Origin of the sequence: Sutterella sp. KLE1602 (assembly GCF_001578585.1) — a bacterium.
Lineage (GTDB): Bacteria > Pseudomonadota > Gammaproteobacteria > Burkholderiales > Burkholderiaceae_F > Sutterella > Sutterella wadsworthensis_A.
In genome coordinates this window covers 1-43655 of record NZ_KQ968564.1, presented here as the reverse complement: position 1 = coordinate 43655, position 43655 = coordinate 1, and the positions used below count along the sequence as shown (strand labels likewise).

Below are 43655 nucleotides of genomic sequence, written 5' to 3'. Positions count from 1 at the left end.
CATCGTTCAGAGATGGGGGTTTTGAAGAGCTTCCTTAACATGATGAGTCCTCTTGACTATGAAGCACAGCTACACAACCATGCTCAAGAGGTGACCTTTTAACTCAAAATCATCAGATCCAAATTTCGCGCCCCACCCCAAATACAAAAAGGTCCCCGATTCCATGACCTATAATCGAGGACCTAAGCACGGTCTTGAATAACTGTGCAGACTCAGGCTGTCAAATTAGAGCAGGGTCTTGCCGTCGCGGGAAACACCCTTGACAACCTTGTCGGTCTGAACCGGAACGGCGTCGAAGCCAGTCACGCGATGGCCGTTGACCTGCGTGAAGAGCCACATGTCCATGATGGCGCCCGAAACCGTGCCGAAGCCTAGATCCTTGGACTTGAACGTGAAGACAACGTCCATGTTGCCGTCCTTGTTGAGGTCCTTGTATTCCATCTTCGTGGGAGCGGCGAAGTCCTTCCACGGACGGGTGGCGCCGAGCTGATAGGCGCCCATGCCAGCGCGGGTGGCGGACATATTCGTGCCGAGAACTTCATGATCCTTGGAGCCGTATAGGACGAACTGAACGTCGTCGTCATGGTCGGTGCGGATGACCTTGCTGAGGATTTCAACCTTCATCGGCATGATGCGGGCGTTTTCAGCCTGCATGATGCCGAGAACCTTCTGATAAGCGGCTTCGTTGTAGTCGTGCAGGAACTTCGTGCGTTCTTCACCCTTGAGGGAGGCGGCCTTTTTCGTCACAGCCGGACGTTCGGCCATGAAGGCGGCTTCCTGTTCGTGGATGAGCTTCGTGCGCTTGGCAAGTTCGTCAGCACGCAGGTAGTCGATGGCGTTGTTGGAAGCGTTGAAGACGGCATGTGGAGCGAAGTCGGCGCGGTAGTCGAACATCGACGGCGTGCCGGCGAAGTGTTCCTTCGTGGCAGTGGCGCCGTCAAGGAAGGATGTGCCCTTGGCAGGACCAGCGAGCGGATAGAGCGGAATGTAGATGGACTGGCACGGACGGCCGAGGGTCTTCCAGGCTTCCGTGAGCGTCGGATCCTTCGTCAGGTTGTAGACGATGGAGTCATGAGACGTGCGGCGGCAGATGCCTTCGGACTTGGAGTGATAGAGCTCCTGGTCCTGACCGATGTAGTCCTCGTGCAGGCGCAGGAGGGCCATGGCGTCCTTGACGCCGAGCTTGCGGTCGATGACGGCGCTGTACGGGAACTTTTCAGGATCGTTGTACTCGACGCCCGTAAGGAACTTCCAGGCGAGCACGTTGCGGTTGGCGTTCCAGCGTTCGTGGCGAACGGATTCCTGAGCCACGACCATGCGCCAGTTGAAGATCGGGTTCTTGGCGTCGTGGCGGCCGTCCTTGACGGCACGCTCGACCTGCTTGGGCTCGATCCGCCAGGTTTCCTTGTCGTTGAGGTCCACCTTGTCCATCATGAAGTTGTTCGGGATGTAGACGACTTCGTTGTCATGGATCTTGCGGGCGGCCCAGCTATTGCCCTGATGGATGGCGAGCTGCCAGGCTTCGTTGGCGTCGGCGAACGTATACGTGCGCCCGTCGTGGAAGTAGCCGAATTCGGCGAGCAGCTTCGTCGCGATGTCCACTGCCTCGCGGGCGGAGTGAGCGCGCTCGGCCACCAGACGGCGAATGCCGTAGCCGATGCCGCCGTCCTTCACCTCCATGCGGTCTGCGTCGAAGATTTCACCGCACCAGTTGGTGGCGACCACGACGCCCGCATCGTTGAAGAAGCCTTCTGCAAAGCTCGCGCCGTTGGGCACGAAGGTCTGCGTCCAGTAGAAGCCCAGCGTTTCCTCAACCTGCGGGATCTCGGCCGCGAACTTTTCGAACTTCACGGTCTCGCCCTTCTTGTGCTTGGCGGGCGGGACGTAGTGCTGCATGTTGAAGAGACGCCCGCCGTTGTCTTCGTAGTAGGCGACGATGATGCTCCACCGTCGAAGTTGAGTTTGAGGAAGCCTTCGAAAGCTTCTGAGAACGCAACTTCGACATGGGACGAAGAAAGCCCCGCCGAACAGATTATCGGGGGGTCTTTTTTTGATGACAACGAGTGGACACGGGGTCCTGCCGGAAGTACAATACAACTACATTGTAAGTGCATTATTCTTTAGGAGGTAATATGGGAACTTTCACGATGCGTATGGACGATGAATTCAAAAAGGAATTCAGCGAGGCCTGCAAGGAATTAGGATGCAACATTTCGACTGTCGTGACGATGCTAGGGACCAAAATGATTCGCGAACGCCGCATTCCTTTTGAGGTCTGTTCGGATCCGTTTTATTCCGAAGCAAATATGGCTCACTTGAAGCGGTCAATTGCTCAGTTGGAGGCTGGTCGAGGAAAGGTTCATGAACTCATCGAAACCGAGGATTGATCATGCCTTTTACTTGGTCCGACGATGCGTGGAACGACTATGTTTGGTGGCAGTCTCAAGATCGCAAAACGCTGAAGCGAATTAATCTTTTGCTCAAAGATATTCAACGCAACCGATACGAAGGGTTGGGAAAGCCTGAGCCGTTGGAGTTTGAAAGATCCGGATGGTGGTCGCGACGAATCGATCAAAAAAACCGTCTGATTTACAGGGTTTTGGACAATGGCTTCATCGACATTGCCTCCTGCAAGTCGCACTACGACGATTGAGAGAAAGCCCCGCCGCATCACACCGGCGGGGCGTTTTTTTTTTCAGGAAAAAAGGCCCTGTAGGCCCAAGGACCCGCAGGGCGCGTTTTGTGTCCAGTCACGAGGAAGAGGTGACGGCGGATGACCGCTCATCCAGAGGTTACGGCACCTTGAAGCCGAGCCCGTCGGCGTGACAGGCCTGGCAGTAGTTCTGGGACTTGCCGTGCTCTCGATGGCAGAGGTTGCAGTCGACCGTTTCCGGGAGGTAATGGATCGAAACGTGCGGGTTTTCCTTGCCGTTGGCGAGCGTGTAGCTTCCCTTGTTGATGTCGGCGTGGCAGGTCAGGCACTTTTCCGTCGGGACGGGCTTGAAGCCGTCCTGGTGGCACATCGTGCAGTCCTGCTTGTGCTTGGCGGACGTCGGAATGGCGACATCGGCGGCGTAGGCGCCGGCCGTGAAAAGAGCGGCCATGGCGATGACAACGAGTTTCTTCATGATGCTTCTCCTTCTCACGATTACTTGGCCATGATGCTCTGGGCTGCGATGCGGCCGAAGACGATGCCGTCGAGGACCGAGTTGCCGCCAAGGCGCGTGACGCCGTGGACGCCGCCCGTGATTTCGCCGGCAGCGTAGAGGCCCGGAATCGGCTTGAAGTCCTGACCGATGACCTCGGCCTTTTCGTTGATGCGCGCACCTCCCATCGTGTAGTGGAGCTTGGAGGTGAGACGGTGACCGTACCAGGGCCCCTTGCCCATCAACACGCCTTCGTTCGGCGTGAGCGGACGGTTGAAGTCAGGATCGAACTCACGGCCTTCCTTGATCCAGCCGTTGTACTTCGCCATTTCGTCCTTGAGCTCCTTGAGCGGGAGACCGTAGAACTTGGCAAGTTCCTCGAGCGTTTCAAACTTCTTCGTCGTGCCCGACTTGAGGGACTTGGAGAGGTAACGGTCGATGGAGACTTTCGGCACGAACTGGCTGTCGGCGATCAGCACGGCGAAGCGCTGGGAGCCGTCTTCGTTCTTGAGGGAGAAGATGTCGTTCGTGAGTTCAGTGCGGTTGCCGAGCTCGTTGAAGCACCGGCGGCCGGTCTTCGGGTCGATGGCGAAGCCGTACTGCTTGATGTAATCGCAGACGTCGGCACCCATGCCGATGCCCTTGTCATCAGGCGAGCACCAGGGACCCCACTGGATGTAGTCGATGTGAACGGGAATGGCACCCGCGCGCATCAGCGTGAAGAGAGCGCCGGCCGTGGCGCCCGGATGGTTCGTGCCTTCAGTTTCCTTCGTGATCTTCGGGTCGATGAGCGAGCACATGCGCCAGTCGTTGACGAAGCCGCCGGCACCGAACACGATGCCCTTTTCGGCACGGTAGTACTTGCGAACGCCCGTCTTGTTCGTCAGGTCGTTGTCGCGGGAGTTGATGTCGAAGACATAGTTTTCGCGGACGGCGACGCCGACGCAGCGGCCCGTTTCATCCTTGATGATTTCATCGACGATCGTGTTCTTGCGCATGATGCCGCCGCGCTTGAGGAAGTGACGGTGCAGCGGGAGCATCACGGAAATGCCGGCCGAAACCTTCGGGGCGAGCGAACGGATCTTGGAGTGACCACCCTGGATGAAGGGCGTAGGCGCAAATTCACAGCCGAGCTTGCGGATGTATTCAAAGGACTCGAGGGCCTTGAAGCACAGCGCATGGGCGAGCTTCGGGTCGTTGAAGTATTCCCCGGCCTTGAGCGTGTCCTTGAGGAAGAGTTCGGGACTGTCGTCCTTGACGCCGTGAGCGAGCTGCTCGGGCGTGCGCGGGACGTTGATCCAAAAGCCCGTGATGGCGGAGTTGCCGCCGAAGACGGGCATCTTGTCGACCATGATGACTCGCTTCGCGCCGAGGTCGATCGATTCGTTGGCGGCGCACGTGGCGGCAATGCCCGAGCCCACGACGACAACGTCAAACGTCTCGTCCCACTTGATGTCCTTGGCTTCCGGAAATTCGGACTTGGCGGCGGCAGCGCCGCAGCCGAAGACGCCCAGAGCAGCAAGGCTGCCCTTGAGGAATTCGCGTTTCTGCATTTTTGAGTTCTCCTTCATGCATCCGCTGCCATCCATGAACCCATGGACCGCTGAGGTCTTACGGACGCTTATTAGTACCGTCCGTACTGTGTACTTAAGACGGCAACAAGGACAAGAGGACGCCCATCGGGTCTTTCACCAACAGGGTTAACCCTAATTGGTTTAGACTATGCAGTCTGAGACGCCCTTTGCAAATGACGACTGGAGATGCAAGAAAATGAGTGAGATTGAAAACGACGCCGCTGAAGACGTTTCCTACGAGGACAACGAAAAGCACGTCGTGAGGCGCAGGGCAAACGGCCGCGCGACGAGGCTCAAGATCCTCGCTGCAGCTCGCGCGAGGCACCGACAGCCTCTCCATCGACCGCGTGATCAAGGAGGCGGGAGTCTCCAAGGGAAGCTTCATGTACCACTTCCCAAGCCGGCAGGCACTGATTGAGGCGCTCGTCAACGAATACGCAGCGCATCTCGGCGAAGTTCAGACGGGACTCACCACCAAAGCGAAGAGCGATTGTCCGATGCTCGAGGCGTATGCCGAGTGGTACAAGGGCTTCACGTCGGGAGAAATCGACAGCGGCTCTTCGCCGCTCGTTGCGCTCGCCATGGCGTCAAGAGAGAACAGGAAGTTCATGGAGCCTGTGCGCGACTGGTACAGGCGCTACTTCGACCGCGTCAAGCAGGAGGCCTGCGGCTCCGAGAGGGCACTGGTCTACACGCTAGCCTACGATGCCCTCTTCTTCCACCATCTCTTTGGAACGGACGTGCTGACGGATGATGAAAAGAAGGCCGTGACGAGAACGCTGCAGGCCTTCGCCGATGGAGGCATGAATATGCAGGAGGCCTGAGGCCGGGGTTTCTGGAAAAGGAAATCCCGCCCAACGTTGAGACATCTCATTGGACGGGGAATTCCAAGGGAAACTCAAATGAACCTGTGCCAGGTCGCTGCCGTCATGCGAGCGGCCAGGGCGAACGCAACGGGAAAGACGGAAAGCCACTGAGGCGGATAGTTGGGATGCATGATGGCCACGATCCCGAGGCAGACCGCAAGGAGCTGCAGGGAGAGGGAGGCGGTCCACCAGGTGGGACTCGGCGCGTGGTACTCGGCTTCGCGGATGCGGCGTCTCACGAACCCGTCGACAATCAGCGCGAGGATGAAGGGCATGAGTGCGATGGTGCCTGCGGTCATGACGGCAAGGCGCTGGGTCGCCATCACGAAGAGGCTCTTCATGGCACGCAGCCACTCGGTCTGTGTCGTACGCTCGGCGGCTCTGCCGATCTCGGCAAACTCGTCCTTCGTCATCGGTGAGCCGCCGTAGGGTCGAAGCGTGTAGCGGTCGGGGACGCCCGAGACCCAGACGAGCCCGTCGAGATATTCAACCGCCAGATTCGCGGCCGTCTCGGGCATGGGAATCCCCTCGCCCGTTCTCAGCATCAGCGCCTCTCTCAAGGCCGTCTCCTCGAAGATCTCGGGCGGGGTTCTGGCTGGCAGCCACATCACCATGAGGATGAGAACAAGCGCGGTCGCGGTCAGCATGTACTTCATCATTTTGTTCCAAAGGGATTTGAATGGATGCGGTCAGTCGTCGGAGAGAAGGATCGGAATCCTACCCTTGTAGAGCCTGCCGCCCGAGACGCTTGCGAAGAACTCGGTGTTGGGCAGTCGGCCGAGAACGTCGGGCGGGACGACTTCGTCACGCCGCCCCTGGATGCTGCGCGTGACGGAGGCGCGAAAGTCCGGAACGGGAGAGCCGTCGGCCGATGAGGAGAGCGAAGCGGAGGTCGACCAGACGGTGGTCTTCCCGAACGTTTCGCAGATGAATTCCTGCGTGAGGCGGTCCTTGCTTCTCAGCGCAATCAGGTTGTTGAAGTTGCCGAGCGCCATGCGGGCGCGGCTGTCGCTCCCGAGTCTTGCTGCAAGATCGCTCACCGTCTGCATGGCTGCGGTGACGCGAATGCCGGCTTCGAGCCCCTTGTTGAGGAGCTCGATCATGGGACCGTTGATGACGTTGGCGGTCTCGTCCACGAAGAGCAAGACGGACTTCACGTCGGTACCCGATTCGCCTCGGTTGTATCGCTTGCCGGCATAGGCCGTGAGGTCGGCGAGGATGATGGAACCGAGCGCGCCGGCGACGGTCGAGTCGGGGAGCGCGTCAAGGCCGAGATAGAGAATGTCGCCGCCTTCAACAACCCTCTCCACCGTCACGATCGGACGCTCATCGTCGGGATCGAACGGATCGGGCGAAAAACTCTTGGCAAGCGTGCCGCCCGTGAGCATCGAGAGAACGGGCTGTAGCGAGGCCGTGATCTTCGCGTAGTGTTCGCGGTTGTGACGAAATACGGCGATGAGACCGCCCACGACGGCGTTCGCGTCACCTTCGTCCTTCTTGCCGACGGTCTCCTCCCAGAGGGCGACGGCAGCGGTGAGCTCGATGCCGGCATTGGCGGCAGGCGGACAGATGTTGCGCTTGTCCATGCGCTCGACCTGCTCCTCCCAATCGTCGATCCCTGCGTCCCTGAAGGATCGGGCCAGAGCCTTCTTGAGAAGCGGATCGATGCCGCCTTCGAGAAGACGGCGAAGCCCCAGAAGGCTCGGCCTTTCGGTCACGTAGAAGAGCCCTTCGACGGCAACGTTGACGGCCATCCAGGCGAAGTTGCCGAAGGCCCCGCTGTCGGGCGGCATGACGGCCGCAATGCGGGTGGCAAGTTCCGTGGGACGCGTCCATGCGCCGAGCGGATCAAGTCTGACGCCCGTTTCGGGAAAGGCGGGATGGAATTCGAGAGGAGCGGGACGACCCGCGATCTCGGCCGCCTTCCAGACGGCGTTGCGAAGACGCTTGCTGCTCTTGGGGTCGATGACGATGACGGGTTCACCCCGAAGGATCGCCTGGGTGACGAGGCTCGTGAGCATCACGCCCTTCCCAGCCTGAGTCGTGCCGACGATGAGCGTGCCGCCGCCGAGACTCGAGAGCGGACGCACGATGTCGTCCTCTTCGGTCGCACCGATCCCGTGAATGATGGGACTTCCGATGTCTCCGGCCCCGAGCGGGTCCGGTAGTGAGAGCGCCTTGCGGATGCGCTTCGGGACGATCACGGGCTTGACGGGCGTAGCGGCAAGTTCATAGAGCGCCTGGGCGTGTGCGGGAGTCCACTCGAATCCGCGGCCGATCCAGAGGTTCTTGACGAGCCTGCCTTCGCGGCCTGCATTGAAGCGCATCGAGTCGAGAAGCGCAATCCGGCCCGCTTCGTAGCGGGCGACAAGACGCTCGCGGGCGGTTTTCCTTGCGGGGTCGACAGCCTTCTTCTCGTCCATCCCCTTTTCACGAAGAATGCGGATGAGGTCGCCCGCGTGAATGAAGGCGGGCGCAAAGCCTGCGAGCGGAATGCGGCGGGAAGCGGTCCGGAGTGCTTCGGCGGTGCGCACGACACCCATGAGGGCGAGGACGGAGGCAAGACCCGCGCCCCACCAGCCCGGAACCATGGCGGCGGTTGTCCCTGCGGCTGCAAATCCCGCGGCCGCGCTCCAGCCCTCCCATGCGGGCCGCCAGCCCGTGAGTCGCGAGGAGGATACGCCGCTCGTGACGGCTTCTGTTGTCTTCATTTTATTGTTCTCCCTTCAATCATGCCTTGTCTGAGGCTCGTTCCCTCGGCTTCCAGCCGACGGCGCGCTTGAGGGCCCTGAAGGCTTCGGTTCCTTTCGGGGGATCGCGGTCGATCGCCTCCATGTCGAGGACGCGCGGCCAGTGGCCTTCGGTTTCTTCTACGGTGCGGCCTTCGGCATTGACGAATCGGACGACGGGGCGCACGGAATGCCGGTTGATGACGACGCCCGTGAGTTCGATCGAACCGTCCTTTGCGCCCCTGAGACCGGGGTCGTATCGGGCGGCCCGCGAGGCGGAGGATCCCGTCATTCGCACGCGGCGAATAGGCGAGGCCCTCATGTGTCGTACGCCTTCGGCAAAGGGCATGGCCTTGACTCTCAGGAGGATCCCTGCTTCGGCCGGATCCTCGATCCATCCGACGGGGAGCAGGCTCTCGGGGACGAAGACGCCCTCGGGATGCACGAGCATGACGGCGTCGTCCCGGGTGTTCATGGCTTCGAGCGCCCTTGCGAGCGCCGCTGCCTTGTCGGAAGCTTCGAGCTCAGATGGGACGGACAAAGCCCAGCACTGTCTTGCCACCGTGCCGCCCGACCTGGCGCTTGACGACGGCCGCTTTTTAAAGAGTGCGGGAAAGCGCATGGGAAGGGATTCGCCTGCGGCGTCCGCCGCTCGGCGGGCGTTCGCAACCAGCATGTCGCAGTCGGTGAGGCGCAGCCACGCGCCCTCGCCCGCCATGCAGTCCGAGTCCGTGAGCCAGAGCGGATTGCCCGCTTCATCGGCCATCGCGAATCCGTCGGCAACGAGGATTTCGGCCGCAACGTCGGGTTCGTCGGGGACGTCTCGAAAGAGCCACTTGTCTTCGGCGGTGGCTGCAATGGCGGTGAAGCCCTCGGGCCAGCGAAGTGCGAGGCCGTCGTCGGCCCACACGACGGGCGAGTCTCCGCGGTTGAGACGCCAGTGTCCGTCGTAGAGCCTCTGGCTGAATTCGGCACGATAGACGGATGCAAAGCCGCGAAGAAGCGGACTTTTGCCCTCTCGTCTTGCGGCCTCGGCCGCGCGACGGTTGATCGCCCATTCGCGACCGCGGGCTGCGGCTTCAGCAATCAGGCGTTCGGCCTCCGTCTGGCCGGCCGCATAGGTGACGGCGGCCTTGAGGGCCGTGAGAACGGTCTCGCCGTCGGGGCGCTCGATGACGCCGAGCCACATCAGGGTTTCACGAGGGACGACGAGACGAAGGACGTCGGCGTTGAGCGTTGGGAGTCTTCCCGCAGATTCACGCGCCGTGTGGCGCTCGAGCCTCATTACGCGCCCGATCTCGTGCACGCAAAACGACAGTGCCGTTTCTTCCGAAGGATTGAAGCGGCTCGTGACGGTGAAGGTGCCCGTGGCAGGATCCTCGCTTCCCGCCTCGAGCTTCAGTGCGGCGAGCTTGCGGCTGTCGCTCATGAGACCGGCGAGTGCGGAGGCGATTCGAAGCCGAAGCGTCCAGTCGTCACGAATGCCCGGCGCGAGTTCGGGACCGATCACGCGTGCGTCGACCGCATTGATCGCGCCTCTTGCAAACATGAGGCCGGCTTCGAAGAGGCCGTCCGGCCCCGACCAGAGCCCCCTTTCGTCTCGAGGAAGTCCCTGGACCATCGCGGCCCAGCCCGCCATGGCGGGCATGAGGTGCGCTTCGAAAAGCTTGCGCGATCCCACGGCCATCCTCAGCTGCTCGACGGCGGCCCTGTGACGAAGGAGCATGCGGACGGGATCCTCAGGCGCGAGGATCGTGCGCAGACGCCCGTCGGCGGGATGCGCGACAAGACAGTCATCGGGATCCGTGTCGGAGAGCGGCACAGGCCTTCGGATCGGGTCGGACGCGTACCCCGAGACGGCGCTCTGCCACTGCTCGGGGCCTGCGGAGGCGCGCGTGAGGAATCGTGTTTCTGTGGGCTGCATGGGAGATTGGAGAGAGGAAGGACGCAAGGCTGGATGCGGGGTGAAATGGGTGAAACAGGTTCGCAGTGCGCCGGCCTCTTCGTGTGAGGATGATGCGGAGAATGATGGGCGGGAGACGGAACGGGCGCGAAGAGGACGCCGCACTGCGGCCTCAGGCAGGGAGCCTGAAGCGAAGGGAGATGATTGAAGAATCGACGGCGGCCGGACGACGGAGGAGAAGTCCTCCGTCGATCCCGGTCGTGTCGAAAAGTCGAAGACGCGTGCCTTCAGATGCCCCTTGGGTTTCGCCTATGCGGCGATCCCGCGGAGCTTGCCCGCAAGGCCCGAAAGGACCTTTGCAACGGCCCGCGGAAGGTCGGCGATCTTTTCGGCCTTGGCGATGATGCTCCCCTTTGGGGTGCTGTGCCTGCCGATGCCGACCATTGCGACGGCGATGCCGCGGTCTTCCAGTGCCTTGACGAGGTTGTCGACCGGCCCCTTGGGGAACCAGCCGTCGGTGATGACGAAGACGATCTTCGCGGGCTCCGGTCTTTGATCGAGAACGATCGCAGAGTGAAAGAGCGCCTGAAGGATCGGCGTCGCACCGAACCCCGGAAGGAAGTCGACGTGCTTGAGCGCACGGCTCACCGGCGTGTTGAAGTCCGCCGCGCAGGTGACGCTGCGACGGTTCGGGCCGGGGAAGATCGTCAGGGATGCCTTCACGCCGGTCACCGCACGGAGCGCCTCAAGGAGGCGGATGCAGGCGACCTTGGCAAGCGTGATCGCCTCGCCTTCCATGGAACCCGAAGCGTCGAGAATGATCTCGACGACCGCTTCGCGACCCGGACGCACGAGCTCGCGGCGGAAGACCGCCGTTTCACCCGTGGAGGCGAGCGCAAGCGCATCTCCGTCGAGCTCCTCTCCACGTTCGTCGAGCCTGTCGGGGTTCGACTGCGGGTGGATGAGCGCGCTCTGAAGGAGCCTTCTGAGGGATGCGCTGTTGGCGAGCGCCCTGTAGAAGAGACGGCGGTTCATCGCCGCCTTCTCAGGCTGCAGCGTCGGATACTCGCGGTCATTGGCGAAGTGGCGCTCGGGCGAAGCGAAGGTCGGATCGCCGTTGCCGGATTCACCGTTGCCGATGAGCTTGCGGAAGCTTTCCTCCTCGGGCTCGCGATCGGGCCACTGCCGTTGGTCTGAAATGACCGAGAGGCATCGGGCGTTTCGGTTGATCGCCTCAAGCTCGGGGTGCATCAGACGCGGATCACCCTCGGGGGTCACCGCGCCGTCGTCGTCGAAGAGAAGCGACTGGCCTTCGCCCTGACGGAACTCGAAGTTGTCCGTAGAGCCTTCGCCTGCCGCTTCTTCGACAGCCTTGAGCGCCTTGTTCTTCTCGGCGCGGATGCACCGCATGACCTTGTGCGCAAGTTCCACCGCCGCCTCCGTGGAGTCGAGGGGAAAGCTTGTGCGCACGATCTTCAGGACGCGGGCCATGGGCCTTGGTCCGAAGAGCCGGTCGCACTCCCCGCGAAGGTTCGCGGAGATCTCCTCGAACATGTCGATCCCGAGCACCTCGAATTCGAGGGTCGTGAGCAGCATCATTGCGAAGAGGTGTGCGGGCTCAAGGTCGTTCGGATTGCTCCAGCCTGCCGTCCCCGTCGACTCGTGCGCCTTGAAGAGCACGAGTCGCCAGAGAAGGTAGCCTTCGTAGTCCGCTGCACCGAGCTTGTCCACGCGGATGTCCTCGAAGACGTTCGCGAGGTCGCGAACGCCGGGATCGCCGATCCCCTTCATCGCCGCGAAGTTGGTGTACATCACGTGATGACGTTCGTGGCATCCGTGTCCGTAGACGTAGATGGACGCGAGCTTGTGGCCGAGGTCGATGGGACCGAGCCAGATCACGCGCCCGTTCGTCATCGGGGTCTGCGTAAACTCGACGCGGATGTTGTCGCGGCGGCAGAGTCCCTGGAAGACCAGGGGCGCTGCAGCCTCGATGACGAGGCCCGAGGCCTCCGTGCGGAGGATCTCGAGCGCTGCATCCACGGCGGTGGTGGCGAGCCTCTGCTTTTTCGCTTCGGCGGTTTCGACGTCTTCCACGATTACGGTGCGCATCGTTCGCCTCCTTCGGAAAGGATGTTGAACGGATGTTGCACTGCAACCGCAGCGGGGGCCTGATTCCCGCGCATGTCAAGACTGCGTTTCATGACGGTCGTCTCTCAAATGAATGAGGAGACGTCCGTCCCCGAGAGGGATGAAGCATCCCCTCGGGGTTGATGAAAAGGTCCTTCCGACGATTGTCAGACGGACGCTGCCTTGAGCGCAGAGCCCGTGGCGTTCTTGAGGACCATTCTGGCGCGTGACACCCTCATCTCGTGAATGAGGTTGCCGATCGCCGTGACCGCCAGCGTCTCCGCCGCTTCGCGAGCGGTGGAGTCGAGGGCTTCGGTCAGACTGGTCCTGATGATCCTGCGAAGAGGATCATCGTCGGAAGCTGCGGGCATCCTTGCGGCGTCGAGCATCATGTTCCGCATTCTCGAGAGGACGCGGAAGCTGAGCGGGACGGCCCTGGACTCGAACCCGATGGCCTGAGCCTGAGCCGCGGCCCTGCTGTCGGCTCCAAGACGCGCGAGCGCCTTGAAGAGCCTGTCGAGGACCTCGGGCTCGAACTCGGCGAGCCAGTCCTGATCGGCCGTCGCTGCAAGCAGGGAGGCTTCCTCGGCTTCGCCGAGACCTTCCATGCGCATGTGCCAGAAGCGGTCGATGACTGACCTGTCCTGGATCTGACGACCGAAGAACCCTTCGTCAATCTCGCTCGAATGGCCGCGCGTGTTGTCGGTGACGATCACGCGGGTCATGGGATGCGGAACGACGAGTTCGCCGGTTGCGCCGTTGTCGAGCGGAAGCCCCTCAAGAATGTCGTTGCAGCTCACCCACATGTCTGCGGGTGCTGCGCTGAATTCATTGATGAGAAGCGTCCAGCCGTGCTTCCAGGCGAGAAGCGCAGGACCGTCGATCCAGCGGGTCTCACCGCCATGAAGAGCCCAGTGACCGAGAAGCTCGCGGCGGTCCATGCGGGCGCGTGCAGTGACGCTCACCACGGGAATGCCGAGGCGGGCGCAGAACTGCATGGCCGTGCTGGTCTTGCCGGAGCCCGACGGACCCGACACGTAGATCGGTTCACGACGAGCGAGGTTCCACCACGCGCCGAGCGTGCGGTAGTGCGCCTCGTTGAAGAAGTGGCACGGGTTCAGGACGGGGATGCGGGTGCGGGCGAAAGCAGGAAGCGTTTCGACTTGGTAGCCCAGGCAGTCGCGTTCGCCGGCGAGATGTTCGCCGAAGACGGAGGCCGGGACCGTGCGAGTTGCGGGAGTGAGATGGGAGAGATTGATGTCGGGAGTCATTTTGTTTCCTTTGAAAAAAGAAAACGAGGACGCCCGACCCCATGTACCCCGCATGTGCAGGGCCCCGAGGGCAAACGCCCTCGTGGGGTTGAAGATGTGACGCGCGCCTTCTTCAGATGAAGAGGCGGCGAAGATTGTGCTTGCTTGACCGGAGTCTGCAGCATGCACGTTGCAGCTGTTAAGCACCTTCATGATGCACCGCCCCACCCCGTCTTGTCAAAGGGAACCTGAAAATTCGCCATTTCCCGTCAGAAGAAATTTTCCTCGGGGCGCAGGGCGCATAACCCCGTCCCGAGAGGCGCCTTGAGCTCAAGCGCCGCCATTGGCAGCCCTCCTGAATCGCCAGCGTGTGGCGCGTTTGCAACGAAAAAGGCTCTAACAAATACCATGTTTGCGGTATTCGGAACGCGTCCCGATCCCCCTTCCACGCGTCCTCATCATTGCCATTTTCAATGAGAACGATTGTCGGCAAACCCTCTCTCGCAATGAGAATGGGTCGCATTGCCATTTATGGACGAGAGTTCGAATCGAGCGGAAAGTCATTGATGACCCTTCTCCAGAGTTCGTGATGACGCTTGCGAAATGAGAATGGATCGCATTAGAGTTTCATCCGACATTTCCAAGCTGCTCCCGCCTTCGGGAGCTCGCAAACCATCAGGAGCATTCAAATGTTCAAGAAGTCCATGGCCGCGCTTGCGGTTCTCAGCCTTTCCGCGGGCCTTGCCTCCGCCTCTGAAGTCACGCTTTACGGAATCGTCGACAACGGCCTCCTCTACAAGCATTCCAAGGTCGAAACCAACGGCGTTTCGACGAAGACCGACTCCTTCGCTCTTGAGAGCGGCATCTCCTCCCCGTCCCGCTTCGGCATCAAGGGTTCCGAAGATCTTGGCAACGGCATGACCGTGAGCTTCAAGCTTGAAAACGGCTTCAACGCCGACGACGGCAGCTTCGGCGACGACCGCCTCTTCAACCGCGAGTCCTCCCTGACGCTCTCCGGCGACTTCGGCAAGCTCTCCTTCGGCCGCATGGGTGCGATCGGTTCCGCCGCCGGCGACTTTGACGCCGCCTTCGCCATCGGCGACGCCTTCGACGGCGGTGACGGCGACGTCTTCGGCATGGCCGCCTCCGACCGCTACGACAACATGGTCACCTACCAGACGCCGAGCTTCTCCGGCTTCCAGGCCACGGTCCAGTACTCGCTCAACGAAAGCAGCGTCGACAACACGCTTCGCGAAAACTCATCTCAGGTCGACCGCTACCTCGGCTTTGCCCTTACTGCTGAACTCGGCGCTTTGCAGGGCGTGCTCGCCTATGAAACCCAGAACTACGCCTCCTTCGGTGACAAGGCTCAGGCCAACACCGAAGACGGTCAGGTCGTCTACCTCGGCGGCAACTACGACTTCGAAGTCGCCAAGGTCTTCGTGATGGGCCAGTACTTCAAGGGCCTCGCTGAAAATCCGTTCGCCGCCGACGCCTTCGAAGGTGACCCTGTTGACGGTGAAGGCGTCAAGGGCTACGGCGCTCACGTCGGCACGATCGTCCCGGTCGCGGGCGGCGACTTCACGGGCGGCCTCTACTACGTCAACTCCACGGCCAAGTACGCCGACGAAGACGCCGACGGCAAGTACTACGGCATCGCCCTCAAGTACGAATACCCGATCTCCAAGCGCACCTCCGTCTATGGCGGCACGGGCTGGTACAAGGCCAAGGTCGACTACTCCGCCGACGACGTCTACAAGGAAGAGGCCTACCAGGCCTACCTCGGCCTCACGCACTGCTTCTGATGAGGCTCATGCATTGATCCTTCGGTCAGCATGGGAAAGATTGGTTCCGCGGACCGGGATTAAGGGTTGAAAAACAGGACGGGCGGCTCCCGGTGAGGAGTCGCCCGTTTCCTTTGCGCCGATCGACCCCCATCGAGTCTCGTCCCCTATGCGGATGTACGGAAGGGTGTCATTTACAAACAACTGCAGGAGAGCGCTTTACAAGACACCTTCCCCCGCCCTTGAACGTCAGTCTCCCGGGCAGGTTGTTGCAAATTAGCAACACTCCGCACGCAAAACACATATTTTTACAACCGAGGCTGACGTCACGATCGCCCCTTTCTGAAGGCTACTCTTACCGCCCTTCGGGAATACCCTTTCTTCGCGAAAAGAAGGCCGCAAACCCTTGCGCATCAAGGGGAGCGCTTATTTCGTCCGGATCCGCATAAGTCTTCGCGAAGTGCCCTGCGTCGCTCCCAGACGCGCGTTTTCAATTGCCCGGACGTCGTTGAGATGGGTTTGCGTACCGCCCGCATCGGCACTAGATTTGTGTTGCGATCAATTCAAACCCATTGAGCCTCCGGAAACGGAGGAAATTGGAGAAATACACAAATGTTCAAGAAGTCTCTCGCCGCGCTCGCCGTTCTCGGCGCTGCCGCCGGCTATGCCTCCGCTGCTGATGTGACCCTCTTCGGCGTCGTCGACACGGGCCTCATCTACACGCACCAGACCTTTGCTGACGACTCCAAGGCTGACGTCAACAACTTCGCCATGGACTCCGGCGTCTCCTCCGCCTCCCGCTTCGGCCTGAAGGGCACGGAAGAACTCGGCAACGGCCTCAAGGTCGGCTTCAAGCTCGAAAACGGCTTCCAGTCCGATTCCGGCGCACTCAAGTCCGAAAAGCGCATCTTCGACCGCGAAGCTTCCGTCTCCCTCTACTCCGACTTCGGTACGCTCTCCATGGGCCGCATGGGCGGCGTTGGCTCCGGTGCCGGCACGTATGACCTCGTCCTCGCCACGGCTGATGCCTTCGACGGCGGCGACAACAACGTCTTCGGCTTCGCCACCTCCGACCGCTACGACAACATGGTCACGTATCAGACCCCGAAGTTCGCCGGTCTCCAGGCTACGGTCCAGTACTCCTTCAACGAAGACTCCGTCGAGGAAACGGCTCGTGAAGGCTCCTCCGCCGTGAACCGCTACAGCTCCGCCGCTCTTACCGGCGACTTCGGCGCTCTCCAGACGGTCCTCGCCTACGAATTCCAGAACTACAAGTCCTTCGGTGCTGCTGAACACGAAGACGGCCAGATCGTCTACCTCGGCGGCAACTACGACTGCGGCTTCGCCAAGACCTTCGTCATGGGCCAGTACTTCAAGGGCATCAAGGCCGGTCAGCTCACCGCCATTACTGAAGACGATGCCGATCTCGTCGACACCGCTAGCTCTCAGGACTACTCTGCCGACGGCGTCAAGGGCTACGGCGTTCACCTCGGCACGATTGTCCCGGTTGCCGGCGGCGACCTGACGGTTGCAGCCTACTTCACGGACTTCGCCGTCGAATATGCTGACCAAGACGTTGATGCCAAGAGCTACGCCTTCGGTGCCAAGTACGAGTACTACCTCTCCAAGCGCACGTCCGTCTACACGGGTGCCGGTTTCGCTCAGGTCAAGTATGACGATGACGGCTCCGACAAGACGACCCAGGCTTACCTCGGTCTGACGCACCGCTTCTAACCGGATCCTTCAGTGCTCGGACCTGATCCTCAGCACTGAGTCATCCTGAAGCAAGGGCCGGCGGGCTTCGGAAGGAGCCCCCGGCCTTTTTCATGTCCGCCGTTTTCGTGCGCCTTTCCCTTCCCTTTCATCAACGACAAGCTTCGCGATTCGGGACCGCGCCGCCATCCGACAAAGCACCCGCTCAAAAGAAAGACCGCCCTGCGTGATGCAGGACGGTCTTGTGGTCTGGTGCCCTCAAGAGAGGGAATCCACTTGTCAGCGGACGATCAGGAGCGGCACGTCACACTCGCTCGCAACCGTCATCGTGACGGAGCCGAGCAGCGTGGCGGAGACGGAACTGTAGCCGTGGGAGCCCATGACGATCATGTCGTAGTTCTCTTCCTCGGCGTGTTCGGCGATGACGTCGCCCACGTCGCCGTAGAGCGTCTTGGTCGAGACGTTCATGCCGGCGCGCGTGAGAATGGACTCGACCTCGTTGGCGATCGTGCCCGTTTCGGCAAAGCCGTTGGCCTGTTCGTCCTCAGCGCTCTTCTGAACGTGGATCAGCGTGAAGGACGTGCCCTGTTCGAAGAGGTCGACATGCTCCGTGAAGAAGCCCTGGACGCGAAGCGACTGGTCGGACTCGTCAAGGCAGATCGCGATGCGCTTCAGGGACTCGGAAGTCGGCATGCGTTCGCGGATGAGCAGAATGGGACGATGAGAGTGCGCCACGACGTCGTTCGAGACGGAGCCGAAGAGCAGGCTGTCAAGCGGGCCCTTGCCGTGCGTGCCCATCACGACCATGTCGGCCGAAAGCTTGTCGCCGGCGGAAACAATGGTCTGGACGGGAGAGCCGACGCCGTAGTCGAGCGTCACGTTGGCGGGAAGCGTGCCGCAGCGGTCGATGATGGAGTCGAAGACGGTCTTCGCCTCCTCGCGGTAGAACTCGTCAAGGGTGTCAGGGTCCGTCGCAAAGCGGATGCGGTCCGAAGCGGGCTCCTGCGCGTAGAAAATGTGGATCTCGGGATCCTTGCCGAAGAGAGCGGGCTTGCCCGTCGCCCAGAAGGCGGCGTTCTTGCTGCATTCGGACGCGTCGATGGGAATAAGAATCTTCATTTTTTGGTCCTCCTCAGAGGTGCTCCTCGACGCCGGGTCCGTCGAAACGGTCGGAACGAAAGGGAGGCGTCGAATAACACCCTTGTGCCCCTTATCTTATAGAAAGAATCGGACCTTCGGGAGGAAAAATCGACATATACCCCCTATTTGATAGCACTTTTGCGTCACGAGTGAGCGCCCCTTGACCCCGCCCTCCTTCACGGGCCGTCTTTACACGGCAAAATCCCTCCAAAGGTCATGCAGGAAACGAGACACGCATAGGAAAAGAGCCGCCGGAAGCGTTCGTTCCGACGGCTCCTGATTGTTTGGACCGGGTCTTTTTTACCTGTCTTTGGCTTCCGCCACAACGAGCGTGAGACCGACTGCACGCAACGAGTCGAGCAGCACCTGAAGCGTCGGATTGCCGGACTTGCTGAAGGACCTGTAGAGGACCGCGCGGCCGATGCCGCTCGCCATGGAAACCTGGCTCATGCCGCGGCAGCGGAAGAGCTGGCCGATGCTCGCAGCGGCATCGGAGGCGGATCCATTGTTGAAGGCCTTGCAGATGTTGTCCATCTGAACCTGGTTATCCTCGAGGGACTTGGGCATGAGGACCGTCTTGTGCGAATTCATTCTGATCATCAGTTTCTCTCTGTATATTTTCGAGTTGAGATTCGGCCTTCAGCGGCGGCTCCTTGACGCAAGGCCCTGTCGTTCCTGCCTTTGAGGGGTATTGTGCGTATCCCCGACAGGCGCGACAGTCTCGAATCCGAGGGACCGTCAGGCCGTGTTTAAATTCGCGTATATGATACAGTCGCGCCGCCCCCTGCTGTCTACGACAAACACCTGAGTCGGGCCCATAAAGAAAAAATTTCTTGCGCCTGATCAAGGGTTTTTCCCAAAATTAACCTTTTCGCCGATGATTGAGCACGGCGTTTGGTTGTCGTCTTTAGGTTTCTCCCAAGCGTCATGAGACTGATTCTCGAGTCCTGAAGACTTCTGCAGGAGCGGTGTTTCGACCCGATTGTCGTGAAAAGGCGAACAATCTGAAGGATTTGGTTGCATTTGCCCGCCCTCTCCAGTTCTCAGGAGGACTTGTGGGTTCTTACCAGACTAAACAGTCCTATAAGGATAAAAATTTCTATATCAAAACACGGTTTTTCGGCCGGCAAAAAGGCCGCTTCGCGATGACGGCGAAACGGCCTTTTTGGGAGTCGTGAACGGGCTGGAGACCGGATCAGGCTCCGAGGCTTGCGACGAGTTCGGGCGCGAACTGCTGGCACCAGCCGTAGGCGGTGAGCAGAATGCCTGCAACGGGCACGAGCGCGTAGATGAGGAACTTCTCGAACGCGCCCCAGGTCTGGACCTTCGAGCGGAAGACGAAGGCGAAGACCACGGCTGCGCCGAAAATGAAGGAGCCCTGGCGGAAGTTCTGGCGGGCCTCCTCGATCGTGAAGTCGAACATCATCGAGAGGGAGACCGATAGGGCCCAGGCGCAGATGATCGCGCCGGCCACCCAGAGAGCAGTGCCGATTCTGTCTTTCATAATTGGATGTCAGTCGGGTTCTTGTGGTTGCAAAAGGATTCCGTATTGTAGTCCCATGGAACGAGCGCCGTTGAAGCCGATCCGATTGCCGCGCCGCCCTCGCCCGCCGCCTCGTCCGTGACGAAGGCTCGCCGATGCACGTTTTCCTCTTTTGCAGAGGACATTCGCCTTAGAATGACTGCATCCAAAAATTCTCGTAGAGGACGCCAAGCAGAGCCCGAAGCCTAAGATCCATGACCTTGCCATTCTCAACGCCCGCGTGCTCGACGTCTTCACGGGAGCGCTCGATACGAAGACAGTACTTGTTGAAGACGGCCTCATCCACGGGTTCGGTTCGGAACCCGCAAAAGAAACTTTCGAAGCAAAGGGCGCTGTGCTTCTGCCGAGCCTCATCGACTCGAACGTGCACATCGAGAGCCCGATGCTCTCCCCCGCCAGCTTCGCCTCACTGGTTCTTCCGTTCGGTACGACGACTGTCACCGCCGACCCTCATGAAATGACCAACGTACGCCATGCACGGGCTCGTCGAGGCCTGCCGGGACTTCCCGCTTGTCGTGAAGCTCATGGTGCCGTCCTGTGTTCCGGCCCTGCCCTTCGAGGATGAAGGCTCTTTCATTGATGCCGGGCAGACACAGGCGCTGCTCGAACACCCCGAGTTTTTTCGGTCTTGGCGAAATGATGAACGTGCCCGGCATCCTCAATGGCAACCCCGAGGCCTGCAGCAAGGTCGCGGCTGCCCTAAATCTCGACAAGCCCGTCGACGGCCACGCGCCGCTTTGCTCGGGCGCGGATCTCGAAGCCTATGCCCGTGCCGGCATCCGCACGGACCATGAATGCACGACGAGCTCAAAGCTTAGGGAACGCATTTCACTTGGCATGTACGTCTCGATCAGTGAAGGCTCGCTCGCGAGAAACCGTCTTCCCTTGATCGAGAACCTCATTGCCGACCTTTCGCGGCGCTGCAGCTTCTGCACCGACGACAGGCACCTCGCCGACACGCTTGAGCGCGTGCACATCAACGGCATGCTGGCGATGGCCGTTGAGGCGGGCATCCATCCCGTTGACGCCGTGAGGATGGCGACTCTCAATACCCCCGAATGTAATGGCCTTCAGGACCGCGGCGTGAGTGCGCCCGGACGCAGAGCCGACCTGCTGCTTCTCGACAACCTTGATGACTTCAGTCCGCTCGCCGTCTGGACGAAGGGCAGGCTTGTCGCCCGCAACGGGAGCCTTGTCATCGGTGCGCCAAAGCAGAAGCCCGGATTTCTCGCGGACACGGTGAGGATTGCGCCCGTGACGGCCGAATCCTTCGACTTCAAAGGCCCGTCCGAGAAAGCCAAGATGATCGGCCTTCTGCCTCAAAGCCTCATCACGGAGGAGAAGATTGCTGCGGTGAAGACACTTCGCGACGGTACGGTGAGGCTCTCCGACAATCCGGGATGCGTGAAGCTTGCGGTCGTCGAACGCCACAGGTGCACAGGCCACATCGGCACGTGTCTTCTTGATCCCGCCCACGGACTCAGAGGCGGCGCAATCGCCACGTCGGTTTCCCACGACTCCCACAACATCGTTGTAGCTGGTGACGACGAAGAGGACATGGCGCTTGCCGTGCAAAAGATTGAGGAAATGCAGGGCGGCATCGTCATGGTCTCGAAGGGCAAGGTGCTCGATGCGCTGCCGCTTCCCGTCGCGGGCCTCATGAGCGACAGAACGCCCGAAGAGACGGCGGCGGCCATCAGGCGGCTCACGAAGCTCGCCCACGGGCACTACGGCATTTCGCAGGACAGCAACGCCTTCATGACCCTCTCGTTCCTTGCGCTCCCCGTGATTCCGCACCTCAAGCTCACGACGAAGGGGCTCTTCGACGTCACCCGATTTGAGTTCGTGCCAAATGATGCGGGCGCATGAAGACGGTCGAGGACGACTGAGCGTCCGGATTTCATCTAGCCCGGCCGCATTTTTTACCTGCCGTCATGCTTTTCCCGGGATTTGGGCGTTTTCTTCGTATTTTTTGCCTTTCCCTCGTGTACACTTGAGCTCATTCGTTATTTAAGCAAGATCAGGAACATGTCCAACGTCTTCATCACTGGCGCTTCAAGCGGCATCGGCGCGGCACTTGCCCGCCAGTATGCGCAGCGAGGCGACGTCCTCGGGCTCGTCGCCCGCAATCCAGAAAAGCTGCAGGCCCTCATCGACACGCTTCCCGGCGACAAGTCTCGCTACCACGCGATTCCCGCCGACGTGACGAAAAAGGATGAGATCATTGCGGCCGCACAGAAGTTCGAGGCCCTTTCCGGCGGCGCTGACATCGTGATCGCCAACGCGGGCATTTCCATCGGCTGCAAGACCGAGTTCTACGAGGACCTTGAGGTGATGGAAGCCATCTACAGGACGAACGTCTTCGCGATGGCCTACACCTTCCACGGCTTCATCGAGCCGATGACGAAGCGCGGCCGCGGCAAGCTCGTGGGCATCGCCTCGGTCTCCGGCATTCGAGGCCTTCCCGGCAGCGAAGCCTACGGCGCATCCAAGTCCGCCGTCATCACCTACAACGAAAGCCTTCGCGTAGGCCTCAGGAAGACGGGCATCAAGGTCCAGACGATCAGTCCGGGCTTTGTGAGGACGCCGCTCACGAGCGCCAATCCCTACAAGATGCCCTTCGTGCTCACGCCTGACGAATTCGCCGAGCGCGCCGTCAAGACCATCGACAGCGACGCCTCCTACCGCACGATTCCCTGGCAGATGGGCCTTCTCGCGAAGGCCATGCGCATTGCGCCCAACTGCCTCTGGGACAAGATCGTCGCCAACCGCAAGCAGAAGCCCCGCCTCGCCGACAAGCAGAAGGCCGAAGCCGAGGCCGCGCAGAGGAAATGAGCGCGTCAGAACACGTGACCCGACCGGCTCGACCCTGATTGAGCCGGTCCATTACAAAGAAATTGACCAGCGACCTTCCGGCGACGCGACGTCGTCGGCAGGTTCATGCGCGACATGAATCCGCGCAGCGCGTGCCGGCGCACGCCGACCCTCATGGAGATTCACATGACCACCTACAAGCCCACCGGTGAGAAGCCTGACGAATTCAACCTTTATCTTCAGGAACGCATGGCCGCGCTCGGTCTCGATCCGAAGACCATCGCGGAAAACACGGGCATTGCGCTCCCCACGGTTCTTACCCATCTGAACCTCCCCGGCAAGCCCATCAAGCCCCAGAGCATCCAGAAGTTCGCAACCGAGCTCAACGTTCCTTATGCGGTGCTTCGCGACCTCTACACGCGCGTGCGCTGCCAGGGCAAGGTTCGCACGAAGTACGTCATCGGCATGATGCCCAAGGGCGAGACCGCCCTGCTCGCCATGATGATCAAAAACACCCTGACCTACAGGTCCATTCCGATGACCGATTTCTCGGAGATGACGGGCATTCCTCTTGATCAGCTCATGTATCCCCCGAGAAAGCCCTCCGACGCCTTTGTCGCAGCCCTTGCACAGGGTTTTGACGTCGGCGAAGACGCCATCCGTGAACATGCCACCAGTCTCGTGGGCACGAAGGACAGGACGCCCATCGTGCTCTCCGAGCTCCAGAAGCGGGGACTTTGCTTCAGAGACTGGATCGCCATGACCAACTGCTCCGTCGAGAACGCCTACAGGCTCCTTGTCGGCAGATTTCCGCTCGATCCCGACCTCAAGATCACGGCTGCTCTGGCCCTGCGCATCGATCCCGAAGAATTCATCTTCAGATACGACACCTCGAAGAGCACCACTGCCTCCGAAGCCAAGCGTGCGAAGCGCTTCTGCGAGCTTGTCATTGCCATGATGGAGCACAAGAAGCTCACGAAGTCCGAGTTCATTCACAAGAGCGGCGTGCACTCCTTCACGGCCGACACCATGCTGGCCGGCGAGACGACCTCGCTCCTCTACAGAACGCTGGAAAAGACCTCGGCGGCCCTGGAGATCCCCATCGAAACGATCATCGATCATATTTCGGGACTCAAGCCCGCCATTTGACGTCTCCTCGACGTCATCCTTCAGCGGTGACGACCGGGTCGCGGGAGACGAATCCCTCAGGACTAGGTCCGGCGGCAGCCCTTGGTGTGGAAATATCCGGTGGAATCCTTTTCAAAGATCGTACCGTCTGGATACGGTATTTTGCCGTCATAGCACATGCTGCGCATTTCAGGTGAAATCGAAATCGAGAAGCGAATTTTCATCATCTGTTGACGCGTGAGCTCGACACCCGCCTTCCTGGGTGCGTCGGCCGACACCCCGGCCGAGATCCTGACGCACGGACCGCCGTTAATGACGGCCGTACGCTGAAAGGCTCCACACTTCTCCAGCATGGCCAGAACGAGGAACGCCGTCTGTTCGGTGGTGATCAGGCGCGCCAGCGCCTCGAGGCCACCCTCGGCCTGAAGGACGCGGGCGACGTTTTCAAGGTGTTCGGGATTCCTGCAGAGTGGCGCAACCTGATGGATGGTTCGGTTGAGTGAAAGCCATTGCTCGTCGACGACAGGTTTCCTGAGGGTCATGTTTTTTATGTATGGTGTCATTTCTGTAGCTTGTGTTATTGCGAAGAAATGTCGAAACGCCTGAGCGGTTGCGACGCGAACATCGTGCCATGCAGATCAAAAGTTTTCAACCCGAGCAAATGACGGAAATGTCGTCTCAAGACGCATCCAAGGCGGTTTTCGCCTTTTGAAATCAATTTTCAGGGTGAAGATCTCTGCCGCTTCAATAGAACGTGATCGCCGTCAACGCCTGAAAGACAGAGGCCTTAAGGCGATGTTCACTTCCGGATTTCATCAGGAGCATCGACGAGACTTCGATTTCTTGATTCAAATCAAGCCTTCCTGAAATCACCCTCGAGATCAAGGATCAAGCTAAAAAAAATGGACCGCCTGCAGGCAGTCCTCTTGAGTGTCGAATGGAGCGCAAAATGCACGGTCGTCAGCGCATCATGCCATCGCAGGCCGTGCAGAGCTCTTCAATGTAGTCGATGCGGGAAAGCGCATGAGACCAGCAGACGGGAATGCCGTTGTCGCCGTCTTGGCCGTAGATGATGCCGGCAAGGCCGCCGGTAACCGCACCGATCGTGTCGGCGTCACCGCCCAGATTGACGGCCTTGAGGACGGCATCGACGTAGTTGTCGGAGTTGATGAGGCACCAGAGGGACGCCATGAAGACGTCGGAGACGAAGCCGGAGTTCGGCACGGAGACGCGCGAGAGGTGCGGCATGAGCTGCAGCTTCGGGAGGTAGTAGTCCGGAATCTCGACGAAGTGGTTCTCAATGAGCGCTTCAAGCGCCTCGGCGGGCTTGTGCCCCTGAAGGAGCTCGTCGACGTAGCACGAGTAGAGACGGCAGATGACGATGCTGATCTGGTGGCTGTGCGTGAGCGAACCAGCCGCATCGACGATCTCGAGGCGGTCGGGGCTGTTGAGAAGCGCATAGGGAAGCATGCGCATGAGTGCGCCTGCGCCGTTGTCGAGAATGTCGCCGCCGCCGCAGATGTCGGCGGGCGTGCCGCTGCGATGGCGCGAGACGGCCCTGGCCGTCGTGCGGCCCCAGCCGTAGGCCTTGCCGTCGGGGGTGTAGGCCCCCTCGTGCAGCCAGCGGTCGAACTTCATCATCACGTCCTCGGCATCGTAGCCCTGCCTTTCACGAAGGCTGTCGAGCTCGGCCAGAATCATGGCCGTATCGTCCGACCAGAAACCGACGGGCTTTTCATGCCAGCCAAGGGGGTGCATGTTCTCGCAGACGTAGGTGTCCCTTTCCTTCCCTTCATAGGGAACGCCAAGAGCGTCGCCGACTGCTGCGCCGACAACGGCCTGCAAAAGATGCGACATCGAGAATTTCCTCCAATCCCGGAACGACCATCGTCCTAGGGTTTTCATTTGCTTCACGATTGTAGCCCATTCGCGTTAACCCTGAAGGGGACCGGTTCTCAATTCCTCTGACCTTTTCCCTGCAAAGCGGCTGCCCTGGCCTGCCCTCTTCCGAAATTTTACGTTTTTCTACCGATCGCCATCCCATGAATGGGTTACGGCTCAGCCGCTCCGCTCCCCCTCACCGAAGGGGCCCGAGAGGCTCACCCGCTCTGTTTTGACACCTTTGCACGGCAGTCGATCGGCTCGAAACGACTGCAGGAGTAAAAACCGCTTCCTCTGAAAACCCAAATTCGAGGGTTTTCCCCAACGGGGCTGAAGCTTAATGAATGTCCCGTATGGCGAAAGGTTTTTGCCGAAGCGTACATTTGCTCTCGCCGGCAAACGAAAAACCCCGCCAACCGTCTCGAACCAACCGAACGTCGGCGGTTTTCTCAAAAAATCAGATGAAAATCATATGAAAATCAATTTCCATCAACTAGTATCCGCCGTGGGATCAAAGAAAGACAAGATCGCCGCAGGCCTTCTTGTTCTGTACGCCCAAGCAGCTTCCGCGGGGGACGTGCAGGCCTTCGACAAACTGTACACCCAGCTCACGGGCTGGGCCCAGGGCTCCCTGGGGAAGTCCATCGCCATCATCTTCCTGCTTGTCGGCCTCGCTGTCGGGCTCGCCAAGGGGAGTCTCTATGCTGCAGTTGTATCCATCGCCTGCGGCTTGACCTTGATGATCGCACCCTCCGTCATTGACAGCATCTTTACTGTCTGATGGCGGCACCCGAGGGCGTTCGCGTCCCGACCGGCCTTGACGATCCGCCTCGATTTCTCTTTTTCGATGCGGACCTCGTCGCCGTGGTCCTCACCGTGACCTATCTCGGTGCGGTGCTGGACCACATTGGGGCCGGCGTCTTTCTGGGCGCGCTGTCGGCCTACGGTTGGCACAAGGTCTCGGGCCTTCACGGCCGCGGCTACGGCGCAGCGCTCGCCTACTGGCACCTCGGCGCGTCTTCCTTCGGGCGGACGCCCCCGAGCTCGGCCAGACACTTCGTGCGCTGAAGCCCGTCCGCCGACGGTCAGGTCCGAACGTCAATCACTTCCCCCCCATTCCCCAGGGCCGCAGCCGTACGTCCGCGCATGCGCAGCCGCCTCGGGGATCCTTCTCATGCTCTACACATCCATCGTCGCCGAACGCATCGGCTTGAGACGAAGCTTTGCCGTCATCATGGCGATGAGCTTTGCGCTCAACTTCATCCTCGCCCTCGCGCTTCTCCTGCAGCAGCCCGAGACGCGCACCATCGTCGTTCCGCCCACGCTCGCCGCCGAGCGCGAGGTCTGGACCTTCGACGAGGCGGGTCCCGGAGCGCCGTACCTCGAGCGTTGGGCCCTCTCCGTCCTCTCCCATGCGGCAAGCGTCACGCCCGAAACCGTCGACTCCTCCCGCCGCGTCGTCCTTCAGCACGTTGACCCGGGCTTCTACGGAAAGCTCGAGGAGGCCCTCATCGTTGAGGCCGACCGCATCAAGAAGGACCACTCCTCCACGATCTTCTATCCCGACCGCGCCCGCGTGAACACGTCCGACCTCTCCGTCGAGGTCGAAGGCGTACAGAAGACGCTCGTCGGCAGCACCGTCACGAGCTCGAGAAAGAAGACCTGGCGACTGACGTTCCGCTACGACGCAGGACGCCTCTTCCTCACGTCCCTCACCGACCAGCCGTCGTCTGGGTCCTGACAAAACCTTCCCTCACGGAGCCCTCATGATCGTCACTCGCTCTGACATTGAGTCCTTCAAGCGATTCGTCCCGAAGCTCGCGCTCGCAGGCGCAGCCGTCCTGATCCTCTCGGCCTTCGCCCCGTCGTCCGACGCCGCCGTCTTCACGGCCCGTGAAGGCGACGCACCCCTTGAATTCACGCTGCCCGCGCACGAGACCACCATGGTCGCCATTCCGGCCGACCCCATTGCCTCGGCCGTCTACGACCGTCACCTGATCGACGTTCAGACGGATGCCGCGAGCGGCATGCTCTACGTCCTCCCGAAGATGGAGGGCTCGGCCATGGTCTACGTCACCTGCAGGTCGGGCGAGACTGCGCCCCTGCATCTCACCTTCACCGCGGATGCGGAGCCCCGCACCATCATCCTCGAAAAGAGCGTGCGCAGGGCCGAACAGGCGAATGCGCCCGTTCGCGTGCCCGCTGCGCCCCTTCGCGCCGAAGGCTTCCCCGCCGAGATGAAGCGCCTCGTGACGCTCGTCCTCAGGGGCGAAGAGACCGATGAAGTCTCCCGCACCGCCATGACCGAGCCCGCTCAGGGTGCGGCCGCCGCCATGAAGAGGCTCGCACCGCTTCGCGTGCGCATCGAAGGCATCTGGCGCTCCCGCCATGCCGAGGCGGTTGAACTCACCGTCAAAAACGGAACGGTCTTTCCCGTTGAGATCAATCCCGAGCTTCTCTCGGGCTCGGTCTGGGCTGCTGCCGCAACCGAAACCTCTCTTGAGCCGGGCGACAGCTGCAGGCTCGTCCTCGTGGAGAACGCCCGTGAATGAGATCAGAACGAACGATTGCGCATGCACCGTGCGCAACGCTGACGCCGGCCATCTTCCCGGAGTGTCGTCATGCAGCTGAAGGACATTTTCTCCGCATCTTCTGACGGCGTCTCCCAGCCCTCGAACAACAGTCTCAGGTTCAAGCAGAAGGCGCTCGCCGCCACGATCCTCGCCACTCTGGCGATCATCGCCTTCATTGCTGTCGAGGCATCCGACACCAAGCCCGCCCGCAAGGCTCCGACCGAAGCGGCCATGATCACGCTGCGCCCCGACGGCACGGACAAGGACGTACTCATCGCCCGCTATGACGCAAACTTCCTTGCGCTCAGCCGCAGGATCGAGGAAGTGCAGCGCGAGGCCGCCGCCACCGAGACGCGACTGCGCGCGATCATCGCCGACCAGAAGTCCCGGCTCGAGACGCAGACAAGCGAAGTCAAGGACCTCAAGGCGATCGCAGGACGCGCGGGCCTTATGCCCCGTCCGGGCGAAACGCCCGAGGAGACCGAGGCCCGCATCAAGAGCCTGCTCAAGGCAAACGACGATGCGGCCTACATCTCGAAGCTCTCCTCCCAGTTCGGCTCGAAGACTCCCGGAAAGGTCTTTCACACCGATCCCGCCAGGAACACGAACGAACCCGCCTCTTCAATCGTCCCCGCGCTTCCCGACATCTCGGGCGGCGTGAAGGTTCCGGATGAAGCGCATGCGGCGGCGCGACAGGCGGTCTCGGGTCTGAGGCTCGCGATGGTGACGCTGCCGCCTCCCGCCCCACCGACGTCGCCCGCACCCCGTGTGGGGCCCTCGCCGACGCTCAACCCCGACACGCCTCTGCAGGTGAACAGAGCCGCGGGCACGACCGTCGAGGACTACCTGCCTGCAGGCTCCTTCGTGCGGGGCAGGCTGCTGACGGGGGTCTATGCCTCCACGGGCGCAGGTGCTGCGAGCCAGCCGCTTCCGATGGTGATCCGGCTTGAGGGCACGGCCGTGCTGCCCAATGCCTGGCGCAGTCAGGTGACGGCCTGCCACGTGACCGCCTCGGCCACGGGCGACCTCTCTTCCGAGCGCGCCTTCGTGAGGCTCGACAGGCTCTCTTGCGTCGGCAAGAAGGGAGAAGCACTCGACGTGCGCGTCTCCGGCTACGCCGTGGGCGAGGACGGCAAGGTGGGCGTGAGAGGAAAGCTCGTGACCCGATCGGGTCAGGCCATTGCCTCTGCTCTCTCCGTCGGCCTGCTCTCGGGACTGGGCGAATCGATCACCCGCTCTTCCGAGGAGGTGACGACGTCGATCACCGGCACGCAGAGCAAGCGATACAAGAACGCCTGGATGTCCGGCATGGGCGAAGGCCTCTCCGACTCCATGGACCGCATCACCGACTACTACCTGAGACTCGCCGACCGCATCTTCCCCGTGCTTGAGGTGGATGCCGGCCGCTCCGTCGACCTCGTCTTCTCGCAGGGCGTGCTGCTCGCCGATCCCTCGAAGCGATAACGACAAACACAACACAGGAATCCAGCCATGATTCGAAACGAGACCGCACGCTTTCTGCGCCGCACGGCCCCTGCACTTGCCACACTTCCCCTTGCCCTCGCCCTCTCGGGCTGCGGGACCCTCACGGGCCTCAACGCCGAGAACGACTTCAGCTGCCCGATGACGCCGGGGGTCTCCTGCCGTTCGCTCTCCGACACCTACGAGGACAGCGTCCGCGGCCGCACGCCCGACAGGATCGAACGCGACAAGGCAATCGAGGCCGCCTCGAAGGGCCTTCCAGAAATTGAAGGCACGAACGGAAAGGCCGCCGACGAAACGCCTGCGGGTCCCGCCGTTCATACGGTGAAGGCCGATGCGGCTCAGGCTTCCGTAGCCGCACCCGCCGCACGAGCGCCTGAGCGCCGATCTTCGCCCAAGCGCCTCCCCGAGGTGATCGTGACCATCTGGATCGCGCCCTGGACAGACGACGAAGGCGACTTTCATGAGGGTGAGATGATTCACGCCCGCGCCTTTGACGCCCGTTGGGCCGCAGCCCGGCGGCGAGCCGAAAGCGCCGACAGGGGCTCCGCCGTCGTGCGCCTTCCCTTCGAGCGCCGTCGTTCGGCGTTGAAGCACGCTCAGACTTCGGTCCCGAGAGTTCGTGCATCAGAGTCAGACGTCGCCTCTTCGCTCGGTGACGGCAGCCGCCGCTTCATCGAAGCCCAGAAGGCGGCCCTCAAGGGCACGCCCTATGACCCCGACGTCCTCGCGGAAAAGATGAAGGCTCCTGAGGAGAACCCGTGATGACCTCCTCAAAGAATCCCGTCAGGGAATTCATCGAAATCCTTCAGCGGATCAGGACAGGACACGAGAACCTGAAGGTCTCCTCCGGGATTCCCGGCTTCATTCCGGGTACGGGCGAGCGCGTCGACGCATTCTCAACGGCGCTCCCCTGGGAGTCCGCCACGCCAGACGGCCTCTTCACGCTGAAGGGCGACAAGCCCGAAAACCCCGAGGGACTCGGCTTTGCGATCGAGATCTTTCCGCAGACGGGCGTCACGTCCGAGATGGAGAAGACACTCATCGGCCTCGCGGCTCCGCTTGAAGCCGGATCCGTCCTCTCGATCACGGCCTTCGCGTCGTCGGCCGTAAGGGGCATTGCAGAGCTGATGGTTCCCGAAGCACGTGTGCCCGACGGGTTTCCGCCGCTGAGCCCGGAAGCCGAAGGCATCATCGACACGGCCACGAACTGGGCCGCCGAAAACCTCGTGAAGGGTGCGGTCGAGCAGCTCACGCCCCAGGCCCCCGTGTATCCGAGGCACTGGCGAGTCTGGCTCACGGTTGTCGTTCCGACGACGAAGCCCGACGACGAGGAGGTCCGTGAAAAGGTCCTCACCGCGCGCAGGGCCATTTCCGCCGTGCTCGAGCAGGCGGGGCTCTTCATGGGCGTGTGGGATGCGGACGTGCTCGTCGGCACGGCTTCCGAGATCCTCAACCCGCAGCTCGTGCGCTCGGGCGACTTCGTGCGTCCGTCCGCGAACCCGTTCGAGCCTCCGTCCGTTCAGGTGATGAAGGCCGACACGGAGGTGACGGTCGAGAAGCACCGCATCCGATTCGAGACGCTTGACAGGAAGTCCGCGGTTCATGCCGTGGGGCTTGGGGTCGAACACTACGGCGGGCACATCTCGCTCGCCCTCACAAGCCAGATGCTCGGCGAGCTCGGTCGTGGCGGCCATCAGATTCCGTGTCCCTTCCTCTTCACGAGCATCATCGCAGTTCTTGACTCCGCCTCCGAGCGCGTCAAGGCCGAGGGCCACCGCATGCGTGCGCTGCAGATGTCGCACACGCCCGTCTCGCAGATCAGTCCCTGGTATCCCGAAAAGGCGCGCCAGTGGACGATTGCCGTCAACAGCTTCCAGACCGAAGGGGGCATCGCGCGCGTAGCGCACCAGTACCTGCTCCTTGCACCTGCGGGACTTGAGGCCGAGGCCGTTCACGCCGCCCAGTCCATTGCACGCAAGGCGGGCATGGACGTGAGGCGCACGACCTGCCTTCATGCGCAGGCCCTGATGGGAGCCCTTCCGATGTGTGCGGGTCCGCTTCTCGTCGAGGACATGAAGAGGAGCTTCCGCATACAGCGCAGGACTCTTGCGACCGGTGTCTGCGGCTCGCCCGTGATGACCGAGTGGCAGGGAACGCCGATTCGCGACGACCGTGACCGCAGGACTCCGCTTCTCACGCTCGTGGGCCGACGCGGCCAGATCATGCACGTGGATCCCTTTGCGAACGCGAGCGGGAACTATTCGGTGACGATCGTGGGCAAGCCCGGTTCGGGCAAGTCCGTCGTGATGAACCAGCTGGCCTTCAGCTGCCTCGCGCAGGGCGGGCTCGTCTGGATCATCGACGTGGGACGGTCCTATGAAAAGACCTGCGCGGTGCTCGACGGGGCCTTTCTCGTCTTCGACAAGGAGCACGTCTGGGATCTCAATCCCTTTGCGATCCTCGAGGCCCTTGCGGGCGACGACCGCTCCGAAGGGATCGAATCGGTGGTGTCGATTCTGGGCGAACTCGTCTCGCCCGGCCGTCCTCTTCCCGACCTCGAGCGCAGCGTGCTCATTCAGCTCACGGCCTCGGCCGCTCAGATGGCGGCGATGCAGGGAAGGCTTGCGACCCTTGCCGACCTCGATGCGCTTCTTGCAGAACGCGCCGTTCACGACAGGCGACTTGACGACCTGCGCATGCAGCTCGAGCCCTACCTCAATGGTCCACTCGCGCGTTGGTTCGACGGCTCGGGCCGTCCGATCGACTTCAGCAGCCGCCTTACGGTGCTCGAGCTCGAGGGCCTCTCCGCTCACCCCGCGCTTCGTCAGGCGGTTCTGATGACGCTGATGCTCTGGATCGAAAAGACGATGTCGCTCGACCGCCGTACCGTGAAGCTCGTCCTCATCGACGAAGCCTGGGACCTGATGGGTTCGGGCCACAGCGGGAAGTTCATCGCCTCGGGCTTTCGTCGTGCGCGAAAGCACAAGGGCGGGTTCGTGGTTGCCACGCAGTCGCTTGCAGACTTCTTCAAGAGCGAGACGGCCGAGGCCGCCTGGAGCTGCGCCGACACGCGCATCTATCTGAGGCAGGACGCCGAATGTCTTTCGAGCCTTGAGGCGAAGGGGCAGCTCGCGACCGACCCGTGGTTCAGGGCAGCGTTGCCGTCACTCACGACCGTTCGCGGAGCGTGGTCCGAAATGATCGTGAAGGTGGGCGATGCGCCGCCCGCGATCGGACGCCTCGTGCTTGACCGCTTCATGCAGGTCCTCTACTCGTCGCTGCCCGCCGAAGTCTCCGCCGTCAATGCATGGCGCGAGGCGGGTGCAACGATGGCCGCTTCCGTGAGCGCCGTCGCCAACGGCGCATTCGAACCCACGCCCGAAGCCCTTGCAGCCCTCAACCGAAATCAGGAATCCGACCGATGACCGAACAAAAGAACAGCAGCGAAAAGACGGAAAAGACCGACAAGTCAGACAAGGCCTCCGCTCCGAAGAAGCACACGATCGAGCCGAAGTCGGCCCGAGGCGCGAGCACGACGGCAAGAAGGAAGACCGCGAAGGAAGCCGACGACGCCCTTCAGGACAAGATCGAGAAGGCCCGTGCAGGCGCAATGCCCGAGCGCAGGGAACCCGCGGCCGCAGGAGAATCCGCCGGCCTTCCACCCGTGCAGACCGTGCGCGCCATGCCGCAAATCAACAGGAAGAAGGACGAGACGACGTCCGACGAGAAGGCCGTTGCAAAGAAGCCGTCCGCCCCCGTCAAGATGCCCGAGCGTGACGCCACGGGACGTTTTCTCCCGTCCGAGGAGAAGGCGAAGAAGCCCCGGGCAAAGGCCAGGGCTCAGCAGGCCAGGTCCGAAGACGTGAAGAAGCCCTCGGAAAAGCCCGAAGCGAAGCCCGCGCAGAAAACGGCGCAGAAGTCCGAGCCCAAGGAGACTCAGAAGGCTCCGAAACAGGTCGAGCCGAAGGTCGAAACCAAGACGGAAAGCCAGCCCGCTCAGAAAACGCAGGAAGCGAAAGCCGCGAAGAAGCCCGAAGGCCCGGTCACGTCCGCCGCACCCGCAGCGCCCGTCCCCCACGTCAAGCCCGTCCTCTCCCTGCTGATGGATGAGGCCCCGTCCGGGGTCATGACGGACATGAAGGCGGACGACCGTCCAGCGCCCGGAGAAGTCCGCGGAAAACCCGCGGACGAAACGAACGAAGCGCCATCTTCGCCTGTCCTCAGACCTTCCGGCAGTCAGTCCCCGAACGGTTCCCGAATCATCGACATCGAAGGCGAAGAAGACGAAGAGGAGGACTACGACGACATTCCCGACCCGGCGGTCTCGGTTTCCGAATCGGCCGACGACGATGAGATCGATGATGACGAGCCTGACGACGATGACGATCAGTCTTCTGCCGACCGGCCCGTGAAAAAGCCCGTTTCCGTGATCCGTCCCGCGGCCGAGGACCCCGAACACGTTGAGCTCGACAGTCAGGGGCGTCCCTACCACGCGACCGAGGTTCTCTCCGGCCGCCGCACGCCCGTGCGCGTCAAGCCGCCCGTTGAGGAACCCGCCGATCCGTCAAGGACCGTGGACCTCGAGGCCGAGCGCATTGATGCCGAGCATACGGCGAGGCAGGCCCTTCTCAGGCTTCACGCCCGAACCCAGCCCACGCGTGCCGAACTGGCTTCGATGCTGGTCTCCAGGAAGATCGAGCAGATGGAGCGCGGCAATCCTGCATTCGAGAAGGATCCCTCTCAGGAAGGTGATTCGGATTCCGTTGCCGACCGGAACGAGGACGCCCGCAGCAAGGGTTGGAACTCGCTCTGGGGAAACGGCGTTCGCGATGCCGCGGCCGAGCAGAACGCGTTGGTCGACGTGCGTCGTCCGCCGCGCTATGCGTTTGACGAGGAAGAACGTCCTCAGGTCGAGCGTGACGAAGCCTATGCCCGCCGCATGGATGCCTGGGAAAAGGACGTGATGGCGGAGAGTGAATCCCGCGACCAGCGCGTGTCGTGCCGCGGCCCGAAGCCCGGTCCCCGCGTTCCCGTCCGCACGGGCACGCACGAGACGCTCGGCGGCTTTCCGACCCCGCACCAGACTCGCGCCTGGAAGGCCGAAGGCGGTGAAGAAGAGGAGCGCGAATCGCGTCTTGACATCGTTCGTGAAAGGCTCAACCGCCTTCATGCACGCTGGTCGGGGCTCGAGGGGTGTCTCAGGGCGGCGCTTGCCGTTGCCTGCGTCTCTTCCGTGGCCGCCTTTGCCGCCTGGACGACGGCGAAGTCGGTCGTGCCCGACCTCACGGTCATGCACACGCCCGTATCGGTCACGGCCGTCGTGGCCGACGAGGAGATCAGGAACCTGATGCTGATGACGGCGCTCCTTGACGCCAGGGGAATTCCGACGGGCCGAACGGCTCCTCAAGTCGACAGCGTGTATCTGACGGGCGAACTCAGAAAGATCATCGTCACGGACAACGAAGCCTCGCGCATGTCGCTGCCGCTTGACGACCGTCTCTTCAGGGCCGCCGTGATGGAGGCAGCCGACAGGGCGGGCGCGCCTGTCCTCTCGCGATCTGCGGTGCTGGCCATGCCCGACACCGCTCATTCCACGACGGGGCGCACGCTTGACGTGACTCACCTCGTCATCGAGCGCCTCGGCCTCAAGAACGTGTCGGCCGCTGCCGCACGCGAAGTGGTCTCGGGCCTCATGAGTCCCTCGGGGCTTTCCGCCGCCATGACGGCCGTCCCCAACGCCACGACGACCGCGCCTTCGGCCTCCGCCGAAGCATCCGTCAAAAACCGCTGACAAACAACGCTGAAAACAGCCATTCGATAAAAAGCACAAACATGAATCAAGTGACCCCGCCTTCAGGCGTGAAGGGCTCCGCGCCCGTCTCGCCCGCTCCGAAGAGCAACGTCGCCGTGGAGCCCGGAGAGCAGTTCTACGAGCGTGCGCTCCGGAGGCGCATCCGCTCCTGGCCCGACGTGTCGGCCGCGGGCTTTCTGACGGTCGAACTTTCGCAGTACCTCAAGGGTACGGGCGGTGCGACGGCCGAGGCCGTGATGGCAGCGCTCCTGCGTCTCGGGCACGACGGCCTCGTGGCCAACGGCAGGCGTCTGGCCTCGAGGCTCGACACGCTCACCGTTTCCGAAGCCCGTGACGTGCTCGAAGCGTGCGGCCTTGCGGCAGAACGCCATGCCCGCGCCATGACGAGGGCCTGCGAGAAGGATCCCGAGGGGATTTCCGAACGCGAGGCCCGCGAGCGCGCGCTCTGCCCCGCAGTGACCGCAAGGCTCACGGGCACGTACCAGGCCATTCCCTGGGACGCCCGTCACGACGGCCATCTTGCTTCGCGTGAAGTCTCGCGTGCGGCCGGTCTCGTTCGCTGGGCCCATGCGCTCACGTCCGAGCGTTCTTCGCGCGTGCATCTGGCCGTCGGCCGTTCGCTTCTCTTCGGACGAGGTGCTGCCGACGTCTGGAAGCACCGTCGTCCGCTCGTCTTCATCGACCGCATCAACGCCTACACAGTGAAGCTCGTCACCGACTGCTGGACCGCCGATCCGCAGACTGCCGTCGTCTATGCGGGCAACAGCGTCCCCGCGACGAATCCGTTCGACGCGTGGGAGATTCCGCTCGTCGTCGATACGCGCGGCTTTCTGCGTGCGCTCCTTGCCGTCGACAAGATGCCGTGTCTGATCGAACCCCGCCTCGGCGGCTTTACGGTGACCTGCGCCACGGGCCGCGTCGACCCGAAGGGCTTTCGCGACGGCGAGAAGCTCGCCCCCTGGATGAAGACCCTTGCCGAAATCGGTCTCATCAACGCCTATGACGAGGCCGCAAGGGCGGGCAATGTTCCCGCCTTCACGGGAGCCGAAGCCTGCGTCTGGGCCGAGCGCTTCAAGTCGCTCCTCTCCGTGACGCTTGCGCTCGACAACTCCGCCCGCCGGGGGCTTGAAGTCGACGAAAAGGCACTCGAAGCCGCCGCACGCCAGCGCGAGAATTACGTGGCCGTGAGAAACGAAATGACCTCGATTCTCGAAAAGCTCGCCGACGGCGCACACGAACTCCGTGAGGCCGAGCTTGCCCAAAGGGCCGAACGCCGGGCAAAGCAGCGCGAAGAACGCAAGGCCCAAAGGGCCGCCCGTCTCGCCCGACGTGAGGAGAACGCCTGATGCGCCCGCTTTCCTTTCTTCTTGCGGGCGCGGCGATGTTCGTCGCGGCCCTTACGGTGAATGCCGCCACGGTCTGTCAGGGCAAGATCCTCAATCCCGTCACCGACGTCTGCTGGAGCTGCGTCTTTCCCGTGAAGATCGGCGGCAAGGCCTCGCTCACCACCTCGGTTCTGCCCGACCCCGACACGGGTGCGGGCGGGCCGTTCTGCACCTGTGGCAAAGGCCTCAACCTGAGGGCCGGCGTCACGTTCAGCTTCTGGGAGCCCCTTCGTACGGCGGAGATCGTTCGTCATGCGGGGTGTCTTCCCTCGATGGGCGGCGTGAACATGGGCGACATGGGGCTTCGCATATCAGACCACGTGAAGGTGCATTCGCACGAGCCCGACGGATCGATGAAGCGGCACACGGACTTTCGTCAGGTGCACTGGTATGCGACGCCCTGGCTCTTCATTCTCGAGGCGCTCCTTGACGACGGGTGTCTGGACCAGCAGACGTTCGACCTCGCCTACATGTCCGAACTTGATCCCCTATGGGACGACACGCTCTCGAGCTTCATCCTGAACCCGGACACCGCGCTCTTTGCGAATCCGATCGCCCAGGGCGCGTGCGCCGCCGACTGCACGTCCGCCTCTTCGGGCCTTCCCCAGAACTCCCTCTACTGGTGCTCGGGCTGTCAGGGGAACGTCTTTCCGCTCACGGGCTGGAGCGCTTCGCTCACCTCCCACACGGCCGTCTGGCAGCTGATGACCCACCGCTTTGCGATGAAGCTCTCGCGCGAGGGGCTGCTTCTTGCCGCCCACGGCTCGAAGGGGCTCTGCGAGTCCTTCTACGAGCCCCTGATGCGAAAGGACGTCTGGCGCACCCAGCTCGTCTGGCCCGCGCACTCGGGGAAGAACACCGACGGCTCCTGCTGCAGCCCGCTCGGGCGCACCACCGTCGTCTCGGGCTCGGGAAAGAGCTGGAGTCCCGGCGGCGAGGACGGCGTGGTACTCGTCTGGCGACGCCGCGACTGCTGCTCGATGTCCGCGAAATGGGGCGGATGAGCCCGACAACACCCTGCATTCAAGTCCTTTGCGGGAATTCATAAACCCAAAACCCAAGAAAGACAATGGAGATTCTCATGAAGCACGAATCCAACGACACGCCGCCCTTTGCGCCCGACGCCCCCATCAGCCGGAGCCTTTTCGTGAGGCCCAACCTCATCGAGCGCCTCTGCGCCTCGGCGCTTCGCCTCTGCCTGCTCGTCTGCATTCCGGCCGCCGCATCGGTCTTCCTGATCAGCCTTGCCGACTCGGCCGAAGCCGCCTGCACGTCCGAACCTTCTCAGCACTACGAGGTGACGACGCTCATTGCCGACCATCCCGTGCAGACCTCGTCGGACCCCGACTTCGAGGAGATCCTCAAGGCCAACGCCCGCATTGCCGTGGAGTCGGGTGAATGGTCCCGCCGTGTGAAGCGAAAGGAAGAGACGCTCATTCAATGGATGCGGTCCCCGGTCTTTCCTGAATTCCGTCCGATGGCCGTCCAGACCACGCTCATTCGCAGACCCACGGGTCTTTCGGTTGAGGACATCAGGCGCGCCGAGCTCTTCAACGACGTGAGCCGCCTCCTTCTCTTCTTCGACTCCCGTGCGGGCGGCCAGGTCAACTTCGCGATGAAGATGCTCTCCACCGCCTCCTTCGCCATTCGTCCCGTCGTGGCGGCGGGCAGCGTTGCGTTCGCTCAGGAAAAGCTCGGCACGCGCGTCTGGGCAGACCAGGGCTCGGTCCTCACGCGCCGTCTCGGTCTCAATCACTGGCCCGCCCTCGTGAAACTCACGCCGTCGGAAATCTCCGTCTGGACACCTGCGCTCAATGCCGACGGCATTCCGGATTCCCCCGTCCCCGCCGGCCTTGCTTCGAAGGAGTCCATCGACCTCTCCGCACCCGCCGTTCGCCCCTCCACAACGAAAACCCTCCGTTAACGAGAGAGCCGTCATGAATTTTGTGTCCACGTTCGGCGCTGCCGCCCTGTCCTGCCTTCTGCTCCCCGCCGCCTTCGCTTCGGCCCCCGCAGGCTCCGCTCTCGAATCCTCGTCCGCCGCGATTGCGCCCGAGGTCCGTGAAGTGGAGAAGGCCCCGTCTTCTGAGCTCTCCGCCGCGCCTTCCGCTTCTTCGTCTCCTGAAGTCTCTTCGGACTCCAGGTCCGACAACTCGAACACTTGGCGACCCCGCATCACGATTCTGCTCGACACGGGGATGACGTCCTCGCTCGTCGAGACGGCGGCCGAGGAACTCAAGCTCGTGGGTGACGCTGCGGACGTCGAGGTCCTCGTTCGAGGTCTCCCCGTGACGCGCACCCCGACGGGTTACCGGACCGACTTCGAAGCAACGTCCGAACGTCTTGCGCCGCTCGTTGACGCAGGCTTCGGAGCCGCGATCCATCCTGAACGCTTCGCCTTCCTTCTGGCCCTTGCCGAAGAGGGTCTAGAGGCGGGCGGCAGGCTCGATGCGAGGACCGAAGAGGTTTACGAAGTGATGACCGCCGCGCCCACCGCACCCGCCGTTCTCCTCACGATCGGCCGCAGCGTCTATGCGGTCTCGGGCACGGCCTCCATCGTCTCGGCCCTTTCTCAGTGGCGTCGCACGCTCGCCGACGCCGTCATGGACGAATCGGACCGCACCCGCATCGCCGCCCTTCAAACCGTACTCGACGAAACGCCGCTCGGCCGAATCGCGCCCTGAACACCCAAAACCGCACCCTGGAACCCAATCTCTACACCTCTTTGAGAGCCATGACCCGTACAGTTCCCGTTCGATGTCTCATTTCACTCATGACGTTCGCGCTCGGTCTCTCCATTGCCCTGCCCTCGCACGCCGTGACGGTTGCCGAGGCCGTTGCCGCTGCGCGCAACACTCAGCTTCCCGACATCGACGGGATCATGGCGAACCACGACGGCGTGCTTGATGCCGTGGGCGGCGGGTCGACCGAAGGTCTCGACGACGTCAAGAACCTCTGGGCCGACGGCAAGGGCACGCTCACGGGTTCGGCCGAAGCCACCGTGATCGAGTGTCGCGGCAAGACCGACACGACCTGCCGCGCCATTCAGGTGCTCGACAAGGGCTTCCCGGAGCGTCCCGTCATCGGCGAGGATGTGCTCGCGGGCCGCGACGAGATCGTCAACAATCCGACCGTAACGCCGGACGACAACGACACCTGCAAGGACGTGACCATCGAAGCCGCCCCCGTCGAGGTGACGAAGACCTGTCGAGCGGGCGGCTGGTGGAACGAGAAGGCCTGCCGCATCGGCCCCGTCGAGATCGGCAAGGTCACGGCAAAGTACTTTGCATGCGCCGAAGGCGAAGGCACGTCCTCCGAGCGCTCCTGCCTCACGACCGTCTCAGGAAAGCCCGCATCCTCCGTCTGGACCGAGCGATGCTTCTTCGGCAAGGAATCCTCCGCCGCCTCCGGTACCGTCACCGAAGAGACCTCGGCCGTCGCACGCGCGATCTTCTCGGGCGTGTGCACCTCCACCGACGCCACGACCGAAACGGTCAAGTGCAGTGAAGTCCTCGAGTCGAACCACGACCACGGCTGCGTCCAGGGCGACAAGACCACCGCACGCGTCAACGGTGAATACAGTCTCAGCCACGACCCCTGTTCCGACGGCGACATCCTCATCGGCCAGCACACCTGCGGCAACTCCTCCTATCTGGCCATCCAGGTGAAGGGGTTCAAGTCCACGCGAATCTCGCTCGGCTACACCCTACGAAACATCGCCCACCGTACGAACAGCAGCTGCAAGGCCGACTACGAATGGACGAAGCGTGAATGCTCCGGCCCCACCTGCACGGCCAAGCTCGGAGCCCGCGTCTATTACAACGGCTACATGACGGGCTCCATGAGGCTCACCCTCACCTACGTGAACGAGTCCTACTACATCAAGGAAGAATGGGTCGACCACTGCGCCTCGATCCGCCCCAAGAAGGCTCCGACTGCGGAGGGCTCCTGACATGCGCCGCCTCTTTTCGCTCTTCCCTCTTCTTCTCCCGCTGCCGAACCTCGTTCAGGCGGCTGATCCCGTCTGCACGCTCGAGAACCGCGTCTGCGCCGAGAACAACAATTCCGGGAAGTGCATTCGCTACGAGAACACCTTCACCTGCGTGACGCTCAATCCCGCGGGCTCTCGCTGCACGGTCGACGCCAATCCGACGCTCACTGACTGCACGCTCTCCGCGCCCGTCTGTTCAGCCGAGTCCGGCGGCATTTGCCTCGAGACCACGACCGACTTTGTCTGCAAGTCCGAACCCACGGGCGAAGGCATCCGCATCGACGACACCTCCGTCACAGTCTCCTACTCGAAGGAAACCAAGGGCGAAATCCCTGCCGGCTGCATCATCGGGGCCGAAGTCTGCCTCGACGACGACGCGCGCGACATCGAGGTCGAAAACTGGGAGGGACACTTCGTCTCCGCCAATCCCATCTGCTGGGTGACCGAACACACGATCCTCTGTCCCTCCGTCGACGGCGCGGCCTCCTGCCAGAAGCTCGAACTCGCGGGCTGCCAAAAGCTCACCGACCCCGTCTGCGAAACCGAGGAACACGGCGTGTGCGTGCGCTGGTCCTCAACCTATCGCTGCACGCGTGACGAAGTCATCGGCGACGACATCATCACCGACGACGTCGTGACGACGCCCGGCGACGTGACCGAGGACGACTCGGCCTGCCGGAAGGAGCTCGAGGATGCGGCCGCCCGGGGCGAAAACTGCACCGTCAAGTCCAAGGTCTGCGTGAAGACCGACCCCACGGGCGTCCTCCCTTGTCTCGAATACCGCACGACCATGACCTGCACATCGTCGTCGACCGACACCTGCGGCTCCCTGAAAAACCTTTCGGCTTCGGGCGACTGCATGCTTGCGGCCGAGCCCGAATGTACCCTCACGGACGCCGACGGCAACTGTCGCCGAACCGAGTCGACTTATGTCTGCACGGCGTCCGTCACTTCCGAATCCGTCTCACCCGCCACCTTCCTCAAGGCCATGACGGTCACGAACTGGCGCGTGAGCGACGACTGTCTCCTTGACGACGGCTCCGTCATGACTGCTTCCCTTTCGCTCCTCTCGCGCGCGAGCACCACCGACAATTCGTCGGGTTGCATACTGGTGTCGCGCACCTGCATCGAGGGCGAGGGCCTGCGCTTTGTTGAAGGCCGTCCCGCCTACCGCGCCTGCTGGGCATGGGAGGAGAAGTGGACCTGCAGGGCCGAAGGCAACGAATGTCTCGAGTACGAGAAGGACCCGTCCTGCAAGCTCGTCTCCGAAACCTGCTCCGACGGCAGCACCGACTGTCCCCGACCCTCACGCGTCTACTCGTGCACGCATCCCGGCCTCTCCGCCTCCGTGGGCCAGGTCTGCGACGGTCAGATCTGCGTGGGCGACCAGTGCCAGGACGTGGGCGACACGGCCGACGGCGACTTCATCGACGCAATCCTTCAGCTTGAGATCGGACGGCAGCTCTCCGTCTACGGCGACACCAACGTCAACGAATTCTTCGGCGGCACGGTCTCCACCTGCCGCGACCGCATGGCGGCCGAGACCTGCTGCCGCGCCGACGCTGCCCCCAACACCTCGAACGCCGCCTTCGGCCAGTACCTCCTCTTCGGCGTTGCCGCAGGCGTCGAATTCGTCAAGTGGATCGGCTCGCCCTACGTCTACGACCTCCTCTCCTGGTCGGACAAGACCTCGTGGCTCCTCAACAAGATCTACGGCTCGTCGGGCACGGGTGCCTACTCCCCCACGTTCTCCTTCTGGGGTGCAACCGCCCAGTACTCCGAGTCCGCAGGCTGGACCTTCAACTTCTCTTCCACGGGCTTCGTCTCCGCCATGGCCAGCCAGTTCTGGAACAAGTACCAGAGCTGCCGCGCAACGGACCAGCGCACCGCACTCGCCAAGACCCAGCGACTCTGCCACTACGTGGGCACCACCTGCGAGAAGAAGGTGACGGGGCTCGGCTGCGTCGAAACCGCCGAAAAGCACGTCTGCTTCAACTCCCGCCTTGCCCGCATTCTCAACGAGCAGGGCCGCCCGCAGCTCGGACGCGACTTCGGCAACCCGATCAAGCCCGACGCCCGCGGCTTCACGATCGACGAATTCGCAAAGCTCGACTTCTCGAAGATGGACCTCTCCGAATTCATCGCCGACATCGTCAAGGAAGTTACGGCCCGAGGAAACATTTCCGCCGAGGCCGCAGCCGCACGCGCCAAGGAACGCATCGAGGCCATGGTCAAGGGGGAACTCGCCACTACGGCCAAGCTCCCCGGCGCTTCCGACACCGTCGCCTCCAAAGACCAGCCCACGAAACCCGACGGCACGGGCGGCCCCTCCACCCCGAGCTCGAAGTGAACCTCTCGTCCATTCAAACACCGACCATGAAGATCAACATCATCACCGAAATGATCCTCGCCGCGCTCTGCCCGCTCCTTTTTGCAGGCACCGTTGCTGACGCATTCGCAGGACCTCTTCCGTCCACAGGCGGCCATCCGCTCGATTCATCCCTTTCGAATGCGCAGGGCGAATTCGCGTCTTACGCCCCCGCTCGTCCTCACGATTCACCCGACGTTCGTCATCCGTCCACTTGGTGGGACGAGGACGTCTGGGCAGATCCCGATCGTCCCTTCCTTTATTACGGCGACAACGCGGTGCCCGACATGCGACCGGGCTCTACCGTCGAGCCGCCCGAACCCCAGTCTGTCGTCATGCCCGATGAAAAGCCCTTCGACCCCGAGGACTTCACCGCCTTCAAGACCGTCGAAGGTGTGTGTCTTTCCAGCCCCTGTGCTAAGGTACTCCCATGAGCACGAAAT

General features: G+C 62.1%; 37 protein-coding genes. 23 read left to right on the top strand and 14 right to left on the bottom strand.

Annotated features, from left to right (window positions below):
* Positions 1–225 precede the first annotated feature (225 nt).
* A complete protein-coding gene (locus HMPREF3036_RS09410; protein ID WP_255358823.1) occupies positions 226–2097 on the bottom strand; it encodes a C69 family dipeptidase in 1872 nt (623 codons plus the stop codon).
* A 35-nt stretch (positions 2098–2132) separates the two neighbouring features.
* Between HMPREF3036_RS09410 and HMPREF3036_RS09405 the strand changes: the two genes are divergently transcribed.
* Both HMPREF3036_RS09405 and HMPREF3036_RS09400 read left to right on the top strand, forming a co-directional pair.
* Positions 2133–2387: a type II toxin-antitoxin system RelB/DinJ family antitoxin gene (locus HMPREF3036_RS09405; protein ID WP_062333912.1), complete on the top strand. Its 255-nt coding sequence runs from the start codon at positions 2133–2135 to the stop codon at positions 2385–2387.
* A 2-nt stretch (positions 2388–2389) separates the two neighbouring features.
* Entirely contained in the window at positions 2390–2653 is a 264-nt protein-coding gene (locus HMPREF3036_RS09400) for a Txe/YoeB family addiction module toxin (RefSeq protein ID WP_062333909.1), read from the top strand.
* Positions 2654–2792: 139 nt separating this feature from the next.
* Here HMPREF3036_RS09400 and HMPREF3036_RS09395 read toward each other — a convergent pair whose 3' ends face one another.
* On the bottom strand, positions 2793–3128 hold the full coding sequence (locus HMPREF3036_RS09395; protein ID WP_062333902.1) for a cytochrome c3 family protein: 336 nt from the start codon (positions 3126–3128) through the stop codon (positions 2793–2795).
* 20 nt (positions 3129–3148) lie between these two features.
* Complete coding sequence (locus HMPREF3036_RS09390; protein ID WP_062333900.1) at positions 3149–4699, bottom strand: flavocytochrome c; 1551 nt, start codon at positions 4697–4699, stop codon at positions 3149–3151.
* 326 nt (positions 4700–5025) lie between these two features.
* Between HMPREF3036_RS09390 and HMPREF3036_RS09380 the strand changes: the two genes are divergently transcribed.
* Positions 5026–5544, top strand: coding sequence for a TetR/AcrR family transcriptional regulator (locus HMPREF3036_RS09380; protein ID WP_082897440.1), 519 nt, complete (start codon positions 5026–5028; stop codon positions 5542–5544).
* Positions 5545–5618: 74 nt separating this feature from the next.
* Here the strand turns inward: HMPREF3036_RS09380 and HMPREF3036_RS09375 are convergent, their stop codons facing one another.
* The 5 genes from HMPREF3036_RS09375 to HMPREF3036_RS09355 form a co-directional block, all read right to left on the bottom strand.
* A complete protein-coding gene (locus tag HMPREF3036_RS09375) occupies positions 5619–6245 on the bottom strand; it encodes an IncC plasmid conjugative DNA transfer DtrJ family protein (protein ID WP_082897439.1) in 627 nt (208 codons plus the stop codon).
* A gap of 30 nt (positions 6246–6275) precedes the next feature.
* Positions 6276–8297: a conjugative transfer system coupling protein TraD gene (gene traD, locus HMPREF3036_RS09370; RefSeq protein WP_082897438.1), complete on the bottom strand. Its 2022-nt coding sequence runs from the start codon at positions 8295–8297 to the stop codon at positions 6276–6278.
* Between the two features lie 19 nt (positions 8298–8316).
* Positions 8317–10239 (bottom strand): TraI domain-containing protein, encoded by a 1923-nt coding sequence (locus HMPREF3036_RS09365; RefSeq protein ID WP_082897437.1) that lies wholly within the window; start codon positions 10237–10239, stop codon positions 8317–8319.
* Positions 10240–10527: 288 nt separating this feature from the next.
* A complete protein-coding gene (locus tag HMPREF3036_RS09360) occupies positions 10528–12327 on the bottom strand; it encodes a vWA domain-containing protein (RefSeq protein ID WP_062333883.1) in 1800 nt (599 codons plus the stop codon).
* Positions 12328–12512: 185 nt separating this feature from the next.
* A complete protein-coding gene (locus tag HMPREF3036_RS09355) occupies positions 12513–13616 on the bottom strand; it encodes an AAA family ATPase (RefSeq protein WP_062333880.1) in 1104 nt (367 codons plus the stop codon).
* A gap of 668 nt (positions 13617–14284) precedes the next feature.
* Between HMPREF3036_RS09355 and HMPREF3036_RS09350 the strand changes: the two genes are divergently transcribed.
* Positions 14285–15400 (top strand): porin, encoded by a 1116-nt coding sequence (locus HMPREF3036_RS09350; protein WP_062333876.1) that lies wholly within the window; start codon positions 14285–14287, stop codon positions 15398–15400.
* A gap of 591 nt (positions 15401–15991) precedes the next feature.
* The gene (locus HMPREF3036_RS09345) at positions 15992–17113 is read left to right on the top strand and encodes a porin (RefSeq protein ID WP_062333873.1); all 1122 of its coding nucleotides are present in this window, start codon (positions 15992–15994) and stop codon (positions 17111–17113) included.
* 258 nt (positions 17114–17371) lie between these two features.
* Here HMPREF3036_RS09345 and HMPREF3036_RS09340 read toward each other — a convergent pair whose 3' ends face one another.
* The 4 genes from HMPREF3036_RS09340 to HMPREF3036_RS09325 form a co-directional block, all read right to left on the bottom strand.
* Positions 17372–18211, bottom strand: a complete 840-nt coding sequence (locus tag HMPREF3036_RS09340; protein WP_062333870.1) for a universal stress protein — start codon at positions 18209–18211, stop codon at positions 17372–17374.
* A 321-nt stretch (positions 18212–18532) separates the two neighbouring features.
* Entirely contained in the window at positions 18533–18832 is a 300-nt protein-coding gene (locus tag HMPREF3036_RS09335; protein ID WP_062333867.1) for a helix-turn-helix domain-containing transcriptional regulator, read from the bottom strand.
* A 595-nt stretch (positions 18833–19427) separates the two neighbouring features.
* Positions 19428–19736, bottom strand: a complete 309-nt coding sequence (locus tag HMPREF3036_RS09330; protein WP_005437040.1) for a hypothetical protein — start codon at positions 19734–19736, stop codon at positions 19428–19430.
* Between the two features lie 169 nt (positions 19737–19905).
* On the bottom strand, positions 19906–20061 hold the full coding sequence (locus HMPREF3036_RS09325; RefSeq protein WP_156469810.1) for a hypothetical protein: 156 nt from the start codon (positions 20059–20061) through the stop codon (positions 19906–19908).
* Between the two features lie 293 nt (positions 20062–20354).
* Between HMPREF3036_RS09325 and HMPREF3036_RS09320 the strand changes: the two genes are divergently transcribed.
* The 3 genes from HMPREF3036_RS09320 (at position 20355) to HMPREF3036_RS09310 (ending at position 23738) form a co-directional block, all read left to right on the top strand.
* Positions 20355–21644 (top strand): adenine deaminase C-terminal domain-containing protein, encoded by a 1290-nt coding sequence (locus HMPREF3036_RS09320; protein ID WP_062333863.1) that lies wholly within the window; start codon positions 20355–20357, stop codon positions 21642–21644.
* A gap of 159 nt (positions 21645–21803) precedes the next feature.
* Positions 21804–22610: an SDR family oxidoreductase gene (locus HMPREF3036_RS09315; protein WP_062333860.1), complete on the top strand. Its 807-nt coding sequence runs from the start codon at positions 21804–21806 to the stop codon at positions 22608–22610.
* A gap of 165 nt (positions 22611–22775) precedes the next feature.
* A complete protein-coding gene (locus tag HMPREF3036_RS09310) occupies positions 22776–23738 on the top strand; it encodes a helix-turn-helix domain-containing protein (RefSeq protein ID WP_156469809.1) in 963 nt (320 codons plus the stop codon).
* Between the two features lie 62 nt (positions 23739–23800).
* Here HMPREF3036_RS09310 and HMPREF3036_RS09305 read toward each other — a convergent pair whose 3' ends face one another.
* Together HMPREF3036_RS09305 and HMPREF3036_RS09300 are read right to left on the bottom strand one after the other, a co-directional pair.
* Positions 23801–24259 carry a hypothetical protein gene (locus tag HMPREF3036_RS09305; protein ID WP_062333855.1) on the bottom strand — a complete coding sequence of 153 codons (459 nt, stop codon included), beginning with the start codon at positions 24257–24259 and terminating at the stop codon, positions 23801–23803.
* Positions 24260–24677: 418 nt separating this feature from the next.
* Positions 24678–25574, bottom strand: coding sequence for an ADP-ribosylglycohydrolase family protein (locus HMPREF3036_RS09300; protein ID WP_062333852.1), 897 nt, complete (start codon positions 25572–25574; stop codon positions 24678–24680).
* Between the two features lie 364 nt (positions 25575–25938).
* On the opposite strand from HMPREF3036_RS09300, the gene traA reads away from it, so the two are divergent.
* From traA to HMPREF3036_RS09225, 15 genes are all read left to right on the top strand, one after another.
* Positions 25939–26379, top strand: a complete 441-nt coding sequence (traA, locus tag HMPREF3036_RS09295; protein WP_231853614.1) for a TraA family conjugative transfer protein — start codon at positions 25939–25941, stop codon at positions 26377–26379.
* Positions 26379–26666, top strand: a complete 288-nt coding sequence (gene traL / locus HMPREF3036_RS09290) for a type IV conjugative transfer system protein TraL (RefSeq protein WP_005437059.1) — start codon at positions 26379–26381, stop codon at positions 26664–26666. The genes traA and traL overlap by 1 nt, the downstream gene beginning before the upstream one ends.
* Before the next feature lie 106 nt (positions 26667–26772).
* Positions 26773–27339, top strand: coding sequence for a type IV conjugative transfer system protein TraE (traE, locus tag HMPREF3036_RS09285; RefSeq protein WP_005437060.1), 567 nt, complete (start codon positions 26773–26775; stop codon positions 27337–27339).
* 25 nt (positions 27340–27364) lie between these two features.
* Positions 27365–28150, top strand: coding sequence for a TraK domain-containing protein (locus tag HMPREF3036_RS09280; protein WP_062333850.1), 786 nt, complete (start codon positions 27365–27367; stop codon positions 28148–28150).
* Between the two features lie 69 nt (positions 28151–28219).
* Positions 28220–29635 (top strand): TraB/TrbI/VirB10 family type IV secretion system protein, encoded by a 1416-nt coding sequence (locus HMPREF3036_RS09275; RefSeq protein ID WP_062333846.1) that lies wholly within the window; start codon positions 28220–28222, stop codon positions 29633–29635.
* Positions 29636–29662: 27 nt separating this feature from the next.
* Complete coding sequence (gene traV / locus HMPREF3036_RS09270) at positions 29663–30418, top strand: type IV conjugative transfer system lipoprotein TraV (RefSeq protein WP_062333842.1); 756 nt, start codon at positions 29663–29665, stop codon at positions 30416–30418.
* Entirely contained in the window at positions 30418–33081 is a 2664-nt protein-coding gene (locus HMPREF3036_RS09265; RefSeq protein WP_062333838.1) for a TraC family protein, read from the top strand. Before traV ends, HMPREF3036_RS09265 begins: the two co-directional genes overlap by 1 nt.
* Positions 33078–35447, top strand: a complete 2370-nt coding sequence (locus tag HMPREF3036_RS09260; protein WP_062333835.1) for a hypothetical protein — start codon at positions 33078–33080, stop codon at positions 35445–35447. The genes HMPREF3036_RS09265 and HMPREF3036_RS09260 overlap by 4 nt, the downstream gene beginning before the upstream one ends.
* A gap of 41 nt (positions 35448–35488) precedes the next feature.
* On the top strand, positions 35489–36814 hold the full coding sequence (locus HMPREF3036_RS09255) for a hypothetical protein (RefSeq protein ID WP_062333832.1): 1326 nt from the start codon (positions 35489–35491) through the stop codon (positions 36812–36814).
* Positions 36814–37857, top strand: a complete 1044-nt coding sequence (locus HMPREF3036_RS09250) for a TraU family protein (RefSeq protein ID WP_062333829.1) — start codon at positions 36814–36816, stop codon at positions 37855–37857. Before HMPREF3036_RS09255 ends, HMPREF3036_RS09250 begins: the two co-directional genes overlap by 1 nt.
* A gap of 77 nt (positions 37858–37934) precedes the next feature.
* Entirely contained in the window at positions 37935–38777 is an 843-nt protein-coding gene (locus tag HMPREF3036_RS09245; protein WP_156469806.1) for a hypothetical protein, read from the top strand.
* Between the two features lie 13 nt (positions 38778–38790).
* Positions 38791–39537, top strand: a complete 747-nt coding sequence (locus HMPREF3036_RS09240; protein ID WP_062333823.1) for a hypothetical protein — start codon at positions 38791–38793, stop codon at positions 39535–39537.
* A 50-nt stretch (positions 39538–39587) separates the two neighbouring features.
* Positions 39588–40805 carry a hypothetical protein gene (locus tag HMPREF3036_RS09235; RefSeq protein WP_156469805.1) on the top strand — a complete coding sequence of 406 codons (1218 nt, stop codon included), beginning with the start codon at positions 39588–39590 and terminating at the stop codon, positions 40803–40805.
* A 1-nt stretch (position 40806) separates the two neighbouring features.
* Entirely contained in the window at positions 40807–43194 is a 2388-nt protein-coding gene (gene traN, locus HMPREF3036_RS09230) for a conjugal transfer protein TraN (protein WP_062333816.1), read from the top strand.
* Between the two features lie 26 nt (positions 43195–43220).
* The gene (locus HMPREF3036_RS09225) at positions 43221–43646 is read left to right on the top strand and encodes a hypothetical protein (protein ID WP_062333813.1); all 426 of its coding nucleotides are present in this window, start codon (positions 43221–43223) and stop codon (positions 43644–43646) included.
* Positions 43647–43655: the final 9 nt, after the last annotated feature.

What these genes read in the sequence shown, in the direction of transcription:
- traE (WP_005437060.1), top strand. Translation starts at nt 26,773, where the DNA reads ATGCTCTACACATCCATCGTCGCCGAACGCATCGGCTTGAGACGAAGC.
- HMPREF3036_RS09395 (WP_062333902.1), bottom strand. Translation starts at nt 3,128, where the DNA reads ATGAAGAAACTCGTTGTCATCGCCATGGCCGCTCTTTTCACGGCCGGC.
- HMPREF3036_RS09320 (WP_062333863.1), top strand. Translation starts at nt 20,355, where the DNA reads ATGCCGGGCAGACACAGGCGCTGCTCGAACACCCCGAGTTTTTTCGGT.
- HMPREF3036_RS09390 (WP_062333900.1), bottom strand. Translation starts at nt 4,699, where the DNA reads ATGCAGAAACGCGAATTCCTCAAGGGCAGCCTTGCTGCTCTGGGCGTC.
- HMPREF3036_RS09300 (WP_062333852.1), bottom strand. Translation starts at nt 25,574, where the DNA reads ATGTCGCATCTTTTGCAGGCCGTTGTCGGCGCAGCAGTCGGCGACGCT.
- traV (WP_062333842.1), top strand. Translation starts at nt 29,663, where the DNA reads ATGATTCGAAACGAGACCGCACGCTTTCTGCGCCGCACGGCCCCTGCA.
- HMPREF3036_RS09280 (WP_062333850.1), top strand. Translation starts at nt 27,365, where the DNA reads ATGATCGTCACTCGCTCTGACATTGAGTCCTTCAAGCGATTCGTCCCG.
- HMPREF3036_RS09250 (WP_062333829.1), top strand. Translation starts at nt 36,814, where the DNA reads ATGCGCCCGCTTTCCTTTCTTCTTGCGGGCGCGGCGATGTTCGTCGCG.
- HMPREF3036_RS09305 (WP_062333855.1), bottom strand. Translation starts at nt 24,259, where the DNA reads ATGACCCTCAGGAAACCTGTCGTCGACGAGCAATGGCTTTCACTCAAC.
- HMPREF3036_RS09350 (WP_062333876.1), top strand. Translation starts at nt 14,285, where the DNA reads ATGTTCAAGAAGTCCATGGCCGCGCTTGCGGTTCTCAGCCTTTCCGCG.
- HMPREF3036_RS09340 (WP_062333870.1), bottom strand. Translation starts at nt 18,211, where the DNA reads ATGAAGATTCTTATTCCCATCGACGCGTCCGAATGCAGCAAGAACGCC.
- HMPREF3036_RS09310 (WP_156469809.1), top strand. Translation starts at nt 22,776, where the DNA reads ATGACCACCTACAAGCCCACCGGTGAGAAGCCTGACGAATTCAACCTT.
- HMPREF3036_RS09315 (WP_062333860.1), top strand. Translation starts at nt 21,804, where the DNA reads ATGTCCAACGTCTTCATCACTGGCGCTTCAAGCGGCATCGGCGCGGCA.
- HMPREF3036_RS09355 (WP_062333880.1), bottom strand. Translation starts at nt 13,616, where the DNA reads ATGACTCCCGACATCAATCTCTCCCATCTCACTCCCGCAACTCGCACG.
- HMPREF3036_RS09225 (WP_062333813.1), top strand. Translation starts at nt 43,221, where the DNA reads ATGAAGATCAACATCATCACCGAAATGATCCTCGCCGCGCTCTGCCCG.
- HMPREF3036_RS09335 (WP_062333867.1), bottom strand. Translation starts at nt 18,832, where the DNA reads ATGATCAGAATGAATTCGCACAAGACGGTCCTCATGCCCAAGTCCCTC.
- HMPREF3036_RS09345 (WP_062333873.1), top strand. Translation starts at nt 15,992, where the DNA reads ATGTTCAAGAAGTCTCTCGCCGCGCTCGCCGTTCTCGGCGCTGCCGCC.
- HMPREF3036_RS09400 (WP_062333909.1), top strand. Translation starts at nt 2,390, where the DNA reads ATGCCTTTTACTTGGTCCGACGATGCGTGGAACGACTATGTTTGGTGG.
- HMPREF3036_RS09260 (WP_062333835.1), top strand. Translation starts at nt 33,078, where the DNA reads ATGACCGAACAAAAGAACAGCAGCGAAAAGACGGAAAAGACCGACAAG.
- HMPREF3036_RS09275 (WP_062333846.1), top strand. Translation starts at nt 28,220, where the DNA reads ATGCAGCTGAAGGACATTTTCTCCGCATCTTCTGACGGCGTCTCCCAG.
- HMPREF3036_RS09360 (WP_062333883.1), bottom strand. Translation starts at nt 12,327, where the DNA reads ATGCGCACCGTAATCGTGGAAGACGTCGAAACCGCCGAAGCGAAAAAG.
- traN (WP_062333816.1), top strand. Translation starts at nt 40,807, where the DNA reads ATGCGCCGCCTCTTTTCGCTCTTCCCTCTTCTTCTCCCGCTGCCGAAC.
- HMPREF3036_RS09330 (WP_005437040.1), bottom strand. Translation starts at nt 19,736, where the DNA reads ATGAAAGACAGAATCGGCACTGCTCTCTGGGTGGCCGGCGCGATCATC.
- HMPREF3036_RS09255 (WP_062333832.1), top strand. Translation starts at nt 35,489, where the DNA reads ATGAATCAAGTGACCCCGCCTTCAGGCGTGAAGGGCTCCGCGCCCGTC.
- traD (WP_082897438.1), bottom strand. Translation starts at nt 8,297, where the DNA reads ATGAAGACAACAGAAGCCGTCACGAGCGGCGTATCCTCCTCGCGACTC.
- HMPREF3036_RS09365 (WP_082897437.1), bottom strand. Translation starts at nt 10,239, where the DNA reads ATGCAGCCCACAGAAACACGATTCCTCACGCGCGCCTCCGCAGGCCCC.
- HMPREF3036_RS09405 (WP_062333912.1), top strand. Translation starts at nt 2,133, where the DNA reads ATGGGAACTTTCACGATGCGTATGGACGATGAATTCAAAAAGGAATTC.
- HMPREF3036_RS09375 (WP_082897439.1), bottom strand. Translation starts at nt 6,245, where the DNA reads ATGATGAAGTACATGCTGACCGCGACCGCGCTTGTTCTCATCCTCATG.
- HMPREF3036_RS09245 (WP_156469806.1), top strand. Translation starts at nt 37,935, where the DNA reads ATGAAGCACGAATCCAACGACACGCCGCCCTTTGCGCCCGACGCCCCC.
- HMPREF3036_RS09235 (WP_156469805.1), top strand. Translation starts at nt 39,588, where the DNA reads ATGACCCGTACAGTTCCCGTTCGATGTCTCATTTCACTCATGACGTTC.
- HMPREF3036_RS09240 (WP_062333823.1), top strand. Translation starts at nt 38,791, where the DNA reads ATGAATTTTGTGTCCACGTTCGGCGCTGCCGCCCTGTCCTGCCTTCTG.
- HMPREF3036_RS09265 (WP_062333838.1), top strand. Translation starts at nt 30,418, where the DNA reads ATGACCTCCTCAAAGAATCCCGTCAGGGAATTCATCGAAATCCTTCAG.
- traL (WP_005437059.1), top strand. Translation starts at nt 26,379, where the DNA reads ATGGCGGCACCCGAGGGCGTTCGCGTCCCGACCGGCCTTGACGATCCG.
- traA (WP_231853614.1), top strand. Translation starts at nt 25,939, where the DNA reads ATGAATGTCCCGTATGGCGAAAGGTTTTTGCCGAAGCGTACATTTGCT.